Below are 55947 nucleotides of genomic sequence, written 5' to 3'. Positions count from 1 at the left end.
CTCGACGGCGCCATGGGCACCATCATCCAGCAATACAAGCTCGATGAAGCAGATTACCGGGGTGAACGTTTCGCCGATTTCACCGCGCCGGCGGGCAGCGGCGCCCGCGAACTGTTCGTCAAAGGCAATAACGAACTGCTGACGCTGACGCGGCCCCAGGTGATCCAGGAAATCCACGAGCGCTACCTGGCCGCCGGCGCCGACCTGATCGAAACGAATACCTTCGGTGCCACCAGCATCGCCCAGGACGATTACCACATGGGCCACCTGGCCTACGAAATGAACGTCGCCGCCGCCCGCATCGCGCGCGCCGCCTGCGACAAGTACAGCAGTGCCGACAAGCCCCGTTTTGTGGCCGGCGCGCTCGGGCCGACGCCAAAAACGGCGTCGATCTCACCCGACGTCAACGACCCGGCGGCGCGCAACGTCAGTTTTGATCAACTGGTGACGGCCTATCACGAGCAGGTGCGCGGGCTGGTCGACGGCGGCGCCGACGTCCTGCTGGTGGAAACCATTTTCGATACCCTCAACTGCAAGGCGGCGCTGTTTGCCATCGACCTGTATTTCGACGAGCACCCGGGTCTGGCGCGCCTGCCGCTGATGATTTCCGGTACCGTCACCGACGCCTCCGGCCGCATCCTGTCGGGCCAGACCGTGCCAGCGTTCTGGAATTCGGTGCGCCACGCGCGGCCGCTGACGATCGGCCTCAATTGCGCGCTGGGCGCGGCGCTGATGCGCCCGTACGCGCAAGAGCTCTCGCAAATCGCCGATACCTATGTGTGTATCTACCCGAATGCCGGTCTGCCCAACCCGATGAGCGACACCGGCTTCGACGAACTGCCGGCCGACACCTCGGCGCTGCTGCGCGAATTTGCCGATGCCGGCTTTATCAATATCGCCGGTGGCTGCTGCGGCACCACGCCCGATCACATCGCCGCGATTGCCGCCCTGCTGGCCGAGACGCCGCCGCGCGCACTGCCGCAGGTGCCCACCGCGCTGCGCCTGTCGGGCCTCGAACCCTTTACGGTCGATGCCGATTCGCTGTTCGTCAACGTCGGCGAGCGCACCAACGTGACGGGCTCGAAAGCGTTTGCCCGCATGATCCTTAACGAGCAGTTCGACGAAGCGCTGTCGGTGGCGCGCCAGCAGGTGGAAAACGGCGCCCAGATCATCGACATCAATATGGACGAAGCGATGCTCGATTCGCAGGCGGCGATGACGCGCTTTTTGAACCTGATCGCCTCCGAGCCGGACATCTCGCGCGTGCCAATCATGATCGACTCGTCGAAATGGTCGGTGATCGAAGCGGGCCTCAAGTGCGTGCAGGGCAAGGCCATCGTCAACTCGATCTCGATGAAGGAAGGCGAGGCAGAGTTCATCCGGCAGGCGAAATTGTGCCGCCGTTATGGCGCCGCCGTCATCGTCATGGCCTTCGACGAACAAGGTCAGGCCGACACCTTTGCCCGCAAGACGGAAATCTGCCAGCGCGCCTACAAGCTGCTGACGCAGCAAATCGGCTTTCCGCCGGAAGACATCATCTTTGACCCGAACATCTTCGCCATCGCCACCGGCATCGAAGAGCACAACAACTACGCTGTCGATTTTATCAATGCCACGCGCTGGATCCGCCAGAACCTGCCGCATGCGGGGGTGTCGGGCGGCGTGTCGAACGTCTCGTTCTCCTTCCGCGGCAATGACCCGGCGCGCGAAGCGATCCACACGGTGTTCCTGTACCACGCCATCAAGGCCGGCATGACGATGGGGATCGTCAACGCCGGCATGATGGGAGTCTACGACGACCTGCCGGCCGAACTGCGCGAGCGCACCGAAGACGTGGTGCTCAACCGCCGCGACGACGCCACCGAACGGATGATCGATATCGCCGGCACCCTCAAAGCAGGCGGCCGCCAGGACACGCAAAACCTGGTCTGGCGCGAAGGCACCGTCCAGCAGCGCCTGTCGCACGCGCTGGTGCACGGCATCACGCAGTGGATCGTCGACGACACCGAAGAAGCGCGGCAGCAGCTGCTGGGCAATGGCGGACGCCCCATCCACGTGATCGAAGGCCCGCTGATGGACGGCATGAACGTGGTCGGCGACCTGTTCGGCCAGGGCAAAATGTTCTTGCCGCAGGTGGTCAAATCGGCGCGCGTGATGAAGCAGGCGGTGGCCCACCTGATTCCCTACATCGAAGAAGAAAAACTGCTGGAAGAGCAGCGCACCGGCATTGTCGCCAAGCCGAAGGGCAAAATCGTCATCGCCACCGTCAAGGGCGACGTCCACGACATCGGCAAGAACATCGTCTCGGTGGTCCTGCAGTGTAATAATTTTGAAGTGGTCAATATGGGCGTGATGGTGCCCTGCTCGGAGATCCTGGCGCGCGCCAAGGTGGAAAACGCCGACATCGTCGGCCTGTCCGGCCTGATCACGCCCTCGCTCGAAGAGATGGCCCACGTGGCGCGCGAGATGCAGCGCGATCCCCATTTCAGGATGCTCAAGATTCCCCTCCTGATCGGCGGCGCCACCACCAGCCGCGCCCACACGGCCGTCAAAATCGCCCACAACTACGATGGCCCGGTAGTCTACGTGCCGGACGCTTCGCGTTCGGTGTCGGTGGCGCAGGCGCTGTTGACGCCGGAAACGCGCGAGAAGTATATCGATGACATCGCCCTCGACTACGAGCGCATCCGCGAGCAGCACGCCAGCAAGAAGGCGCTGCCCATCCTGCCGCTGGCGCAGGCGCGCGCCAACAAGGCGCGCTTCGATTTCGCCCCGGTGCGGCCAAAATTCATTGGCCGGCGCCTGATCAAGAACGTCGAGCTGGCGACCCTGGCGCGCTACATCGATTGGGGCCCGTTCTTCCAGACCTGGGACCTGGCCGGCCCCTTCCCCGCCATCCTCACCGACGCCGTCGTCGGCGAAGCGGCCACCAAGGTATTCGAAGAGGGTCAGGCGCTCCTGAAGAAAATCATCGAGGGGCGCTGGCTGACCGCCAACGGCGTCATCGCGCTCCTGCCGGCCAACAGCGTCAACGACGATGACATCGAGATCTACACCGACGACAGCCGCGCGCAGGTCGCCCTGACCTGGTACGGCCTGCGCCAGCAGGGCGTCAAACCGCTGGTCGATGGCGTCCAGCGCCCCAACCAGTGCCTGTCCGATTTTATTGCGCCGAAAGACTCGCGGGTGCAGGACTACATCGGCATGTTCGCCGTCACCACTGGTCTCGGTATCGAAAAATACGAGCAGCGTTTTGAAGCGGCCCACGACGACTATTCTTCGATCATGTTGAAGTCGCTGGCCGACCGCCTGGCCGAAGCGTTTGCCGAATACCTGCACGAGCGCGTGCGCACCGACCTGTGGGGTTATGCGGCCGACGAGCAGCTCACCAGCACGGCGCTGATCGCCGAGCAGTACGCCGGCATCCGCCCTGCCCCCGGTTATCCGGCCTGCCCCGAGCACACCGTCAAGGCGGCCATGTGGGAGGTGCTGCAGCCAGAGGACGTCGGCATCACGCTGACCGAATCGTATGCGATGGCGCCGGGCGCCGCGGTGTCAGGCTTTTATTTTGCCCACCCTGAATCGAAGTACTTCGTGGTGGGGAAAATCGGCGCCGACCAGCTGGCCGACATGAGCACACGCCGGCAAATCGACCCCGAGCAGATGGCCAGCTGGCTGGCGCCGAACCTGTAAGCGCGTCAATGGTGGCCGTCAGTGGTGCGCTGCCGCGCCGCTGTCGCGCACGTTTTTTTGCACCGTGATGGCAGCGAACAGGCTCAAAACAAACGACATCGCATACAACCCCTTTTCGCTGGGGGCGATGGTGGCGTTGACCAGGCCGACGGTGAGCAGGCCGATGGCGGCGATCACCGACAGCCAGCACAGGCCGTAGTACATCGGGGTGACAGCGATACCCTCGAGACGGTCGCGGGTCGACTTTTGCACGGAAACGGCGGCAAACAGGCCGTACAACAGCAGGGTCAGGTAACAGCCCTTTTCATTGAGAGCCATGGTGGCGTTGAACAGCCCTGTCAGGTACATGGCCACGCCGATGATCAGCGCCAGCCAGGCAGCGCCGACGAAGGCGCTTGAGGATTGAGCCGATGCCATGATCGCCTCCTGCGTATCGATGTGGATGGAAACGCCAGCCTAGCGCGGGCGCCGCCGCGCGCCAGCTGTCAAAGTCGACGGGTCGACGGGTAGACGGGTTAGACGGTAAGCCGGTGGCAGGACAGTCAGGCGCGCTCGCGCTGGAATTTGATCAGCGCCAGCACGCCAAACAGCACCGTAAACGCCAGCTGCGCCGCCATCGCGGTGGCCGCCGCCTCCATCCCCAGGCCGCGCCAGGTCATGGCATCGAGGCCATCGATGGCCCAGCGGGTCGGCACCGCCAGCCCCACCTGTTGTACCCAGGCGGGAAACAGGAACGATGGCACCCAGGCGCCGCCCAGCATCACCATGATCAGGGTGGCCGCCACCGCGATGCCGCGCGCCGCTTCCGGGGTTTTGCCGAAGGCGGCAATCAACAGGCCAAAACTGGCGGTCAGCATGGCAAAGCACAGGCCGACCCCGAGGAAGCCGACAGGATTGGCGATGTGCACACCAAACACCAGCACGGCAAACCCAAACATCACGCACAGCAGAAACAGGGCGATGATGGCGGCCGAGGCGGCGCGCGCCAGCAGCACCGTGTTCAGGCCAATGGGAGCGGCGAGCAGGCGATTGAAAATGCCGCTGCGGCGCGCCAGCAGGATGCCGATGCCCATGTCGACCCCGAGGAACAGGATGAATTGCACGCCCATGCCGGCAAACGCGTGGGCATAGCCGTTGTAGCCGGCCTGCCGCGGCCCCGAGGTGACCGGCTGGTCGCTGGTGGTAAACGGCATCGACAGGCCAGCCGATTTGCCTGACTGCGGCGTGGCCTGCATGGCCGGCGTGGCCTGGAATTTTTTCAGGCTGCCCAGTAATTCGCGCAACGATGCCTTCGCGGGGTCGCCGTCGAGCGCACTTTCCAGTTTTTTGATGCTCTTGTCGGTGAACGCCTGGCCGCCGGCGCCACCGAACATTTCGGCGCTGACGATCTGCATCACCTGCTGCGTCAACAGGCCCTTGACCATTGCCAGCACCGCCTGCTGCGACGGGTCGTACAGCACCTCGATGCGTGGCTTGTCGGCGGCGTTGAACAGGGCGGCGCCGGCCGCTTCACCAAAGCCGTCGGGGATGATGATGGCCGCTTTCTGGCTGCCCTTGCCAACTGCAGTGCGGGCCGCTGCGGCGCTCATGTCGGTGATGTGCAGGCTGGCGTCGAGCTTGAGGGCGGCGCCGATGCGCTGGCCGATCGGCCCACTGTCCTGCTGCACCAGGGCGACATCGATGGTGCCGGTTTTGGCATCGCCCGAGCCGCCGAACAGGTAGCCAAAAAAAGTGGCGATGGCAATCGGCAGCACCAGGTTGATCAGCAGGGCGCGGCGGTCGCGCAGAAACAGCTGCAAGTCCTTGCGTACCAGCGCCAGGAACGGGGTCAGGTTCAACTTGGTCATGGTATCAATCGCGCAGCGAGCGCCCGGTCAGATTGAGGAAGATGTCTTCGAGCTTGGTGCGGGCGGTGGCAAAGTGCAGCGCGTGCGCGCCCTGCCCCTGCAGCCACGCCATCACACCGAGCGCGGCACTGCCATCGGCCAGCAAGACCTCGAGCGCGTTGGCATTGGCGGCGACGCCCGTCACCCCGGGCAAGGCAGCCATCGGCGCCAGCCAGGCAGCCGGCGCCGCTGCAGCGAGCTCCACGTGCAGCGCCGCCTGCGCCGGCAGGCGCCGGTGCAGGGCCGCCGGGGTTTCGTCGGCCAGCACCTTGCCATGGTCGATGATGACGATGTGGTCGGCCAGTCGCTCGACTTCTTCCATGTAGTGGCTGGTGTAGATCAGCGAGCGGCCCTGGCGCTGCCATTGTTCGAGCGTGTCGAAGATGGCATTGCGGCTTTGCGGGTCGACGCCGACGGTCGGTTCGTCGAGGATCAGCAGTGCCGGGTCGTGCATCAGGGCGGCGGCGATATTCAGGCGCCGCTTCATGCCGCCGGAAAAGGTGGCCGGCTTGTCGAGGGCGCGCTCATGCAGCTGCACCAGCTCGAGCACCTGGTCGCAGCGGCGGCGCGCCTCGGCGCCCTTGATGCCATACAGGGCGGCAAACAGCAGCAGGTTATCGCGCGCCGGCAGGTCGTCGTACAGGGCCAGGTCTTGCGGCACGAAGCCGATCTGGCGCTTGGCGGCGCAGGGACCGGTGGTAATGGCGCTGCCACTCAAGGTGATGCTGCCGGCATCGGGCGTGAGCAGCCCGCAGAGCATGCCGACAGTGGACGATTTGCCAGCGCCATTCGGGCCGATCAAGCCCACCGTCTGGCCGGCTGCGACCTTGAAACTGACATCATCGACAGCGCGCCTGGCGCCATACGCCTTGCTCAGGTGTAACACCTGCAATAACACGGAAGTCATGGGTGCGTTCATTCATTGGCAATTATTATATATTAGCCAATAAGATGAAGAATTGTTGCAGAGAATTGTTACCCAAGCGACAAAATACAACAGTCCGCAGCGGCCCCACGTCATCCATTACCGAGGCGCACGTCGAACAGAATCGGTGTTGCGTCCCCTAAAACATTCCCGGCTCCGCCAGCAATGTTTACCTGGCTAAACCAAACAAAAGTTGGGCTGCACTTTTGTTTGGTTTTCATACCGCGTATTTCGCCACCGAATCACTCCACGAAAACGCCGCCACCTCGAATTCGACCAGCTCGTCGCTGGAAATGGCCAGCTCTTTCAGGGCCGGCACCACCAGGTCATCGCCATCCATCTGTTCGATCGCTTCGGCCAGCTTGAGCAATTCGCCGAAAAAGCCGCTGCGCGAGAGCAGCGCGTCCTTGACTTCATCGATGACGGGAATCTGTTCGAGGATCACTTCCATCTTCATGCCAAACAGCGCATCCATCAGCGACATGATGCCCACCGTGAAGGCGATGTCAGCGACATTGCGCTGGGCCGGCCGCAAGCGCTTGGCCAGCAGCTCGAGCAGCTTGCCGCGCGTGGTGGCCAGCATCAGCAGGGGCGAGGCGCTGTGGCTGCGCTGCTGCGGGTCGGCGTACAGCAAAATCTGCAACCAGCGTTCGAGCTGGCGGCGACCGAGCACGATCAGCGCCTGGCTGACCGAATCGATCTTGTGGCGCAAGCCCACCGCCGGCGTGTTCACCAGCCGCAGCAGGTTGATGGCCAGGGTGACGTCGCGTTTGACGGCGCGCTCGATCTCGATGTTTTCGGCATCCGAGGTGACCAGCTTCATCAACTCCATCACCGCCAGCTGCGACGGCGTCAGCTTGCGGCCGGCAATCACCGTCGGCTTGGCGAAATAATAGCCCTGAAAATAATCGAAGCCAAAGTCGCGCACGCGCTCGTACTGGGCGCGCGTTTCCACTTTTTCCGCCATCAGCTGTTTGTTCTCGCGGCGGCAGCGCGCCACCACCGCGGCGGTCGACACCTGCATCACTTGCAGCATGTCGAACTTGACGAAGTCGATCAGCGGCAGCAGCCGTTCGACGTTGGCGGTGATGGCAGCGACGCCGTTCAAGGCAAAGCGAAAACCATGGCCTTTGAGTTCGCCCATGCGTTCGAGCACGGCGTCACTCGCTTCGACGCTCTCGACCAGCTCGAGCACCACTTTTTCGCGCGGCAGGAAGGCGAAGATGTCACTCATCAAGACATCGGCATCGACATTCAAAAACGCCAGGGCGTCGCCGATGGCGCGGTCCAGGCCCAGTTGTCCGGCATGGGCGATGACGGCCGCAGTGGCCGCCAGGCCAGAGACAAAGCTGGCGCCCCCCACGCTGCTGCTGCGAAACAGCAGCTCGTAAGCAAACAACGCATTGTTGGCATCGAGAATCGGCTGGCGGCCCAAATAAAAGTCGCGCACAGCAAATTCATGGGCCGCGGAAGCGGGAGCGGCGGAATTATTCATGTCGCATAATGTTGGGTAAATTCAATAACGTACTGTACCGCATTCTTTCCGGCCAGTGAATTTTTGCCATCGGATGGCGCCCGAAAAGGATGTAAAAAGCGACGAATTTACGGCAAAGGTAAACCGTCTACGAACACTTTCAGTTCGCCGGGCAGAAATTCGGTCCAGCGCTCATTGGTGGTCAAGGGCTGGGTGACGATCACCGCCACCCGGTCGTCCGGCGTGGTCAGCTGGGCAAAGTCGACGCTGACGTCTTCGTCGGACAACTGCGCCGTGTTGAACGGATGCTGGCGCACCACGTAGCACAGCGTGGTCGCGCAGTGGGCGAACAGCGCGCTGCCGTTCGACAGCATCATGTTGAAGACGCCGTGAGTGGCGATCTCGGCCGCCAGTTCGGCCAGCGCCTCGCGCAATGCTGGCAAGGCCGGTGCGCTGTCGCCAAAGCGGCGCCGCAACTGTTGCAGCAGGTAGCAAAAAGCCAGCTCGCTGTCGGTACTGCCGACCGGACGGAAGGCACCGTCGAGCACGGGGGCGAACTGCTTCAAGTCGCCATTGTGGGCAAACACCCAGTAGCGGCCCCACAGTTCGCGCACGAAGGGGTGACAGTTTTCCAGCGCCACCTGGCCCTGGGTGGCCTTGCGGATGTGGGCGATGACGTTGGTCGACTTGATGGGAAAGCGCTTGATCAGCTCGGCCACTGGCGAGGCCACGGCGGCCTGGTGGTCGACAAAATAGCGCACGCCGGCCCCTTCGAAAAACGCGATGCCCCAGCCGTCATGGTGGGTGTCGGTGTGGCCGCCGCGCATGGCGAAGCCGGTAAAGCTAAAAACAATGTCCGTGGGGACGTTGCAGTTCATTCCGAGAAGTTGGCACATGCGCAAAGCGTAACATAGGCGGGCATGATGCCGGCGTAAAAAGGGCGAACCCGCAGGCTCGCCCTTGTCGCCACGCCGAACTGGTTAGTGCAGCAACACCGGCTGCTGCATCAACACGTCGTAAGAACCGAGGAAGTCGTCGATTTCTTCCATGGTCGGTTCGCTGGCGATCAGGTTGTTGACGTCGCGCCGGAAAGACTGCGCCAGCTTGCCGCCAATAAATGCTTCGCGCCGGCCCGACTTGTCGACGATTTCATAGCCGCCAAAGCGCAGTGCTTCGAGATCGCGGTCGGCGCCGAATTCGACGACGCTGTATTGCTCGCTGTTATAGATCATGTTCATGCTGACTCCTTTGCTTGACCAGACGAAATGAGGGATCACTGCGCTCCGGCCTCTTGCCTTCGAGGTGGGGCCAAGCGGCTTGAATTCAAGCGGCGAGGTCCGGCGTCAGTGCCAGCAGCTGATCGTATGGCGGTGCAGCCAGCCACGATCGCAACTGATCAAGGTGCTCCGTTGACGCCAGGCCAATGAACAAGCGTTCCGGCTGGCGTCGCAGCAGCCGGTTTAATGTTACACGCAAAACCAGATTGCCGGTGCAGCACAGGCAACCGGGCGCAATGCGGATGGCGCCGCAGGTGTCGGGAAGTATGGTGTGTCCACTCGGCATGCCTTCGAGCAGGATGGCGGCGCCGGCAGGGGCTGCGGCCAGGATGGCGTGCTCGCGCGCGCGGGCGTCGGCGCCGGTGACAAGGGTGGTAACAGCGGGGGCGCGCAAGGTCGGGGCGCTGCCGGGCTGCGGGGAAATCAGAGGTTTTTCTTGGCCAGCTTGCCCGGCTCGACGCCAAGCTGCTTGAGTTTGCGATACAGGTGGGTGCGTTCGAGTCCGGTTTTTTCCGCCACCCGCGTCATGCTGCCCCCTTCGCGCCCCAAGTGGTGTTCGAAGTACATGCGCTCGAAGGCGTCGCGCGCTTCGCGCAGGGGCAAATCGAAACTGAGCGAATGGCCGTGCGCCTCGCCGACAGCAACACCGCCCATGCGCGGCGCCAGAGCGGCGCTTTGCATCGACGGCGAGGCGAACATGCCGACGCTGTTGGGCGCATGGTGTTCTTCCGGTTGCGCTGGCGCCAGCAGGCGGCTCGCTGCCACCACCGGCGCGCGCGCCACTTCCTGCGCCCGCGTCAAGCCCTGCTGGACTGCCTTGAGCAGCTTTTGCAGGGCAATCGGCTTTTCCAGGAAATTGAGGGCACCGATGCGGGTTGCCTCGACCGCCGTATCGATGGTCGCGTGGCCCGACATCATGATCACCGGCATCGTCAACAAGCCGTCGCGCTGCCATTCCTTGAGCAGGGTGACGCCGTCGGTGTCGGGCATCCAGATGTCGAGCAGCACCAGGTCGGGTGCGCCGGCATTGCGCGCATCACGCGCTTGCTGGGCGTTTTCGGCGAGTTGAATTGCGTGGCCTTCATCGCCGAGGATTTCCGAGAGCAATTCACGGATCCCCATTTCATCATCAACTACAAGAATGTTTGCCATCTCTTATCCTGCCTTCACGATATAACGCCGAAAAGGCTGCGTGGAACGCAGCCGTCGAAAAGCCATGTCACCTGCGATTGTATGGTTGATTTTACCTTTAAGGCAAACTTGCAGGCTCAGGCGCTAACTTTAACAGCAAAATAAGCACCGCCGCACCAGTTCCATCCTGGCGATTGTGAATATCGATACGGCCGCCATGCTCATCGATTATCTTTTTAACCATCGGCAATCCCAGGCCGGTGCCGCGCGCTTTTGATGTCACATACGGTTCAAACGCGCGCGACAAAATCTTCGGCGCGAAGCCCGGGCCATTGTCGACGATGGCAAGACGCACGGCGCTCGCCTGGCCGCCTTCGGCGCTATCGAAATGGATGGTCTCGGTGCTGACATCGATGCGCGGCGGCGGCGCCCCCGCTTCGCGCAGCTGCTCGTTCATCGCATCCTGGGCATTTTGCAGCAGGTTGTGGATCACCTGGCGCAGCTGGGTGGCGTCGCCCATCACCGCCGGCAAGTCGCGCGCCAGCGAGACGTGGATGATGTCGCTGTCGTCGCCGGCCAGGTAGAGGTCGAGAATCTGGCGGATCAGGCCATTTAAGTGCAGCGGCTCGAGTACCGCCGGCGGCGCCTTGGCGTAATCGCGGAAGTCGTCGACCATGCGCTTCATGGCGTCGACCTGGTGGACGATGGTGTTGGTGGCGCGGTTGAGTAATTCGAGATCGGCGCCAACCACCTTGTGCTCGAGTTTCATCTGCAGGCGCTCGGCCGACAGCTGGATCGGCGTGAGCGGGTTCTTGATTTCATGGGCCAGCCGGCGCGCCACTTCGCCCCAGGCCACCGAGCGCTGCGCCGAGATGACGTCAGAGATATCGTCAAACACCACGATGTAGCCGTTACCGGCGCCGACCGGCAGGCGCGAGCCGCGCGCCAGCAGGGCGATGTCATGGTCGTCGCTGGTGCCCTGGCGACGCGGGATTTCAATCTCCCGTTGCCAGTGGCTGCGCTGGGCTTTTTTTGCAGCGGCCGCGGCGCCGGCGGTCTGCGCGCTCTGCGCCGAAAAGGCCCGCGTGACGGCGTCGGCAAACACCCCCAGGCCATCGATGTCGTGCAGCGCGCGGCCCAGGTAGCGCTGGCCGCTGGCGTGCATCAGAATGCGCTCGGCGGCATCGTTGGCGCTGACGATAATGAATTCGGCATCGAGCACGAGCACCCCCGCCGACATATTCGCCAGCACCGATTCGAGGTGGGCCTTGGCGCTTTGCAGGTCGGCGCGGTTGCGCTCGACGGCGCTCCTCGCTTCGAACAGCTGGCCCGTCATGGTGTTGAACGACTGCGTCAGGGTGCCCAGTTCATCGCGCGTTTGCACGATCGGGCGCGGCGACAGGTCGCCCTCGGCCACCGCGCGCGTGCCTTCGGCCAGCACCAGCAACGGTTGGGCCAGATTCGAGGCGATCAAAAATGCGCTGGCGATGGCGCCGAAAATCGCCAGCAGCAAGGTCAAGCTGAGCGTTTCGATATACATCTTGCGCAGACCCAGGCGGGCGACGAAGCGGGTCTGGTATTCCGAGTAGGCGTTGCGCAGCACTTCGGCATTGGTGGCCAGGTTGACCGGCACCGATTGCAGCAGTTGCAGGTAACGCGGCGCGATGCCCGGTGGGTCAGGCACCAGCAGCACCACCCGCAGGCGCAGGCCGGTGGCGGCGTCGAGCGCGTCCGGCGCGACGTTGGCAGCGCTGGCGGCAGTGGCGGCAGTGGCGGCACTGGCCGCATTGGCGGCGGCAGCGCTGTCCGTAAAATCGCGCTCCAGTCCCCCTTCGGACTGGGCAAAGCCGCGCGGCATGGTGGCCTGCTTGAGCATCGCCATGGTCGGCAGATCGCCCACCAGATCGACCTTGCGGCTGTCTGACGACGACGCCAGCAGCACGCCGTTGGCATCGACCAGCATGGCGCTTTGCATGCCATCCTGTTCGTCGACCACGCGGTTGAGAATGACCTGGGTGGCCGGGCGGTCCTGGCCCGACATGGTCAGCGCGGCGACATTGGCCTGCGCCCCCAGTTCGGTGAGCGCCTGGTCGAGCGCGGCCACGCCCAGATTCAAGCCCGATTTGAGGGCCGCTTCGATCTTGACGTCGAACCACGAATCAATCGAGTGGGAGACGAACTGCACCGAGACGACGAAGATCACCAGTCCGGGCAGGATGCCGATGGCGCCGAACAGCAGCACCAGGCGCGACATCAGGCGCGAGCCGAACTTGCCGGCGCGGTAGCGTGAATACAGGCGCCACAGCGCCACCACCACGAACACCACCAGCATGGCGGCCACCGCAGCGTTCAGGCCCAGCAGCCACGAATAATAGCGGTCGAAAAATCCCGAGTTGTCGGACGCCGACGCCAGCAAAAACAGCAGAATACTGCCGATCGCACCGCCCACCATCACGCCGTAGCGCAGGGTTTGTTTCACCGGCTATTCCGCCCTGTACGTAAAGGTTTTGCGGCCGGAGCTCAGCTGCCAGCCAGCGTTATTGATCGCATTGACCTGCAACGGCTTGAGCAGCGCCTGGCGGTCCATGAACATGCGCAGGCTGACATTGTAGGTCTCGCCGGGCTTGAGCGCGCCGCGCGGACCGATCACCCAGCGCCCGGGGCGGCGGATGGTCAGCAGTGCTTCGTCGAGTGTGGCATAGCTCTGGTAAATACTGCCGGCCGCCTGCACATTGTATTTGCGCATCAGCGGGTTGTACCAGATATTCACGGTGCGCCGCTCGGCAATCGCCTTGTCGTCGGTCCAGTACCAGCGCGGCCGGGTCAGTTCGACTTCGGTGGTAAACGACAGCTTGATGCCGGCCTGCAGGGCATCTTCGAGGTCATGGGTGAGCTCGAAGCTGTAACTCGACTGCAGTTTATAGCCCTCGTCGGTGGCCTCGATGTGCGCATGGACGATGTCGACCGTATCGGCCGCCAGCGCCTGCGCACAAGCGAACAGCAACAGCAGCTGGCAGGCGAGGAGTCGAAGAAATCGGGTTGTCACAAGGGGACCGGAGCCTTAATAAATACGTATCAATCAAGACCGGTCACGCAGCACGCTTCTGGAACAAGGCGTAGAACAAGCCGTCGTGATCCTCGGTGGCGCCGCCGGTCGGCAACAGCTGGCCGGGCGCCTCAAGGCGCACGGCGCCATGGCGGACCGCGAACGCCGCCGCTTGCGCCTCCGACTCCTGGGGCCAGAGCGAACAAGTCACGAACAGCAATTTACCATCGGGTCGTAGCATCTGCCAAAGATTGTCGAGAATTTTGGCGGAAAGTGTTGCAAGTTGGAGCGCGTCACCCTTGCGGCGCAGCCAGCGAATATCGGGGTGGCGGCGGACGATGCCCGAGGCCGTGCACGGCACATCGGCGAGGATGCGGTCATAGCCCTGGCCATCCCACCACACGGTGGTTTGCGCTTCGAACGCTTTCAGGGTGGCCGTCAAGCCGAGCCGCTGCAGATTGTCTTCGACGCGCAGCAGGCGCTTGGGATCGGCATCGATGGCGGTCAGAGCGAGGTCGGCCAGTTCGAGCAGGTGGCCGGTCTTGCCGCCGGGGGCGGCGCAGGCGTCGAGCACGCGCATGCCGTCAGCGACGTCGAGCAGCGGCGCGGCCAGCTGGGCGCCGGCATCCTGCACCGAACACAGGCCCGCTTCGAAGCCGGGGATCAGCTGCACACCAATGGGTTTGTCGAGCCGCACCGCCGAGACGCCAATGCGCGCCGCGCCGATGCCGGCTGCCGCCAGCATGGCAAGGTAAGCGTCGACGCTGACCTTGCGGCGGTTCACCCGCAGGGTCAGTGGCGGCTGCGCGTTACCGGCGGCCAGGATCGCCTGCCAGTGGTGCGGATAGGCGGCGCGCGCCGCATCGATCCACCACTGCGGGTAATTCCACTGCGCCACCGGCTGCTGCAGGGCGGTGGCCAGCAGCGCCGCGCGCTCGCGCAAAAAGCGCCGCAGCACGGCGTTGACCATGTTTTTGGCGTGCGCCATGTCGGGGTGGGCGGTCGCCACCGTCACGGCCTGGTCGACCACGGTGAAGGCTTCATACGGCGCCTCGGCGCCATCGATGGGGTCGATCAGGGTGATCGCGCAGCATAGCAGGGCGGCTAACATCGGTGGTTCCGGCTGCTTGGTGGTCATCAGGCCAAGCAGGGTCTCCGAGCGGCCCAGCTGGCGCATGGTGCGGTAAGCGATATCCTGGATGGCGCCGCGCGCCTGCGGCGTCGCCTGGGTGACACCGAAGGCCGTGGTCAGCGCCTGCGGCAGCGTGGTGCCGCCGCGCACCTGGGCGACGGCATTGGCGGCGCCGAGCAGGCACAGAGCCAGCGAATCGGTTTTCAGGCGCGGCAGATAGCCGGGCTGCAGCACCGGCTTGACGTCGTAGCTGGCGCGCAGCGAATCGGCTGAGAACTGCGCTGGCGCCGGTGGCGCAGGTGCGCGCTGCCCTGCCGGCTGCACCGCCGGCTGCACTGCGCGCTGCGCTGCGGGTGGCCGCGCTGGCGGCGCGCTGGTGCGCGGCGCTGACGGCCGTGCTGGCGCGGCCCGCTTCGGTCCACCCCACTTGCTGGCGGCGCTCCCGGCTGGAGTGGCGCCGGCGGCGGCAGGCTTGATCGATAACGTGGGGCGCTTGGCTGTCATGGGTGTCTTTGCATGGGCGCGCTGACCTGACGGACAGCGTGCGGGAAGAAAGGCGCCATTTTACCGGGTCTGCCACGGCGGCCGCGCAAAACAGGCGTTTTATTGGGCAGCACGCCTCCTCTGTTTTATATTAGGCAACACAAATGCACACCGCCAAACCAGTATAATGGGGTTGTTTTGTGCGCCGCTCCAACGCTGGCGCTGACAGCGGCGTCGCCGCTGTTCCCTGACTCACCCTGACCGATTGTTTGCCCATGCTCGCCCAACAAAAAAATGCCATTGTCGCCCTGATCCAGGCCGCCCTCGCTGCCGTCACTGCCGGCAGCGGCCCCACCCCGACCGTGGTGCTCGAGCGCCCGCGCGACCCGTCGCACGGCGACGCCGCCTGCAATATCGCCATGCAGCTGGCCAAGCAGCTGAAAATGAACCCGCGCCAGCTGGCCGCCGACATCGTCGCCGCCGTGCTGGCCAACCCGGCCGCCGCCGGCCTGGTCGAGTCGGCCGACGTCGCCGGCCCCGGCTTTATCAACCTGCGCGTGGCCGCCAGCGCCAAGCAGGCGGTGGTGCGCAGCATCATCGAACAGGGCGAACAGTACGGCCGCAGCGACGCCGGCGCCGGCCAGCAAGTCAATATCGAATTCGTCTCGGCCAACCCGACCGGCCCCCTGCACGTGGGCCACGGCCGCCAGGCGGCGCTGGGCGACGCCATGGCTTCGCTGTTTAGCGCGCAGGGCTACGAGGTCACCCGCGAGTTTTATTACAACGACGCCGGCGTGCAAATCCAGACCCTGGCCAATTCGGTGCAGGCGCGCCTGAAAGGCTTTAGCCCAGGCGACGCCGGCTGGCCCGAGTCGGCCTACAACGGCGACTACATCGCCGACATCGCCGCCGACTTCAAGGCCGGCAAAACGGTCGCCTGCAGCGACAGCGCCGCCGTCACCGCCAGCGGCGACATCGACGACCTCGAATCGATCCGCGCGTTTGCCGTCACCTACCTGAGGAACGAACAGGACATCGATCTGCAAGCCTTCGGCGTCAAGTTCGACAATTATTTTCTCGAGTCGTCGCTGTACAAGGATGGCAAGGTCGAGCAGACCGTCGCCGCCCTGATCGCCTCCGGCAAAACCTTCGAAGATGGCGGCGCCCTGTGGCTGCGCAGCACCGACTACGGCGACGACAAGGACCGCGTGATGCGCAAGTCCGACGGCACCTACACCTACTTTTTGCCCGACGTCGCCTACCACGTCAACAAGTTCCAGCGCGGCTTCAGCCAGGCCATCAACGTCCAGGGCAGCGACCACCACGGCACCATCGCCCGCGTGCGTGGCGGCCTGCAGGCAGTCGGCATGGGTATCCCGCAGGGCTATCCCGACTATGTGCTGCACAAGATGGTCACCGTCATGAAAGACGGCGAAGAAGTCAAGATCTCCAAGCGCGCCGGCTCTTACGTCACGGTGCGCGACCTGATCGAGTGGTCCGGCAATGGCGACATCGCCCGCGGCCGCGACGCCGTGCGCTTCTTCCTCATCTCGCGCAAGGCCGACACCGAATTCACCTTCGACGTCGACGTCGCCCTGAAAGAAGGCGACGAAAACCCGGTGCTGTATGTGCAGTATGCGCACGCACGTATCTGCAAGATGCTGGCCAACTGGCACAGCGCCGAACCGGGTGCGAACGAAGCGACGCTGGTCGACGCCGACCTGTCGCCATTGACGGCACCGAGCGAGACGGCGCTGCTGGCAACGCTGGCCGACTACCCCGACATGCTCGCGCGCGCGCAGCTTGAACTGAGCCCGCACCAGGTGGCGTTTTATCTGCGCGAGCTGGCAGCGAATCTGCACAGCTTTTATTTCGCCGAAAAAGTACTGGTCGACGACGAGCACATCAAGCGCGCGCGGCTGGCGCTGGTGGTGGCCACGCGCCAGGTGCTGCGCAACGGCCTGGCGATGATCGGCGTGTCGGCGCCGGAGCAGATGTAAACAGTCCGCGTCCGCGCGTACCCTAACCCCAGTCAAGGCACCCATGCGAATTGCACCCATCGCCGCGCCACCGGCGCGCCAGCAAGGCTCCACCCTCACCGGCCTGATCATCGGTCTGATCATCGGCCTGGCGATTGCCGTCGCCGTCGCCCTCGCCATCACCAAGGGAGCCACGCCATTCACCGACAAGCAGGCCAAGCCGGCGCGGCTGGACGTCGCCCCCGGCCAGGTGAGCGATCCCAACAAGCCGATGTACGGCAACAAGGAATCGCTGCGCGAGGCCAACAAGCAGTTCGCCGACAAGCCCAAGGCCGCGCCACAAGTTACCCCTGCGCCAGCGCCGGCGCCGGCGCCGGCCGCCGCCGAGGCGGACCCGCTGGGCAAGGTCATCGCCGGCCTGAAAGACCCGGCCGACGCCAAACCATCCAGGGCAGCGCTCGCCGCTGACCACGAACTGGCGCGCGTGGCCGCCGCCCGTGCCGATGCCCAGGACGACAGCAAGGTCACCTACTTCCTGCAGGCCGGAGCCTTCCGTGAAATGAGCGACGCCGAAAGCACCCGCGCCAAGCTGGCCCTGCTCGGTTTTGAAGCGGCCATTTCCGACCGCACCAGCGACGCCGGCGTGCTGCACCGCGTGCGCGTGGGCCCGTACGGCCAGGTCGAAGCGATGAACAAGGCACGCGCCAAACTGATCGACGCCGGTGTCGACGTCGCCATCGTACGCAACCAACGTTAAGGACTGACCATGCGCTTATTTCCTCATCTGCTAGGCGCCGCCATGCTGACCCTGGCCAGCCTGCTGCCACTGTCGGCCGGCGCCGCCGATTTCAAGAACGGCGCCGACTATGTCACCCTGCCTGAAGCGCAAAACACGGACGCCGCCGGCAAAATCGAAGTAACCGAGTTTTTTGCTTACTACTGCCCGCACTGCGCGCGCTTCGAAGCGCCGCTGCAGGCATGGGTCAAGAAGAACGCCGCCAACATCGTGTTCCGCCGCGTGCACGTCTCCGGTGGCGGCCCGGTCGCCATCCAGCAGCGCATTTTTTATACCCTCGAAGCGCTCGGCACCCTCGAACAAAACAACCAGAAAGTGTTCGACGCCATGCACGTCGAACGCAACCGCCTGGCCACTGACAGCGCCGCTTTCGACTGGGCCCAGCAGGCCGGCATCGATCGCGCCAAATTTATCGATGCGTGGAATTCATTCGGCGTGCAGGCCAAGCTGCGTCGCGCCAACGCCATGATGGCGGCCTACCGTATCGACCAGTGGCCGATGGTGGCGGTCGATGGCCGCTTCATGACCTCGCCCGCGCAAGCGAGCGAAGGTGACCCCAGCCTGCAATCGGAAGACCAGATGCAGCTGGGCGCCCTGCGGGTGATGGATTTTCTGATCACCAAAGCGAAAACAGAGAAGAAATAAACATGGGTGCGCGCCTGTCCGCCCCGGCGATCGCCGCCCAGCGCGCCACCAGCAGCGCCGTCCACATCGAGGTGGTGCAGGAGACGGGATCGACCAACGCCGACCTGATGGCGCGCGCTATGGCTGGCGCCCTGCCCGCGCTGCTGATCGCCGAACACCAGACGGCTGGCCGCGGCCGCGCCGGCCGCAGCTGGCTGGCAGCGCCGGGCGACGCCCTCACCTTTTCGCTGGCCTGGCGCTTTAGCGGTGGCGCCCAGCGCCTGGCCGGCTTGCCACTGGCGGTCGGCGTGGCGGTGGCCGAGGCTCTCGCCCGCCTCGACGTGCCGGTGCAGCTCAAATGGCCGAACGACGTTCTAAAAGACGACGGCAAGCTCGCCGGCATGCTGATTGAAACGCAGAGCACCGCCGGCGCCACGCTGGCGGTGATCGGCATCGGTCTCAATTTGCTGGTGCCGGCCGCGCTCGAGCAGCAGATCGGCCGCGCAGTCGCCGCCGCCCCATGGCTGGCGCGCATGGACCGCAACACCCTGATGGCCGCGCTGCTCGACGCCCTGGTGGAGGCCTTGTCGGCCTTCGAGCTGCACGGTTTTGCGCCCTTTGCGGCGCGCTGGAATCAATACCATGCGTGGGCTGGCCAGCCGGTGCGCATCGTCGACCATGGCGCCACCTTGCAGCAGGGTGTGGCGGCCGGCGTCGACGACAGCGGTCGCCTGCTGCTCGACACCGCCGACGGCCGCGTGGCCATTTCCGCCGGCGACGTCTCGCTGCGACTGGATGTGCGCTGATGCTGCTGCTGATCGATTGCGGCAATACCCGCGTCAAGTGGGCGTTTGCGCGCACTGACGCCGAAGCAGGTGTCTGGCTGGCGCACGGCGCCGTCCTCCACGCCGAGCTGGCCACCCTGGCCGCATGCTGGCGCGCCAGCGGCCTGCAAGCGCTGCGCGCGCTGATGTCGAACGTCGCCGGCGCCGCCATCGGTGCCGCCGTCACCGCGCAATTGCAGCAGTTCGCCCCCGCCATCGCGCTCGATGCCTTCGTCTCGCTGCCAGCCTGCGCCGGCCTGCGCAACGGCTACCGCAACCCGGCCCAGCTGGGCAGCGACCGTTTCGCCGCCGCCATCGGCGCGCACACCCTGTACCCCGGACGCGCCGTCATCATCGCCACCTGTGGTACCGCCACCACCATCGATGCCGTCAACGCCGACGGCGTCTTCATCGGCGGTATGATCGTGCCGGGGCTGGGCCTGATGGCCAGTTCACTGGCGCGCAATACGGCGCAGCTGCCGCAAGTGGCAGAAAACCGCGCCATGCCGAGCGGCTTTGCCGACAACACCGATGACGCCATCGTGGCCGGCTGCATCGGCGCCCAGGCTGGCGCCATCGAACGGGCGGTGGCGCTGTTGCAGGCCGATTGCTGCCTGCTGTCGGGCGGTGCAGCCCCCTACGTCGCCCCGGCCCTGCGACTGCCCTACCAACTGATCGACAATATCGTGCTGCTTGGCCTGCACGCAGCCTCGCTTTCGAAAGAATAGACCGTGCTTAAATTCGCCCTCTGGTTTTTGCTCGCACTAAATGCGGCGCTGCTGGCCTACAGCCAGGGCCTGCTTGGCTACGGCGGCGAAGAACACGAGCCGGCGCGGCTGCAAAACCAGCTCAATCGGGGTGCCTTGCGGCTGCTGCCGGCGGCAACCGCGGCGCCAGTGACGGCGGCGGCGACGGCGCCCGCCGAGAGCACCGCGCCAGCGCCCGAGCCTGCACCAGCGCCAGCAACGACCATCGCCTGCATCGAAGTGGGCAGCTTCGGCGCCGCCGAAGGGCGCCGCTTTGAAAACCGGCTGGCGGCGCTCAAGCTGGGCCAGCATGTCAAGCGCTTCGCCCTTGAAAGCGCCGACCCCACCAGTTATATCGTCTACATTCCAGCGCAGGCGAACAAGGAAGCGGCCGAGCGCAAGGCGAGCGAGCTAAAAAGTCTGGGGGTCAGCGATTATTTCATCATGAATGACGCCTCGCCCATGAAAAACGCCATCTCGCTGGGCGTGTTCAAATCAGAGACGCTGGCGCAAACGCTGCTGGCCACCCTGGTCAAACAGGGCGTGCACAGCGCCCGCATTTTGCCACGCGGCGGCGTGCCGGCGCGGCTGGCGTTCCAGTTCCGGGACATCGACACCGTTGAGCGCGACCGCATCGCTGAACTGGCGGGCAGTTTTCAGGATGTGGCCAACAAGGCCTGCAAATAAGCCTCGCCAAGGATCATCCAAGATCGTTGCTGACCGCTGCGCTCAGCGCGCCCTCAAAACAGGTACGACAGATTGACCGCCAGGTGCGACACCGAAGCATCCTGCGCCGCCGGCCGTGACTTGGGGGTGAATTTTTCCGACGTCAGGCGCAGGTTGGCCCACAGCTGCGGCGCCACCTGATAGCCGATTTCGAAGGATTTCCCGGTGGCGTTATTGAACTTGATGGTCTGGTCGCTGCCATCGATGGTGGCCTTCACCGTCGGCGACAAAATATAGCCGAGGCCAACGCCAAAGCGCAGCGTTTCCATGCCGGTGTAATAGACCATCGCATCGAGCGGCACCCGCGTGAAGCGGGCATGGGCGTTGCTGCCGGCACGGGGATCGAACTGGTAGCTTGCCACCAGCGTGGCCATCACTGGATAGTCGGTCGCATGCCAGGCGACGCCGCCGCCCGCTTCAAAACGGCCACCGCCGTGGATGCGAACCGGGGCGCCACTGGCCGTTTTGGCCACCTGCCAGTCATCGCCGCCATAGGTCAGCGCACCCGTGGCCACCGCCTGCAAGGCACTGGCGGCGCTGGCCGCAGAACTGAGCGCCAGACTGCTGGCAAGGATGAGCGTTACCTGCAAAAACAGTTTTTTCAAAACAGACTCCTGATGGATTGCGGATGGATTGCGGATCTGCCGCCAAGCGATGTGTCGGCAGATGTTCAGTTGACCGGTGCCGTGCTGGTGCGGCGTACCACCAGCGCCTTCACTGCCAGCCCGGCCGGCAGCGCGGCGGCAGCCTTCTGCGCCTCTTCGCGGCTGGCAAACGGGCCGCCAAACAGGCGGTGCAAGGCGCCCGCCTGGACAATGTCGACCACGCTGACGACGCCGGTGGCGAGCACGCGGGCGCGCGCTTCGGCGGCATTCGCCGCCTGGCTGAAGGCGCCCAGCTGCAGGTAAAAACCGTCGGCGGCGCTGCCAGTGCCGGCAGCACTACTGGTGCTACTGGTGCTACTGATGCTACTGGTGCTACTGGTGCTACTGCTGCTACCGGTGCTGCCAGCGCTACCGCTGCTCACCACGGCCGGCGCCATCGTCTGCACTTGCGCCATCGCCACCGGCGCCGACACCAGCGTCGATGGCGCCGCCTCGCCGAATGCCGCCACCTGCACGCTGCTCGGCTGGCGCGGCATGGTCGCCAGCGCTTCCGGTTCCGGCGCATTGCGGCGCGTGCTGGCGCGCCGCGCCGGATCATCTGGCAGCAGGCGTTCCACCTGCACTTCGTGGCTGCCCTTGCCCAGCAAGCCCAGTTTCAGGGCCGCCGTGTACGACACGTCGATGATGCGGCTCGAATGGAAGGGGCCGCGGTCATTGACCCGCACCACCACCGATTTGCCCGTCTCCAGGCTGGTCACCCGCGCATACGAGGGAATCGGCAGGGTCGGATGGGCTGCCGACATCTGGTACATATCGTACGGTTCGCCCGACGAGGTGCGCTGGCCATGAAATTTTTTGCCATACCAGCTGGCCACGCCGCGCTGACTGAACGTGCTGTCGACGCCCAGCGGCGTGTAGGTCTTACCGAACACCACGTAAGGCCGGTTGCCATAGCGCGACGGCAGCTCGCTCTTGACGATGGGGTCGGGGACGTCGTACAGGCCCGGCGGCGGATTGTCGCCAGGGCCGTCGTCCAGATAGTAGCCGCCGCGGCCGGAGCCGGCCGACGGCATCACCGGCAGGCGCGGATCGAGCGCCGGGTGGCGCGCCGACGGCGTCGCCGGCGCCGCCACCGGCGCCATCTTGATACGGCCATCGCTGGCGCAGCCACTCAATACCAGCGCGACGACGCCGATGATGGCCGCTACGGGCGGCAGCGCGCGGCTCATGTTTGCACCAGCTTGCGGTTGTGCTGAATACTCATCAGGATGCCGGCGCCCAGGCCCAGCGTGCACAGCGCGGTGCCGCCATAGCTCATGAACGGCAGCGGTACGCCAACCACCGGCAAAATGCCGCTGACCATGCCCATGTTGACGAAGGCGTAGGTGAAAAAAATCATGGTGATGGCACCGGCCAGCAGGCGGGTGAACAGGGTCGGCGCATTGGCGGCGATCATCAGGCCGCGGCCAATGAGCAACAGGTAGAGAAACTGCAGGAACAGGATGCCGACCAGCCCGTACTCTTCGGCGAACACCGAAAAGATAAAGTCGGTGGTGCGCTCGGGGATGAATTCGAGGTAGGCCTGGGTACCCTTGTGATACCCCTTGCCCAGCACGCCGCCGGAACCGATGGCAATCGTCGACTGGATGATGTGAAAGCCCTTGCCGAGCGGGTCGGAGGTGGGATCGATCAGCGTCATCACGCGCTCGCGCTGGTAATCGTGCATCACCGACCACGCCACCGGCAGGCTGGCGCCAGCCGCCGCCACCAGTCCAAGCAGTGCCTTCCACGACAGTCCGGCCAGGAAAATCACGTAAAAGCCCGAGGCCAGCACCAGCAGCGCGGTGCCAAGGTCGGGCTGCTTCATGATCAGGCCGACGGGGATCATCACCAGCACCGCCGCTAGCACGAAGGAATGCCAGCGCAGCATGCCCGAGCGCTGCTGAAAAAACCAGGCCAGCATCAGCGGCATGGCGATCTTCATGATCTCCGACGGTTGAATGTCGAAGCCGATGTGCAGCCAGCGGCGCGCGCCCTTCTTGATCACGCCGAACATGAATACCGCCAGCAGCAGCGCCACGCCAAAGGTATAAATGGGCACGGCAAAGCGCATCAGCGTCTGCGGCGGCACATTGGCCGCCACCCACATGACGACGAAGGCCAGCACGATGTTGCGCACCTGCCCTTCGACGCGGCCGGGGAAATCCATGCCGGCCGAACTCAGGGTCAGTAATCCCGTCGACAGCAGCAGGAACAGGATGATGGCCAGCGGACCGTCGAATACGGTGAAGTAATGGCGTGTGCGGCGCCACAGCGAACGGCGTTCCTGGAAAGCGCTCATATTATTCCTTGTTCCCCGGCGTCTCGCCGCCCGGCTGGAAGTCGCTCGGCACGCCGGCCGGCGAGTCCACCGGCAGCACCGCCGGATCTTCTTGCGGCACCGGTACGCGCGTCTTGTCGCCGGGGCGTTTGCCCAGCAAATAAAAATCGAGCGCCTTGCGCACGATGGGGGCAGCGATGGCGGCGCCGAAGCCGGCGTTTTCCACCACCACGGCAATCGCAATGCGCGGCTTGTCGGCCGGCGCGAAGGCGGTGAACAGGGCATTGTCGCGCAGGCGCTCGGGGGTGGCGGCAGCATTGTATTTACCGCCACGCAGTCCCACCACCTGCGCCGTGCCGGTCTTGCCGCCGACCGTGTAGCCGGCATTGCGGAAGGGGATGAAGCCGGTGCCGCTCTGGTCGGTGATCACCCCCACCATGGCACGCTTGATGATGTCGATGTTCTCTTGCTTGAGCGGGATGCGGCCGCTGCTTTTCGCCACCGTCAGCGCGCGCGCGCGGGTGCCGCCGTCTTCGATGATCTTCACCAGGTGCGGCTTCATCACCACGCCATTGTTGGCCAGGGTGGCGATGGCATGGGCCATCTGAATCGGCGTATACGTGTTGTAGCCATTGCCGATGCTGATCGAGATGGTGTCGCCACCGACCCACTTGCTGGTCTGCTTGGCCTTTCGGAAGCGCTCGCGCTTCCATTCCTGCGACGGCAGCACGCCGATTTTTTCGTGTTCAAGATCGATACCGGTGATCTGACCGAAGCCGAACGGCTTCATGAAGTCGTGCAGGCGGTCGATGCCCATTTCGTTACCGAGCTGGTAGTAATAGGTGTCGCACGACGCGACGATCGAGCGATACATATCGATATAACCGTGGCCGCCCTTTTTGTCGTCGTTGAAGCGGTGCCCGCCCAGCATGAAAAAGCCGGGATCGTTGAAGCCCTGTTCGGGACGGCGCAGGCCCAGTTCGAGCGCCGCCAGCGCCATGTACGGCTTGAAGGTCGAGCCGGGCGGATAGGTGCCCGACAGCGGCCGGTTCATCAACGGCCGGTCGAGCGAGGTATTGAGTTCGTTCCAGCTGGCGCTGTCGATACCGTCGACGAACAGGTTGGGATCGAAACCGGGACGCGAGACGTAGGCGAGGACGTCGCCGGTCTCCGGTTCGATCGCCACCAGGGCACCGCGGAAGTCGCCGAACGCTTCTTCGATCACCTTTTGCAGTTCGATGTCGATCGACAGGATCAGGTTCGCACCCGGCACCGCCGCCGTGCGCGACAGGGTGCGGATGGCGCGGCCGCCGGCCGAGCGCTCGACCTGCTCGTAACCGGTCTGACCGTGCAGCTGGCGCTCGTAGCTTTTTTCCAGGCCTTCCTTGCCGATATGGTCGGTGCCGTTGTAGTTGGCAGCATCATCAAGCCCTTCGATGGCACTGGCCTCGCTGGTGTTGATGCGGCCGATATAGCCGATCACGTGCGAGGCCACTTCGCCCAGCGGATACTGGCGAAACAGGCGCGCCTGCACTTCGACGCCGGGAAAGCGGAAGCGCTGGGCGGAAAAGCGCGCCACTTCATCGTCGGTCAGGCGGGTGCGCAGCGGCACGCCGGTAAACGACTTCGACTCTTCCAGCAGGCGCTTAAAACGTTTGCGGTCTTTCGGCTCGATTTCGATCAGCCGCGCCAGCTCATCGATCACCGATTCGAGACTGGCCTCAAGCTTCGATGGCGTGATCTCCAGCGTGTAAGCCGAATAATTGCGTGCCAAAACCACGCCGTTGCGGTCGAGGATCAGGCCACGGTTGGGTACCACCGGCACCACCGCAATGCGGTTTTCCTCGGCCTGCGCCATGTATTTACTGTGGTTGATGACCTGCAGCCAGACGAAGCGCGCCACCAGCAGGCCAAAACAGACAAACACGAACAGCACGACCGCCGTCAGGCGCATCCGGAACAGGTGAATTTCGCGGTCGTTGTCTTTAATTTCAGTCATAGGGGGCAAAGGGCCGGTCAAATCGGCCGGGTGTGATCGCGGTCGACCGCGCGACGTTGTGGCGCCAGCAGCATCCAGGTGATGATGGGCCACAGGGCGACCGCAATCACGCTCTCGACCAGCTGCTCCCAGCCGGGGAACTTGTTCGAGACGATAAAGCGCACCACCAGCTGCACGAACTGGGTCGCCAGCAGCAGCGGGAACACATGCAGCGCCTGGGTCAGTACGGGGAACCACAGCACGCGGCGGTGAATCATGATGGCCAGGTACGACAGCAGCGTATAGGCCAGTGCGTTTTCGCCCAGCAGGGTCGAATCGTGGACGTCCATCATCAGCCCCATGAAAAAGGCGATGCCGATGCCGACCTTGCGCGGCTGGTGGATACCCCAGAATACCAGCACCAGCGCGACAAAATCGGGCACGCCGACCCAGTGCCCCCATGGCAGCAGGTTGAGCATGAAGGCCGCCAGCAGGCTCACGCCGATGAACAGGGGACTGACCGGCTGCAGGATGTAATGGGGACGATTCATGGCGCTTTCGGTGCGGTGGCAACGGCGGCAGGTGGCACAGCGGGGACCGGGACCGCTGGCAGCGCCGGCACTTCCTTCGGTGGCAGCGGCGCCACGTTCTCGAGCGGCGTCATTTTCGGCAGCGCCGCTTTTTTGCCGGCCACCTTGGGCGCTTCGAGCGGTGGGCGTGCCAGCACCTCGGGCGCCTCCATCAGGATCAGGAGCTGGCGGTTGCGGTCGATGCCAGCGAGCGGCTGGCACACCACGCGGCCGAACACGCCGCCGGCATTGCTCTCGACCTGGATCACCCGGGCCACCGCCAGACCGGCCGGATAGACGCCGTCCATGCCGGAAGTGATCAGGACGTCGCCGACGACGATGTCGGCGTTCGGCGCCATGAAGCGCAGATCGAGCACGCCCGAGTGGCCGCGGCCATAGGCCACGCTGCGCAGGCCATTTCTGAGAACCTGGACGGGAATGGCCTGTTCGCGGTCGGTCAACAGCGTCACCTCAGAGGTGAACGGAAACACCCGCGTGACCTGGCCGACCACGCCGGCATTGTCGATCACCGGCATGCCGAGGGCGACCCCCTGGCGCAGGCCACGGTCGAGCACCACCTTGCGGCTGGCCGGATCGCGGGCGTCGTACAGGATCTCGCTCATCATCGACTTGACCGGCAGGTGCTCGCGCGCGCCCATCAGTTTGCGCAGTTGGACGTTCTCGGCGATCTGAAGCTGGGCCTGCTGGAGCTGCTGGGCAGTACTTACCTGCTGGTGGCGCAGTTCCTGCAGCTGCTTTTGCAGCGACGCCAGGGTGGAAAAATAGCTGCCCATATTGGCGCTGGCATCGCGCGGCACCAGCGCCAGCATCTGCAGCGGATAGAGTACGGTGGCAGCGCCCTGGCGCACCATGTCAAGCATGTGCACGCGGGCGTCGAGAAACAGCAGTGCCACTGAAATGCATGCGAACACCGTCACCTTCACCCGTGCGGGCGCGCCTTGCTTGAACAGCGGTGGAGGACTGTATTCCATGATTCCCGTGCAAAGCGCAGGGCCGCAAACCGCGCGCCCTGCCAGGTAGAACGTGGGCCGGCTGGCCCTGGACCATGGCCCGGCCGGCGACCGGGCGCGCGGCCCGGCCTATGGCTTATTCGTACGAGAAGATCGAGCCGAGTTTGTCCATGCGTTCAAGTGCCATGCCCGAGCCGCGTACCACGCAGGTGAGCGGGTCTTCCGCCACCAGCACCGGCAGGCCCGTCTCTTCCATCAGCAGGCGGTCGAGGTCACGCAGCAGCGCGCCGCCGCCGGTGAGCATCATGCCCTTTTCGGCGATGTCGGCGCCCAGTTCGGGCGGGGTTTGCTCGAGGGCATTTTTGACGGCCGAGACGATGTTGTTGAGCGGGTCGGTCAGCGCTTCGAGGATCTCGTTGGACGAAATGGTGAATGAACGGGGAATGCCTTCGGACAGATTGCGGCCCTTGACTTCCATTTCCTTCACTTCCGAACCGGGGAAGGCCGAGCCGATGGCCTTCTTGATCGCTTCAGCGGTCTGCTCGCCGATCAGCATGCCGTAGTTGCGGCGGATGTAATTGACGATGGCTTCGTCGAACTTGTCGCCGCCGACCCGCACCGAACCTTTATACACCATGCCGCCGAGCGAGATGATGCCCACTTCGGTGGTACCGCCGCCGATGTCGACCACCATCGAGCCGGTCGCTTCGGACACTGGCAGGCCGGCGCCAATGGCCGCGGCCATCGGTTCTTCAATCAGGTACACCTGCGAGGCACCGGCACCCAGCGCCGACTCGCGAATGGCGCGCCGCTCGACCTGGGTCGAGCCGCACGGCACGCAAATGATGATGCGCGGCGACGGCCGGAAGAACTTCGAGTCGTGCACCATGCGGATGAACTGCTTGAGCATTTGCTCGGTGACGGTGAAGTCGGCGATCACGCCGTCTTTCATCGGGCGGATCGCCTCGATGTTGCCAGGTACCTTGCCCAGCATTTGCTTGGCTTCTTTGCCGACCGCCTGGATCGTCTTCTTGCCATTCGGGCCGCCTTCCTGGCGGATCGCCACTACCGAAGGTTCATCGAGCACGATACCGAGGCCGCGCACATAAATGAGGGTGTTGGCGGTGCCCAGGTCGATGGCCAGGTCGTTGGAAAAATAGCTGCGTAAAAAACCAAACATGTGTGTCCTGAGGCGCAGTCGAATGCGCAAAACATTGATAGGGAACTGCGGAAAGCGCTCGTTCCGGGCGCGGGCGCGAGGGCGCGCGAGGCGGCGGGCGAGGTGTCATTAAAGCGGCGGCAGCATGGTTACGGCGGCGGCAACGCAATAGCCCGCCATTCTACCTTATAATTTGGCTGTTATCCGCTGAAAACCCCCTCATTTGCAGAGTGTCGCAACGCCTCAACTGACGGGATTGCCAAGGCTGTATGCCTTCTTTTAGGGCAGCGTTGTATAAACTTCTTCTCATTTTTCCAATCACTCTATCGCGGCCCGCGCCGTGCACCTTCTATGTCCCTGACTCTCGCCGATGTGAAACGGATCGCCAACCTGGCCCAACTCGATATGGACGACGCCCATGCCGCCGTCGCGCTGGGTGAACTAAACGGCATTTTCGCCCTGGCCGAGCAGATGCAGGCCATCGATACGGAAGGCGTGGCGCCGCTGTCGCAACCGCTGGCGGCGGTGCTGGGCAATCTGCCGCTGCGCCTGCGCGACGACGTGGTGACCGAATCGAACCACCGCGAGGCCTACCAGGCGCCGGCGCCGGCCACCGCCGACGGTTTGTACCTGGTGCCGAAAGTGATCGAATAAGTTTTCAACTTTTACGCCGTCAGGCATCCCTTCGCCATTTGTCGCCACCGGGCGCCCCGGCGCTTTATCAGGACCCGAATTGAACGCCATGCACAGCAAGACCCTCAAGCAGCTCTCCACCATGCTGCACGCGAAAGACATCTCGGCCACCGAACTGACCCGCCACTACCTGGCGCGCGCCCAGGCCAGTGAGCTCAACGCCTTTTTGCACATCGATGCCGAGCTGTCGCTGGCGCAGGCCGCCGCCGCCGATGCGCGCCTGGCCGTGGGCAGCAGCGGCCCGCTGACGGGCATCCCGATCGCCCACAAAGATATTTTCGTCACCGAAGGCTGGCGCTCGACGGCCGGCTCGAAGATGCTGGCCAATTACGTCAGCCCCTTCAATGCCACCGTGGTCGACAAATTTGCTGCTGCCGGCATGGTCACCCTGGGCAAACTCAATTGTGACGAATTCGCCATGGGCTCGTCGAACCAGAACTCGGCGTTCGGCGCCGTGAAAAATCCGTGGGACCTGCAGGCCGTGCCAGGTGGCTCGTCGGGCGGCTCGGCGGCAGCGATTGCCGCCCGCCTGGCGCCGGCCGCCACCGCCACGGACACCGGCGGCTCGATCCGCCAGCCGGCCGCCTTTTGCGGCGTCACCGGCATCAAGCCGACTTACGGCCGCGTCTCGCGCTTTGGCATGATCGCCTTTGCCTCCTCGCTCGACCAGGGCGGCCCGATGGCGCAAACGGCCGAAGACTGCGCCATGCTGTTAAATGAAATGGTCGGTTTCGATGAGCGCGATTCGACCAGCTTGACGGCGGCCCAGGGCAATCTGCGCGAAGATTTTACACGCGAGCTGGCAACACCTCTCGCGGGTCTGCGCATCGGTGTACCGAAAGAGTATTTTGGTGACGGGCTGGCCGCTGACGTCGAAGCGGCCGTGCGCGCAGCGCTGGCGCAGTTCGTCAAGCTGGGCGCCAGCCTGGTCGATATCTCGCTGCCCAAAACGGCGCAATCGATCCCCGTCTATTACATCATCGCCCCGGCCGAGGCATCATCGAACCTGTCGCGCTTTGACGGCGTACGCTATGGCCACCGCGCCAGCGCGTACAAGGACCTGGCCGACATGTATAAAAAAACCCGCGCCGAGGGCTTCGGCGCCGAGGTCCAACGCCGCATCATGGTCGGCACGTATGTGCTGTGCCACGGCTATTACGACGCCTACTACCTGAAGGCGCAAAAAATCCGCCGCCTGATCGCCGAAGATTTTCAGGCGGTGCTGGGCCACAGCTGCGACGTCATCATGGGACCGGTGGCGCCCACCGTCGCCTGGGACCTGGGCGAAAAGACCGACGATCCGGTAGCGGCCTACCTGGCCGACATCTTTACGCTGTCGACCAGCCTGGCGGGTCTGCCCGGCCTGTCGGTCCCGTGCGGCTTTGGCCAGGGAGAGAAAAATGCCAGCCGCCCGGTCGGCCTGCAAATCATCGGTAATTATTTTGCCGAAGCGAAGCTGCTGGGCATCGCCCACCAGTACCAGCTGGCCACCGACTGGCATGCGCGCGCGCCGGCCGGCGTGTAAGCCGGCGCCCGTGGCAGAATAAAAACAGAGCAGAACAAAATAGAAAAAAAGAGGAAATACCATGCAATGGGAAGTCGTCATCGGTCTTGAGAACCACGTGCAGCTCACCACCAACTCGAAAATTTTCAGCGGCAGCGCCATCCGTTTTGGCGCCGAGCCAAACACCCAGGCCAGCCCGGTTGACCTGGCCCTGCCCGGCGTGCTGCCGGTGATGAACCGCGGCGCCGTCGAGCGGGCCATCCGCTTCGGCCTGGCGGTGGGCGCCACCATCGCGCCGCACTCGATTTTCGCGCGCAAAAACTATTTTTACCCCGATTCGCCCAAGGGTTACCAGATCAGCCAGTTCGAAGACCCGGTGGTGGTCGGCGGCCAGGTCAGCTTCGGCTTCGAAAAAGACGGCAAGTTCGAAACGCGCACCATCAACCTGACCCGCGCCCACCTTGAAGAAGACGCTGGCAAGTCGCTGCACGAAGACTACCAGGGCATGACCGGCATCGACCTCAATCGCTGCGGCACGCCGCTGCTGGAAATCGTCTCCGAGCCGGAAATGCGCAGCGCCCAGGAAGCGGTGGCCTACGCCAAGGCGCTGCACTCGCTGGTGGTGTGGCTCGGTGTGTGCGACGGTAATATGCAGGAAGGCTCGTTCCGCTGCGACGTCAACGTCTCCGTGCGCCCGCTCGGCCAGACCGAATTTGGTACCCGTTGCGAGATCAAAAACCTCAACTCCTTCCGCTTCATCGAAGAAGCCGTCAACTACGAAGTGCGCCGCCAGATCGAACTGATCGAAGACGGCGGCAAGGTGCAGCAAGCGACGCGCCTGTGGGACCCGGACAAAAAAGAAACGCGTTCGATGCGTTCGAAAGAAGACGCCCAGGATTACCGCTATTTTCCCGACCCCGATTTACCACCACTGGAAATCTCGGCCGAGTGGATCGCCCGCGTGCGCGCCGACATGCCCGAACTGCCGGCAGCCATGCGCACGCGCTTTGTCAGCGATTACGGTCTGCCTGAATACGACGCCCTCATCTTGACGTCGTCGCACGAGATGGCGGCGTATTTCGAAGCGGTGGTGGCGCAGGCCGGCCAGGGCAATGCCAAGACGGCGGCCAACTGGCTGATGGGCGAAGTGGCGTCGACCTTAAACAGTGCTGGCGTGGAGATTGCCGCGTCGCCGGTGGAAGCGTCGCAACTGGCGCTGCTGCTCAAGCGGATCGCCGACGGCACCATCTCCAACAAGATTGCCAAGGAAGTCTTCGCGGCCATGTGGGAAGCCGCATCGAACGATGCGGCGATTGCCGACATCATCATCGACCAGAAGGGTTTACGGCAAATCTCCGACAGCGGCGCCCTCGAAGCGATCATCGACGAGGTGCTGGCGGCGAACGCCAAGTCGGTCGAGCAGTACCGCGCCGGCAAGGAAGCGGCCATCAATGCGCTGATCGGCCAGGCCATGAAAGCATCGAAAGGCAAGGCCAATCCGGCCCAGCTGACCGAACTGCTGAAGAAGAAGCTGAGCGCCTGATAGCATGGGGACTGGTACCTGCGGTGCCGGTCCCCGTGCATCACACCCCGTACTTTGCCCGGTAGGCCGCTACTTTTTCGCGCGAGGCCGCCAGCGCGGCATCGCCGCCCTGCTCGCCCAGGTAGGTCAGCAAATCGTCCAGATTGCCAATCGAGATCACCGGAATCCCGAATTCTTCGCTGACCGCCTGCACCGCCGACCCGGCCGATAACGCACCGTCCGCCCCCGAGCGCTCCATGCGGTCGAGCGCAATCAACACCGCGCACGGCTCGGCGCCGGCGGCGCGTATCATCTGCACCGATTCGCGCACCGAGGTGCCGGCCGAGATGACATCATCGATGATCACCACTTTGCCCTGCAGCTTGGCGCCGACGATGGTGCCGCCTTCGCCATGGTCTTTGGCTTCCTTGCGGTTGAAGGCGAACGAGGTATTGCGGCCCTTGCCGGCCAGCGCCACCGCGGTGGCGCTGGCCAGGGTGATGCCCTTGTAGGCGGGACCGAACAGCATGTCGAATTCGACGCTGGAATCGAGCAGGGTCTGGGCATAGAACTGCGCCAGCTGGGCCAGGGTCGCCCCTTCGTGAAACAGGCCGGCATTAAAAAAATACGGCGACTGGCGCCCCGCCTTGGTGGTGAACTCGCCGAAGCGCAGCACGCCCGCCGAGACCGAAAACGCGATAAACTGCTGCCGTAAATTGTCCACTATGACCCCTGTCGAAAAATAAGTGGCTGTATTGTAAACCCGCTGCCCCTCCTCTGCCTCCATGCCCAAAATTATCTCCGCCAATCTCAATGGCATCCGCTCCGCCCACAAGAAGGGTTTTTTCAACTGGATGGGCACGCAGGACGCCGATTTCATCTGCGTGCAGGAGTTAAAAGCGCAGCAGGACGACATGACCGAGGAATTTCTGACGCCGCACGGCTACCACGGCCATTTTCACTATGCTGCCAAAAAAGGCTATTCGGGCACCGGCGTGTATAGCCGCGTCAAGCCGGACGCCGTCGTCACTGGCTTCGGCAGTGACGAATTCGACGCCGAGGGCCGCTACACGCGCGTCGACTGCGGCGACGTTAGCATTGTGTCGGTGTACTGCCCGTCGGGTTCAGCGTCACCGGAACGCCAGCTGGCCAAGTTTCGCTTCATGGCGCAGTTCCTGCCGCACCTGCTGGCCTTGAAGGCAGAAGGCCGCGAACTGGTCATCTGCGGCGACTGGAATATCGCCCACCAGGAAATCGACCTGAAAAACTTCAAGGGCAACCGCAAAAACTCGGGCTTTCTGCCGGAAGAGCGGGCCTGGCTGACGCAGGTGTTCGACGAAGTCGGTTTTGTCGACGTCCACCGGGGTCTCGACAAGCGTGAAGAACAGTACACCTGGTGGAGTAACCGCGGCCAGGCGTACGCCAAGAACGTCGGCTGGCGCATCGATTACCATGTCGCCACCCCGGCCATCGCGGCGCAGGCGCACACGGTGGCGGTCTACAAGGACGAGCGCTTTTCAGATCATGCGCCGCTGGTGATTGACTATCGCCCTGTGTTGACTGGCACCTGAGCTACAGCAGCACGCCAGCGACTGCATCGTATTTGACTGCACCTGCACATACCGGCAGTCTGGCTTATCGTCGGATTTTTCATTCACAACCGAGAATTGCGCGCACATGGACATTCTTGGCACCGGTATTTACTCGCTCAACCAGGCCGCTCGCCTGGTTGGTGTAGAACCGCGCGCCTTGCGCAGGTGGCTGCTGGGGTACTCGCGTAGCTACAAGGGAAAACAAGTCCACTCTGCGCCGCTGTGGCAAACGCATTTTCCTGGAAGCGGTCGAGCAGGCGACGGGCGAGCCGCACTTGCTTGATGTTTTGCATAAGCAGTTTGTTTTTTCGGACATCATCAAGCCCTCGCTGTATGCCAGCATCGATTACACCGCTGATGGCGCGGTCCGCTGGTTTCCCATGGGGCGGCGCAAAAGTATTGTGCTTGACCCTGCATTGCGGTTTGGTAGCCCCATCATCTCGCACACCGGCGTGCCAACCGATACGATCTACGCCGCTTACCTCGCGGAAGGTCGCGACAAGGGCATGGTGGCAAGGGTATACGACCTGACACCAAGAATGGTCGCCGATGCCGTTGCGTTCGAAGAAAGGCTTGCCGCTTGAATTTTTTCTTTGACAACAATCTTTCCCACATTTAGCGCGTGGTATCAGGGAGTTATCAAAAGTCTTTCCGGACATCGATCCAGTCATTCATCTCAGCGAGCGCTTTGCGCGCGATGCACCTGACGTCGAGTGGATCGGTGAACTTGCCGGCAATGGTCCGTGGTGTGTCATTTCTATCGACAAGTTCAAGAAGCAGCGGGGCGCCGAGCGCGAAGCCATCAACAACGCTGGACTTACGGTCTTCGTGCTGGACCCACAATGATTCAGACGGCACCGAGCGTCTCCCCAGCAAATTGTCACGCGATTAACTGGCGCTGGCTGAAAAACGCCCGCTGCTGCCCGCTGAGCGGATCGACGAACGCGATCGAGCGCGCCAGCAGTTGCAGGGGCGCGGAAAAATCGTCGCCCTTGCATGGCAGCGCCACTGGGTAAAATGCGTCGTTGAGAATCGGCGCGCCGAGTGAGGCCATGTGCACGCGCAGCTGGTGCTTGCGGCCCGTGTGTGGCTGCAGGCGGTACAGGGCGTGCGCGCCGCGCCGCTCGATCAGTTCGATGATGGTCTCGGAATTGGCTGCACCCTCGACCTCGCGCATAACGAAAAACTGTTCGGCGTCGACCATCCGGCTGCGGTAAATATACGGAAAGTCGAGCGCCAAAGGCGCCGCCAGCGCCTCGTACACTTTGCTGACGCTACGCTGCTGGAACAGCGACTGGTAGGCGCCGCGCGAGCTTGGCTCGCTGGAAAACACTACCACGCCGGCCGTCTCGCGGTCGAGCCGGTGGATGGGCGTGAGCGCCGGCAGACCCAGTCTGTCTTTCAGGCGCACCAGCAGGGTCTCGCGCAGAAAGCGGCCGGCGGGCGTCATCGGCAGAAAATGGGGCTTGTCGACCACCACCAGGTGCGCATCCTGGAACAGCACCGTTTCCTCAAAAGGGATCGGGGTCTCGCGCTCCACTTCACGGTAGTACCAGATGCGCATGCCGGGCTGGAAAGCGCTGTCCGCTGCCAGCACCCGGCCCTCGCCATCGACCACTTCGCCACGCGCCATGCGGCGCCGCCACGAGTGGGCATCAACGGCGGGGAACTGCGCCAGCAGGAAGGCCAGCAAGTTCTCCCAGCGTCCGGGCGGCAGCCACAAATAGCTGGGCGCCACACCAGCGACCAGCGGCAGTGGCACGAAGGCGTTTTTTTCTGCTTGCCAGCCCATCGCGCTAGTGCCGCGCCGCGTCAGCGTTCCACGGCGCGATTTTTGGCAGCATCAGCATGGCAGGAACGGCCAGCACGAAGCAGATGATAAAAAACACGAACCAGCCCGTTTCGGCGACGATAAAGCCGGTGATCGAATTCATGAAGGTGCGCGGCACCGCGGCCAGGCTGGAAAACAGCGCGTACTGGGTGGCGGTATAGCGCGGATCGGTCGAGCGCGAAATAAAAGCGACCAAAGCGGCAGCGCCCAAACCCAGGCTGGCAAACGATTCGAAACCGATCACGCCGGCCAGCAGGAACTGGTTCGCCCCCACCTGCGCCAGCCAGGCAAAGCCGAGAATGGCCACCGCCTGCAGCACGCCGAACACCCACAGCGCGCGGTTAATGCCCAGCTTGACCATCCACAGCCCGCCCACCACGCCGCCGGCCAGGCTGGCCCACAGGCCGGTGGCATTTGCCGCCAGGCCGATCTGGGTGGTGCTAAAACCGATATCGAGATAAAACTTGGTGGCCAGCGCGGTGGCCATGCTGTCGCCGATTTTATACAGCAAAATGAAGCCAAGGATCACGGCCGCCTGCTTGAAGCCGTCGCGTTTGACGAATTCGCGGAACGGTTCGATGATCGCTTCGCGCATATTGCGTGGCGGCGCGCCGTAGACGGTCGGCTCGGGGGCGATCAGGGTGCAGATCAACCCGGGCAGCATGAAGGCAGCGACGATCCAGAACACCAGCGCCCACGGCAGCGTATCGGCCAGCACCAGACCGAGCGCGCTGGGCACCAGTCCCGCTGCTTTATAGGCGTTGACGCTGACCGCGGCGCCCAGGCCCTGCTCGGCATCGATGAGGATTTCGCGGCGATAGGCATCGATGACGATGTCCTGGCTGGCCGACAAAAACGTCATGACGCCGGCCGCCAGCACGATCAGCGGCAGCTGTGTGCGCGGATCGAGCGCGCCCATGCCGCCGATGACGCCGAACAGCGCCAGCTGGGTCACCGCCATCCAGCCGCGCCGCCGTCCCAGCGGCAGGCTGTAGCGGTCCATGAACGGTGCCCACAAAAATTTGAAGGTGTAAGGAAAACCGACCAGCGCGAACAGGCCCAGCGCCTTGACGTCGACCCCGGCCTTGGCCAGCCACGCCTGCATCAGGTACAGCATGATGAACAGCGGCAGGCCGGACGAAAAGCCGAGGAACAGCACCGCCAGCATGCGCGTGCTGAACAGGTGGCGCCATTCGAACGGCGCGTTTTGCATCGCACTCACAGCGGCCGCGCTTTCTTGCGCAGCCTGAACACGGCGAGGCTGCCGCGCAGGTTCGGCAGCCACGACACCACCGAGCCGTCTGCGGCCAGCGCCACCCGTTCGAGCACTTCGAGGCCGCATTCGGCCGCCAGTTCTTCGAAGTCGTAGATGGTGGCGCAGCGCACGTTGGGGGTGTCGAACCACTGGTAAGGCAGCGATTTTGAGACCGGCATGCGCCCGCGCAGCAGCGCCACGCGGTGCGGCCAGTAGGCAAAATTGGGGAACGAGACGATCGCCTCATGACCGACCCGCACGATGTCGCGCAATAGCGGCTCGACGTGCTGCATCATTTGCAGCGATTGCAGGCACAGCACCGTGTCGAAGGCATTGTCGCCGAACAGGCCGAGTCCCTTTTCCATGTCTTGCTGGATGACGTTGATGCCGCGCTGGGCCGATTCGAGCAGCTTGTCATCAGCGATCTCGATACCGTAGCCGCTGCAGCCCTTGTCGGCCTGCAGAAAGCCCATCATGGCGCCGTCGCCGCAACCGACGTCGAGCACATGGGCGCTGGGCTGGACCCAGCGGGCGATGAAGGCCAGGTCGGGCCGCACGGTTTGCAGCTGGTCGAGGTTCATGCGCTCGCTCCTTGATTGACGCCGTGCCAGATGCGCTGGTACCAGGCGCGCACCATATTCATGTAGCGGGAGTCTTCCAGCAAAAAGGCGTCGTGGCCGTGCGGGGCGTCGATTTCGGCATAGGTGACCTGGCGGCGGTTGGAAATGAGCGCCTCGACGATTTCGCGCGAGCGCTCGGGAGAAAAGCGCCAGTCGGTGGAAAACGAGGCGATGAAAAAAGCTGCTTCGGTGCCTTCGAGCGCGCGCGTCAGATTGCCATCGTGGGCCAGCGCCGGATCGAAATAGTCGAGCGCCTTGGTGATCAACAGGTAGGTGTTGGCGTCAAAATATTCGCTGAACTTGTCACCCTGGTAGCGCAGGTAAGACTCGATCTCGAAGTCGATGCCGAAGTCGAATTTGTATTCGTTCGATTCGGCCGCATTGCGCAGCTTGCGGCCGAATTTTTCGGCCATGTCGTCGTCCGACAGGTAGGTGATGTGGCCGACCATGCGCGCCACCCGCAGGCCGTTTTTCGGCACCACGCCATGCTCGTAAAAATCGCCGCCATGGTAATCGGGGTCCGACAGGATGGCCTGGCGGGCGACGTCGTTGAAGGCGATGTTTTGCGCCGTCAGCTTGGGGGTCGAGGCGATTACCATGCAGTTGGCCAGGCGCTTGGGGTACATGATCGACCAGGCCAGAGCCTGCATGCCGCCGAGCGAGCCGCCCATCACGCAGGCAAACTGCTCGATGCCCAGCTGGTCGGCCAGGCGCGCCTGCGCCGCCACCCAGTCTTCCACCGTCACCACCGGGAAGGCGGCGCCGTACGGTTTAGCGGTGGCGGGATTGATGTCCATCGGCCCCGTCGAACCGAAACACGAACCCAGGTTGTTGACGCCGATGACAAAAAAACGGTCGGTATCGAGCGGCTTGCCGGGGCCGACCATATTGTCCCACCAGCCGACTTTTTTCGGGTCGTCGGCGTAGATGCCGGCGACGTGGTGCGAGGCGTTCAGGGCGTGGCAGACCAGCACGGCGTTTGAACGGTCGGCATTGAGGGCACCGTAGGTTTCATACATGAGGGTGTAATCGGCCAGCTGCGCCCCGCTTTGCAGGCGCAGCGGTTCGGCGAACGACATCGTTTGCGGTGAGACTATTCCAATGGACGCCATGAGACTCGAATCTGTGTGTGGGCTTGCTGACTGTGTTGTGGGTGGGGGACGCCGCTGCGTCGCCTACATCGTTTGCATCTGGGCGACGGCGTCGGCAATCGCTTGCGGCTCCATGGTGCGCAGGATCTTGGCTGTCTGCCTGGTCAGCGTCGGCAGATCACAGCGCAGGATTTCCTGTTTGACCGCCAGCAGCTGGGCCGGATGCATGGAAAATTCGCGCAGCCCCATGCCCAGTAACAGCCGGGTGAGCTTGACGTCGCCGGCCATTTCGCCGCACACGGCGACATCGATGCCGGCCTTGTGGCCGGCGGCGATGGTCATCGCGATCAGCTGCAAGATGGCAGGATGGAGCGGGTTGTACAGGTGCGCCACTTCGTAGTCGACGCGGTCGATCGCCAGCGTGTATTGAATCAGGTCGTTGGTGCCGATCGACAGAAAATCCATGCGCCGCACGAACATGGGCAGCGCCAGCGCCGCCGCCGGAATTTCGATCATGGCGCCCACTTCGACCCCTTCATCGAACTTGTGGCCGGCGTCGCGCAGCTGGGTTTTGGCCTGCTCGATCATGGCCAGGGTCTGGTCGATTTCAAAGGCGTGCGCCAGCATGGGGATCAGCAGGCGCACCTTGCCGAACGCCGAGGCGCGCAGGATCGCCCGCAGCTGCGTCAAAAACAGCTGCGGCTCGGCCAGGCAGTAGCGGATCGCGCGCAAGCCCAGCGCCGGATTGAGGGCGGTGTGTTCGGTCTGGTCGAGCGGCTTGTCAGCGCCGATGTCGAGGGTGCGGATGACCACCGGCCGGCCCTTCATGGCGAGCACCGCTTTTTTGTACTGTTCGAACTGCTCTTCTTCGCTGGGCACCATGTGGGCATGGCCACCACGGCCCATGAACAGGAACTCGGAGCGGAACAGGCCCACGCCATTGGCACCGGCGTCGAGCGCGGCGCCGCAGTCGTCGGGCAGCTCGATATTGGCCAGCAGCGTGATGGCGGTGCCATCGAGAGTGACGGCCGGGGTTTTTTTCAGCTTGAGCAGCTTTTTGCGGGTTTTTTGCAGCACCAGCTGGCGCGCGCGGTACTGCTCGAGTACCAGCGGGCTGGGATTGGCGATGACGACACCGGCGTCGCCATCGATGATGACCCAGTCGTCCTGCTCGATCAGCTGCGATGCCTGCGACATGCCGACCGCCGCCGGGATGTCCAGACTGCGGGCGACGATCGCCGTGTGCGAGTTCTGGCCGCCGACGTCGGTGACGAAACCGATAAAGGAGCGGTCGCGGAACTGCAGCATGTCGGCCGGTGAAATATCGTGGGCGACGACGATCATCTGCGGCTGGTATTCGTCGTTCGGCAAGCGCGGTACCACCAGCTGGGCGCTGCCCATCAAGACCTTGAGGACGCGCTCGGCCACCTGCTGGATATCGGCTTTTCGTTCGCGCAGATACTCGTCTTCGATCTCGTCGAACTGCGCCGACAGTTCATCGATCTGGGTGACCAGGGCCCATTCGGCGTTGTAGTGACGGCTGCGGATGATGTCGATGGCCGCTTCCGAAATCATCGGGTCCGACAAAATCAGCGCGTGGACGTCGATGAAGGCGCCCAGCTCGGTGGGGGCGTCTTTGGGCAGCTCGGTCCACAGCAGCTGCAGGCCGCGGTGCACTTCGGCGATGGCATCCTGCAGGCGCCGCACTTCGGCTTCGAGCTGCTCTTCGGGCACCAGGTAGTGCTTGACGTCGAGCGCCGCAGGCGTCAACAGATGGGCGCGGCCGATCGAAATGCCGCGCGAGACGGGAATGCCATGCAAGGTGAACGATGCCATCGAAAGCCCCTGTGGCGCGCGCATGCCGTAGCCCGGCATTACTCGCCTTCGCCGAATTTGTCGTTGACCAGCGCCGTCAGCGCCGTGAGGGCATCGCCCTCGTCGGCGCCATCGGCTTCGAGCAGTACCTTGGCGCCTTTGCCGGCGGCCAGCATCATCACCCCCATGATCGACTTGGCATTGATGCGGCGGCCGTTACGGGTCAGCCAGATTTCGCTTTTGTACTTGGCAGCGAGCTGGGTGAATTTGGCGGAGGCACGCGCATGCAGGCCCAGCTTGTTGATGATTTCCAGCTCTTGTTGGATCATGTTCGTCGTCTTGGATAAATGGCTCTTGACCGCCCCGGAGCATCTCCGGCGCCCTTGGTTGTACTGCGCCTGCTTGTTTTACTTATACCCGGATGCGATTGTCGACCCGCACCGCGCCACTCTGGGCGCCGGCCAGCGCCATTTCCACCACCACGTCGAGCGTGTCGCGCCGGTAGGTGATCGCCCGCAGCAGCATGGGCAGGCTGATGCCGGCGATGACTTCGACCTGACCGGGCACCGTCAGCGAATTGCAGCAGTTCGATGGCGTGCCACCCTTGATATCGGTGATCACCAGCACGCCATTGCCGTCGTCGAGGCGGCTGATGGCAGCGCGTGCCAGCTCGTGCACCTCGGCGATGTCCTGATCGGCGGTAACGTCGATCGCCTCGAAGCGTTCGGTGGTACCGCGAAAGACGTGGGCCACGGCAGCGATAAAAGCCTGTCCCAGCGGCGCGTGCGTGAGCAGCAGGATGCCGACCATATCAGCGCTGTGCCCGCGCCTCGACGGCGTCGATGAACACCGCGGCGACATCAAAGCCGGTCTGGTCGAAGATCTCCTGGAAGCAGGTCGGGCTGGTGACGTTCACTTCGGTCAGGTAATCGCCAATGATGTCCAATCCTACCAGCAGAAGACCACGCGCCGCTAGGAGTGGACCGAGAGTTTCGGCAATTTCGCGGTCGCGCGGCGAAATCGGCTGGGCGCGGCCGACGCCACCGGCGGCCAGGTTGCCGCGCACTTCGCCGCCTTGCGGAATGCGCGCGAGCACAAACGGCAACGGTTTGCCATCGATGACCAGCACGCGCTTGTCGCCGTGGACGATGGCGGGAATGTATTTTTGCGCCATGATCGTGCGGGTACCAAGTTCGGTGAGCATCTCGATGACCGAACCGAGATTCATGCCGTCGTCCATGATGCGGAAGATGCCGGCGCCGCCCATGCCGTCGAGCGGCTTGAAAATGACGTCGCCATGCTCGGCGTGGAAGGCGCGCAGGCGGGTGTCGCTGGAAGTGACCAGGGTGGGCGAAGTAAATTGCGAAAACTGGGCGATCGCTAACTTCTCGTTGTGCGAGCGGATCGCCGCCGGGCTGTTGAAGACGCGCGCACCCTGGCTCTCGGCCAGTTCCAGCAATTGGGTCAGGTAGACGTACTCCATGTCGAACGGCGGGTCCTTGCGCTCGATGATGGCGTCAAATTCGCGCAGTTCCATCGATGCTACGGCCACCACGCTGTACCAGTCGGTGGCCGCGCCGGTCAGGGTGATCTGCACCACCTCGGCGCTGACCACGCCGTTTTCCAGCGCCATGTGGCGCTGTTCGAAGGCGTACAGGGTGTGCCCGCGCCGCGCCGCTTCGCGCATCATGGCGAAGGTCGAATCCTTGTAGATTTTAAAACTGGACAGCGGGTCGGCGAGAAAGGCGATTTTCATGGGACATCCATCTTGGCTAATGCCTGATTTTAGCCCGAATTGGCCGCTGGCGCGGGGATCAGGCCGCTTGCGGCGGCCGCTGACAGATTAATAGACTTCGGGATTCGGATCGGTACGTTCCATTTCGAGCGACGCCGCCAGCAAACCGAGCCGCGCCACCACCCCGTACACATAAAACCGGTTCGGCGCTGCCGTGCCCGGCTTGGCGCGCAAATCGGGCACGGCATGCTGCTGGGCGAAGGCCAGCGGCACAAATTGCGAGCCCGGCGCATTCAGATTCTGGTCGACGCCTTTTTCCGCATGGACCCGGTAAAAGCCGCCCACCACGTAGCGGTCGATCATGTAGACCACCGGTTCGGCCACCGCATCCTTGATGTTTTCGTAGGTCGGCACACCTTCCTGGATGATGATGTCGCTGATGCGGCGGCCATCCTTGACAATCGACATGCGCTCGCGCTGGGCGCTGCTCAAGTCTTTCAGTTCGTTGGCATCCTTGATGGTGAGAATGCCCATGCCATAGGTGCCGGCATCGGGTTTGAGGATGACGAAGGGCTTCTGGTCCTTGATGCCGTATTCCTTGTACTTCTTGCGGATCTTGGCCAGCAGCGAGGCAACATTGTCGCTGAGGCACTCGAGGCCGTCCGGCTGGGCGAAGTCGACTTCGCCACAGCGCGCATGAAAGGGATTGACCATCCACGGATCGACATCGATGAGCTTGCCGAATTTTTTCGCCACTTCATCGTAGGCGGCCAGATGATTGCTCTTGCGCCGAATCGCCCAGCCCGCATGCACGGGCGGCAGCAGCGACTGCTCGTGGATATTTTCCAGGATGGTGGGCACGCCCGCCGACAGATCGTTGTTAAGCAAAATGGTGCAGGGATCGAAGTCCTTCAAACCCAGCCGGCGGCCATTGGCCGAGCGCACCAGCGGCTCGATCACCAGCATGTTCCCGTCGGGCAGCGCCAGCGGGGTCGGCTCGGTGATCTCGGGCGACAGCGAGCCGAGCCGCACATGCAAACCCGTCTGGCGGAAAATCTGCATCAGGCGGGCGACGTTTTGCATGTAGCTGGGATGGCGGTTGTTGATTTCCGGGATCAGCAGCAGGTTACGCGCATCGGGACAATATTTGTCGATCGCCGCCATGGCCGCCTGCACGGACAGCGGCAACATCTCGGTGGCAAGATTATTAAAACCGCCAGGGAACAGATTGGTGTCGACGGGCGCCAGTTTGTAGCCGGCGTTGCGCAAGTCGACCGAGCAGTAAAATGGCGGCGTGTGCTCTTGCCACTCGAGACGGAACCAGCGCTCGATGGCAGGGGTCGCTGCCAAAATCTTCTTTTCGAGGTCGAGCAGCGGGCCGGTCAATGCGGTGACGAGGTGGGGAGCCATGATGTCCTTGGAACTTCGTTAATTATGAAAACACTAAATCGGGACGAAAGTCCCATTTTAAAGGACTTGGCTTGCCCTGAATGCAAAAAAGGCGCCCGCGGGGGGCGCCTTGTCTGACCCGCGCGAAGCGGGCCCTTCATTACAACTTCTCGATCAGGAATGATACGCCGATTCACCGTGGCTGGAGATATCCAGGCCTTCGCGTTCTTCCTCTTCAGGTACACGCAGACCGATGACCAGGTCGACCAGTTTATAGGCGATCACGGAAACCACTGCCGACCAGATGATGGTGGTACCGATGGCGGTTGCCTGGGTGATCACTTGCGAGCTGATTGAATAGGCATCGGTCGACATCTTGTTGGTGACATAGTCGAACACGCCCTGGCCGCCCAGCTGGGGCGCAGCAAACACGCCGGTCAGCAGGGCACCGAGGATACCGCCGACGCCGTGCACGCCGAACACGTCGAGCGAATCATCGGCGCCGATCAGGCGTTTCAGACCATTCACACCCCACAGGCACACCACACCGGCGAGCAGACCGATGACCAGGGCGCCCATTGGACCGACGTAACCGCAGGCCGGGGTGATGGCAACCAGACCGGCCACCGCGCCGGAGGCGCCGCCCAGCATCGAAGGCTTGCCCTTGGTCAGCCATTCGCCGCACACCCATGACACGGTAGCGCAGGCAGTAGCGAGCAGGGTATTAATGAAGGCCAGGGCAGCAACGTCGCCTGCTTCGAGCGCCGAACCGGCGTTGAAACCGAACCAGCCGACCCACAGCATGGATGCGCCGATCATCGTCATCGTCAGCGAGTGCGGTGCCATCGACTCACGGCCATAACCGACCCGTTTGCCGATCATGATTGCGCCAACCAGGCCGGCCACTGCGGCGTTGATGTGCACCACGGTGCCGCCGGCGAAGTCGAGCGCGCCTTTTTGCCACAACCAGCCAGCTTTGGCCGTTTCGGTGGCCAGGGTCGCGGCATCCTTGATGGCGTCAGGGCCAGTCCAGAACCACACCATGTGGGCGATCGGCAGGTAGCCGAAGGTGAACCACAGCACCATGAAGGCCAGTACGGCGGTGAACTTGGCGCGTTCGGCAAAAGCGCCGACGATCAGGCCGCAGGTAATGGCGGCGAAGGTGCCCTGGAAGGCCACATAGATAAATTCAGGAATCACGACACCCTTGCTGAAGGTGGCGGCAGTGGTGAAGGTGGCGGTGGCTGGATTCCAGATGCCCGACAGGAAAGCACGGTCGAACTTGCCGAAGAACGCATTGCCCTCGGTGAAGGCGATCGAGTAACCGTAGATGCACCAGAGAATAATGATGACGGCGAAGATAAAAAACACTTGCAGCAACACGGACAGCATGTTTTTCGAGCGGACCAGGCCGCCGTAGAACAGGGCCAGGCCGGGAATCGTCATCATGATGACGAGCACGGTGGCGACGAACATCCAGGCGGTGTCGCCCTTGTTCGGCACCGGTGCCGCAGCCGGGGCAGCGGGTGCGGCGGCAGCGGCGGCAGGCGCAGCGGCAACCATCGGCGCGACGGTCGGGGCGGCGATCGGGGCGGTGGTAACGGCAGTGGTGGCAGCGGCAGGCGTTGCAGCATCGGCTGGCTTGGCGGCATCCTGCGCAGAAGCGCCCAGGGCGCCGCACAGGGAAACGGCCACGGCCATGCCGGACAGCCATTTTTTAAACGTAAATTTCATTGAAGTTTCCCCTTAAAGTGCGTCGTTGCCGGTCTCGCCGGTACGGATACGGATGACCTGCTCGAGGTTGTAGACGAAAATTTTTCCATCGCCAATCTTGCCGGTGCGCGCAGCTTTTTCGATCGCTTCGATCGCCTGATCGACGATGGCGTCGTCGACCGCCGCTTCGATCTTGGTTTTCGGCAGGAAGTCGACCACATATTCGGCGCCACGGTACAGCTCGGTGTGGCCCTTTTGGCGACCGAAACCCTTGACTTCCGTGACGGTGATACCCTGCACATTGATGGCCGACAGGGCTTCACGCACCTCGTCGAGCTTGAACGGTTTGATAATTGCAGTAATTAGTTTCATGACTGGCTCGCTCAGAAAGTTTTGGACACACTCAACACGGCGCCGGTACGGGCAAGATTCTTGCCGGACGGGCTGACGTAGGCCTTGGTATCGGCATAGATGGCGGCCAGCGCGACCGAGACGATGCCGAAATCCTTGGTGACGCCCACCTTGTAGTCGGTGTACGAATAGGCGCCGTTATGCTTGACGTTTTGATGGCCGGCGTGCAGGTTCAGTACCAGCCCTTCCATCAGGTCGATATTCGCACCCAGGTCGAGGTAGCCGCTGCCCTTGCTGTCGGAGGTGCCGAACAGGTTGGTGGTCGAATGCGAATACTTCAGGTAGGCAGGACCGTAACCGACCTGGCCATACAGTTCGAAGGTGTTGGCGCTGGTCGACAGGCCGTTCGATGGGTACAGGTAGTACAGGCCGCCGACGTCGTAGCTGATGCCGGGGGCGATTTCGCCCTTCTTGCCGCCGTAGATATCCCACTCGACGTTGCCGTCGCCGCCGGCATCCTTGATCCAGTGAATGGTCGACAGCCAGGTGCCCGCATAGAAGCCGCTCGGGTTGTTGACATAGTCGGCGCCGCCCTGCAGTGCCGGGTTCAGGCGCGACTGTGAAATACCGCGGTAGCGGTAGTCACTGGTCAGCGCGGCATTGAAGCTCACTTCGTTATCTGGCTTGGGAGCATCTTCGGCACGGGCGGTGGTGGACGTCAGGGCTGTAAAAACCAGGCCGAGCGCTGCGAGAAGTTTCAACTGTGTATTCAGTTTTTTCATGACAATCCCTAGTAATTGAATCGTGTGATGCAATGGCGGTTTAAAATCGGTCAGTCGAAAACGGCAAAATTGACGGGACATGAATGCTTTAGCAGATTGCATGCCAGCTCAAAGTTGCACGACAACGCTTGTTTTTTCGCCCATTTACCCCAAATTTGCATTTAATAAACTGTTTGGCCGCCGTGGTGCACAGCGCCCCCTGTCCGGCGCACCCAATTAAGGCAAATACCGCACCGCTTTGGTGCGCAACTCGACGATTAAAAGGATTCCCATGGATATGAATAGTTTTTTCAACGACTTGCAGGGCAAAATCAGCCAGGCCATCGACAATTCTCCCGTCAAAGACGTGGAAAAAAATGTCAAAGCGATGATGACCCAGGGGTTTTCCAAGCTCGACCTGGTTACCCGCGAAGAATTCGATATCCAGGCGCAGGTGCTGGCCAAGACCCGCGCCAAGCTGGACGCGCTGGAATTACAGATCAGCTCCCTGGAAGCGCGGCTGGCAGCGCAGGCCGCCGCGGTGCCACCCGTGATTTTTTCGAAGTAATCAAGCAATCAAGCAAGCGTCTGCGCGGCTGCACTGGTTAGCCGCCGCCGCGTTTGGCGGCGTGCCCTGCCTGCAGCAAGGCTTGCAGCACGGCGTCGCAATGATCGCCCTGGATTTCGATCACGCCGTCCTTGACGGTGCCGCCGGCCCCGCAGCGGCTGCGCAACTGTTTGCCCAGCGCGGTCAGGGCGTCGCCCGCCAGCGCCACCCCGGTTACCACGGTGACACACTTGCCGCCGCGCCCCTTGGTTTGCCGGCTCACCTTGACCTGGCCATTGCCCAGCACCGTCTGCTGGTCCATGTGGGCGCAGCGACAGGCCGCGATGGCCGCGCCACAGCCGGCGCACAGGCGTCCCGTTTCAGTGGAATACACCAGCCGGCTGCCAGCGCCGCTCATGGTTTGAGCGTGACCGCGTGCCCCAGCACCCAGCCGATCGACAGCACATAGCGGCTGCCACCGATCACCGGCGTCACGCTGTGCTCGCTGAGGTCGGGGCGGAACAACTTGATGCGGCCGCTGGTAAACAGCGGCGCATGGCAAACGAATTGGCCACCGGCGGGCGATGCCTTGAGTACCACGTTGAGCCGGTAGTGCCGGCCCGATTTGACCGGGTCGGTGTGCGGCGCAATCTGCGCGCCGACCGGATAGCGGATCAGATAACTGTCAAAGCGCAGCGGCCAGGCCGCCGTCAGTAGCAGCATCTTGTCGTAGCCGCCAGCCTGGCGGCCCCGTTGCCAGCGAAAGGCGGTGGCGGCGTACGAGGTAAGGCGGGTAAACAAGCGGCGGACCTTCTATTGATTATCGTCAGTCGGGAGCGGCCATGATGGTGCGAACGACAGCCGGCGTCAAGCCGCTGTCTTGAATAACCGGCGCGTACTCCCAGCAGCTGCGCAGCCGCTGCTGCGGGTAACGTGGCGGACTGGCGTGGTCCGGAAGAATCTGATCTGGGATTGCGTCGGCCGTGCCGGCCGCGTCCTGTCACCGACAGCATCGAGGCGGCAACTGAATTGCCATCGCAGCAATGCAACACCATGGTGCTGCACGAACAAAGGGACCTCAAAAGAGGTCCCTTGCCTGAACACGTCATCGCCGCGCATGCCTGAGCAAACGCGCCGATCGGGTGAATCGACTTACTTGCTCGACTGCTTGCGGCGCGCCAGGGCGCCGCCGGCCAGCGCGATACCTAACAAGAAAACGGTGCTTGGTTCCGGGACGTCGCTGCTGAGCCCGCCGACGCCGGACAGCCCAGCCGTCAGCGAGTTTAAGTAGACGGCACTGTCATACACGGAGTCCGATGTATCGGCCACGCCGAACATCAAGGTGTGGGTCAGCAGCGCCTGATTGAGCAGGCCGGTAACGGTCAGCACATTGGTCAGGCCATCGTATTCGATACCATAAGCGCCAGCGACGTTCGAAATGAAATTATTGGAGCCAACAGCATTCGAAATCAGGCTGCCATTGCTGAACTTGGCGTAATTCACACCATCGATGAAGAAGCCAAAGATGTCGGTGACGGCCTGGTCAGGAAATTCTTCGGTACCAAAGACGAATTTGGCAGAGACCGATGACACGCCGCTTTCGACGGTGAAGTCAAATCCGAGCGTATTGGCATCGTTGGTAACCGATCCCGAGAGTGCTGACAACTGGGCGTTGGCACCGCTTCCGGTAGTTGTAGAGAAGTTAGGACTGGTGTTAGTCAATGGTACGACTGCCTTGCCGGAGGTGAGCACGACACCATCGGCCATGGTCAGCGTTGGCGTCGTGCCGGTTTTTGGCGCAAGGTTAAAATTCGAGTAAGTGCCGTATTGCTGGATGGCCGCCGAGTTGGTGCCCTGAATCTTGACGGTATTGGCAACAATACTGATACCGCTGTTCGACGCCAGGACGGCATCGGCCATGGCAGTGACGCCGGTGCTAGTTGCAGGAACCGTGGTCACGACCACTGCGTTGGCGTTTGATGCAAACATCGCCAGCGCAATTGCGGCGCTGACGGCGGTTTTGACGATCTGTGAAGCTGGTGGGTGCATACGCATGTGACATCCTTAGTGATGATTTTTAAATTTAATACTGACCTTCGTAAGCAAAATCCATGCCAATGTTTTTATTTCTAAAAATTCAAATTAAATCAAGTAGTTAAGAAACTTTTGAATCATTCAATTTTTTGACTGTAAGAAATTTCGACACCTAAATTTGTTTGTCTAATAAATATTGCTCAATAGTGTTTAGAGTGACATTGTCGGTGGCAATGAGGCCGGCGGCGGACAGGCGGCGTTGTTAACGCCGCCGCCGTACTGGTCTCGCGCAAGCCAGGGCGGCGATATGGCGCATGACGGCCGAAGCGGCGCGAGGTTTTCCTGCACCTGCTTTGCCTGGCCTGCGCAGTGCGCCCGCTTGGTCGCCCTCAAGGTGGTGCAGCGCGGCGCGCCTAGTATCGGCACGGTCTGCAGCCACTTGATTGGAAAGCCCATGGGCCTTGCCGTTTTGCGTAGCCGCGCCCTGGCCGGCATGGACGCCCCCGCCGTCAGCGTCGAAGTCCATCTGGCCAAAGGTTTACCTTCTTTTACGATTGTCGGCCTCGCGGACACCGAAGTGCGCGAATCAAAAGACCGCGTGCGCGCCGCCCTCGCCACTGCCGGCTTCAAAGTGCCCAGCCGGCGCGTGACCGTCAACCTGGCGCCGGCCGACTTGCCGAAGGAATCGGGACGCTTCGATCTGCCCATTGCGCTGGGCATCCTGGCGGCCTCGGGCCAACTGCCGGGCAAGGAACTGGACCAGTATGAATTTGCCGGCGAGCTGTCGCTGTCGGGACAATTGCGGCCCATCCGCGGCGCGCTGGCCATGACCTTCGCCATGCACCGCAGCGATCCGGCGCCGCGTGCCTTCATGTTGCCAAGCGCGAATGCTGATGAAGCGGCGCTGGTGGCCAGCGCCCATATCTATGCGGTCGACAGCTTGCTACAGGTGTGCGCCCACTTCGCCGGCGGCGACCGCGCTGCACGCATTGGCCGCCACCACTCCAGTGCCGCCATCTTGCCATCGCCTGGTCCCGACTTTGCCGACGTCAAGGGCCAGCCGCAAGCCAAGCGGGCCCTCGAAGTGGCCGCCGCCGGCGCCCACAATGTACTCATGATGGGTCCGCCCGGCACCGGCAAGACCATGCTGGCCTCGCGTTTTGCCGGCCTGTTGCCCCCCATGACGGACGACGACGCCCTAGAGGCAGCCGCCGTGCAATCACTGACGCGGGGGTTTTCGGTGGCCAGCTGGAAAGTACGACCGTACCGTAGTCCCCATCACACCACGTCGGCGGTGGCGCTGGTCGGTGGCGGCCCCATCCCGCGGCCGGGCGAAATTTCTCTGGCCCACTGCGGCGTGCTGTTTCTCGATGAATTGCCGGAATTTGACCGGCGCGTGCTGGAGGTACTGCGCCAGCCGCTCGAATCGGGCATGGTGACCATTTCGCGGGCGGCCCACCAGGCCGATTTTCCCGCGCGCTTTCAATTGATCGCGGCCATGAATCCGTGCCCGTGCGGCTATCTGGGCCATGCCTCCGGAAAATGCCATTGCAGCGCCGAACTGGTGGCGCGTTACCGTCATAAGATTTCCGGGCCGCTGCTCGACCGCATCGACCTGCAAGTCGATGTCGCCACCCTCGACCCGGATCTGGTCGCCGGGCCGTCCAGTGGCGAGGCCAGCGCCGTCATCGCCGCCCGCGTCGCCGAGGCAGCAACGCGGCAGCGTCAACGTCAGGGGTGCAGCAACCAGCAACTGGCGCCGCGCCAGGTCGAGCAATATTGTCAGCTCGACGTCTCTGGCGCCCGCCTGCTGCGCGACACCATGGCCCAATGGCACTGGTCCGCGCGCGGCTACCACCGCGTGCTCAAGGTGGCGCGCACCATTGCCGACCTTGCCGGCAGCGAACGGATCGCCCGTGGCCACGTGGCGGAAGCGATTGGCTACCGTCGCACGCTGCAGGAACAGTAAGACCCCTGCAGATCGCGCCGATCACGCCCGTTTCGGCAACTTCCAGTCGGGCCGCACGTAGTGGCAGGTGTAGCCGTTGGGAATGCGCTCGAGATAATCCTGGTGCTCCGGCTCGGCTTCCCAGAAGTCGCCCGCGGGCGCCAGTTCGGACGCCACCTTGCCGGGCCAGATACCGGAGGCATCGACGTCAGCAATGGTGTCTAGCGCGGTCGCTTTCTGCGCCTCGCTGGTGTAATAAATAGCCGAGCGGTAGCTCAGGCCAACGTCGTTGCCCTGCCGATTCCTGGTCGACGGATCGTGAATCTGGAAGAAAAATTCAAGCAACTGGCGATAACTCATGATGGCCGGGTCGAAGACCACTTCGATGGCCTCGGCATGGGTGCCGTGGTTGCGGTAGGTGGCATGCGCCACGTCGCCGCCGGAATAGCCGACGCGCGTGCTTTTAACGCCCGGCATGCGGCGGATCAGGTCTTGCATGCCCCAGAAGCATCCGCCGGCAAGAATCGCAGTTTCAGTCGTGGTCGTCATTATTATCCTTGTGGTGAGTTCCTCCCTATATTAGCCCGTTTGGTGATTTTCCAAGGCGCGATTGCTGCCACCGTGGCCGCGCTGGCGTCGCCGCCCCTGCCCTGCTACCATCAATCCCATGACAAGTTACCTCCCCCTGCGCCCTGGCCTGCTGGTCCTGGCCCTCTCCCTGAGTCTGAGCGCGTGCGGCAACGCCACCAACTGGCGCGATTACAACAGCCAGGAGGCGCCCTTTCGCGTAATGTTCCCCGATAAGCCATCGGTCCACCAGCGCACCATCGATCTGGCCGGCATGAAAGTGGCGATGACGATGACGGCGGTCGATCTTGACGGCACCATGTATGCCGTCGGCAGCGCCGAAGCGCCCGATGCCGCCAGCGCGCAGGCAGCACTGGCGGCGATGAAAACGGCGCTGGTACGCAATATCGGCGCCACCGTCAACCGCGAAGCATCGCGCGCAGCGTCGTCGGCCAGCGGCCAGCGCGCCAGCCTCGATGTCGAAGCGACTGGCATGCAAAACGGCACGCCGATGAAACTGGTCGCCCATTTCGAAGCGCGCGACCGGCACTTTTACCAGGTTGTTGTGATGGGCAAAGCGAAGGCGATGCCGGCCGAACAGGTCGAGCAGTTCATGCATTCGTTTACATTGCTGTAAGACGGCCATGCCCGACACCTCTCCCGCCCTGCGCCTGCGTGGCCTGTGCAAGCAGTTCGGCCGCCCCGCCGTCGATCGCCTCGACCTCACCGTGCAGCGCGGCGAACTGTACGCCCTGCTGGGCCCGAATGGCGCCGGCAAGACCACCACCTTGCGCATGGTGGCCGGTTTGCTGGCGCCCGACGCCGGCACCATCGACGTGCTGGGCGTCGACCTGGCCAACGCGCCGGCGCGCGCCAAGCAACAGATCGCTTACCTGCCCGATGAACCGATGCTGTATGCCAAGCTCAAACCGACCGAGTACCTGGAATTTGTTGCCGGCCTGTGGGGTGTCGACGCCACCGCGGCGGAAGCGCGCGCGCGCAAGCTGCTCGACTGGCTCGATCTAACGGCGCACGCACATGAATTGACCGAGGGTTTTTCGCGCGGCATGAAACAAAAGCTGGCACTGGCCGGGGCGCTGATCCACCAACCGCAATTGCTGATCCTCGATGAACCGCTCACTGGCCTCGATGCCGCCGCCGCCCGCCAGGTCAAGGACTTGCTGCTCGAGCACACGCGCAATGGCGGCACTGTGCTGCTGACCACCCACATCCTCGAGGTGGCTGAACGGATGGCCCAGCGCATCGGCATCATCCAGCACGGCAAATTGATCGCCGAGGGCACGCTCGAGCAGTTGCGCGGCCAGACCGCCCATGCGGCCGACGGCCGGGCGAGGGAAGGCGCCACGCTGGAAGACATTTTCTTGCAGCTGACGGGACCGGTGTGACCTTGCGGCCCGGCAGCGCGCTGTGGCTGCTGCGCCATGAACTGCGCCTGTACTACTTCAGGATGGGCGGCGCCAGTGCCAGCAAGGGACGGGCCAGTCGCGGGTCCAGCCGCAGCAACATCGTGTTGATCGTGCTGGCCAGCGCCGGCCTGCACGCGTTTGCCTATTTACTGCTGCCATCGCTGGCCGGCGAAGGCAGCGCGCCGGCCGTGCTGATCGGCATTGGCATGCTGTGCGCGGCAGCTTTCAGCCTGATGGTTTCGCAGGGTTTGAAAACCAGCGTCGAGGTGCTGTTTGAACGGGGCGACATGGACCTGTTGCTGTCATCGCCGCTGCCGTCGCGCAGCCTGTTTGTGGTGCGTCTTGGCGCCGTCGCCATCGGTACCGCCAGCCTGTATCTCTTTCTGCTGGCGCCCTTCGCCCATGTCGGCGTGCTGCTCGGTCAGCCGCACTGGCTGGCCATTTATCCGTTGGTGCTGGGCGCGGCGGTGCTGGCCGCGTCATTGTCGATGCTGTTGACGCTGGCGCTGGTGCGGCTGATCGGCATACGCCGCACGCGCGTGGCGGCGCAGATCCTGGGGGCGCTGGTGGGCGCGCTGTTTTTCCTGCTCTCGCAAGTGTATGCCAACAGCAGTGGCCTGCTGCGCCAGCGGGTCGCCAACTGGTTCGCGGTCCACTCCGCTGCAGGCGGCGCTTTCGCGGCCGACAGCCCGTTGTGGTTGCCCGCACGCGCCAGCCAGGGCGACGGCGGCGCCCTGTTGACGGTTGCCCTGCTCGGTCTGCTCGCGTTCATCCTCACCGCCCATTGGACGCACGGATTTTTTGTGCGCGGTGTGCAGCAGGCTGCCAGCCTGGTCAAGCATGCGGCGGCGCCAGCCGGTGGCCAGCGCTACCGCTTCGGCCGCAGCCTGGCGCGCACCATCTTCGTCAAGGAATGGCGGCTGATAGCCCGCGATCCCCAGCTGATCTCGCAGGTGCTGCTGCAACTACTTTACCTGCTGCCGCTGTGTTTTCTGGTGGTCGTCAAGTCACCGTCGAGCGTGCCGGGACTGGGCGCGTCGCTCACTTATCTGTGTGCCTCACTGACGACCGCGCTGGCGTGGCTGATGATTGCCGCCGAAGATGCGCCGGATTTACTGCGTGCTGCGCCGGCGTCGGCGGCGACGGTGGCGCGCGCCAAGCTGGCGGCGGCGGTGGCGCCCGCACTGTTGTTGCTGGCCGCACCGCTATTGTGGCTGCTATGGCGGGCACCGCTGACGGCACTGCCGCTGGCGCTGTGCGCGAGCGGCGCCAGCGTGGGCGCCGCGCTGGTGGTGCGCTGGTGTGCACCACCGGCAGCGCGCGGCGATTTTCGCCAGCGCGCCAAGGGCAATTTCTTGAATACTTTTCTTGAGCTGGCCACCGCCATGGCCTGGACCGGCCTGGCGATGCTGGCGCTGACCGTTGCCCAAACTGGCCGGCTCGATACCAAGGCCATCTTCGCCGTTGCCGCCTTGGTGGCGCTGCTGCTGGGATTGATGGCGGTAGCGTGGACGCGCCGCCGCCGCTGAACCGATTCAAGCGCGCACGCTTGCCCTGCCAGCGCACCTGTGACTCGTGTTATCGTTTCGCCATTGCCGTACTCTTATAGAAAGACTTGATCTTATGTTAATTACCTTCCACTCCAAAGCCGCTGCCGACGTCACCATGTACAAGGAACACGCCAAGCGCATCCTCGACCTGCTCGGCAAAGACGTCACCCGTGGAGTGATCACTGCCGCCGAGGCGCTCGACGCCGTGCAGGTGCTGGAAAAAGAAATTGCCGATACCCGCGCCCACGCCGCCTCCGACGACATGCAGCGCGATGTCAACGCCCATCATGGCGACGCGGCAGAAGACGCCGATCATGAAGGCGCACAGCTAGTCAGCTTCAGCACGCGCGCATTTCCCCTGCTGGAAATGTTGCGTGCCTCACGTGATGGCGGCAACGACATTCTCTGGGGCGTTTAATGACGCAGCTGGTGGCGCTGCGCAGTCACCACATCAGCGCCGCCGACGGCACCAGACTGCATGTGCTCGACGCCATGCTGCCGCCAGGACAGGCGCGGGGTAGCATTGTCATCATGCACGGGCTTGGCGAACACAGCGGTCGCTATCAGGCGCTCACCCAGTTTTTAAACGGCTGCGGGCTGTCCGTGCGCTGTTACGATCACCGCGGTCATGGTCGCTCGGAAGGGCGCCGCGCTGACGTCATCCACGGCGACCCCATGCTGCAGGATGCGCAGATTGTCATTGACGATTTCGCCAGCCGTTACAGCATGCCGCCATTTTTGTTTGGCCATAGCATGGGCGGCCTGTTCGCAGCCCGCTTTGCCTTGTCGGCACGCGCGCCGCTGCGCGGGCTGATCCTGTCCTCACCCGCGCTGGCGCTGCGCCTGGGTCGCGCTCAACTGGCATTACTAAAAGTTGCCGAAGTGCTGGTGCCATGGCTGGGCCTGCCCAATGGCCTCAATCCAGCCGACCTGTGCCACTCTGCGGCGATAGTCGATGCCTACCGTGCCGATCCACTGGTGCACCGCCGCATCAGCGCCCGGCTGCTGCGCTCGATGCTCGATTCGATCGCCGACTGCCAGCAGTACGCCGCATCCATGTCTCTACCAACGCTGCTGCTGGTGGCCGGCAGCGACCGTGCCGTCGATCCCGCCGGCGCGCTGTGCTTTTTTGACAAGCTGCCGCCGGAATATCGCTCTCTGCAGCTGTTTCCCCACATGTATCACGAGATTTTCAATGAACCCGATGCGGCGCTGGCGCTTACTGCCGTGCGCGAATGGCTGCACGGCCCCGGACAACTCGACGCACCGTAAGGTACCCCTGCCTCAAAACCAGCAGACGTAAAAAAACCCCGCACATCACTGTACGGGGTTTTCTCACTATAACTAGCCTGACGATAACCTACTTTCACACTGGTTGCAGCACTATCATCGGCGTAATATCGTTTCACGGTCCTGTTCGGGATGGGAAGGGGTGGTACCGATTTACTATGGTCATCAGGCATAACTTGTACAGGTAAATGCTCCCAACCGGGCAGCACCACCTTGAATCTGGAAGAAGTAAGTTTTAATTTTTGTGTCTTTCAACACGGGTAGTGAGTATGTACCTCACAAGCACAACGCGCTTTCTTTTCTCTACAACTGCTAATGTTATAGGGACAAGCCGTACGGGCAATTAGTACTGGTTAGCTTAATGCATT

The 55947-nt window shown here is 63.2% G+C and carries 55 protein-coding genes and 1 rRNA gene (1 of these 56 only partly in view); 20 read left to right on the top strand and 36 right to left on the bottom strand.

Features of this window, described 5'->3' with window-relative positions:
- On the top strand, nt 1-3693 hold the 3' portion of the coding sequence (gene metH / locus ACP7BZ_RS07905) for a methionine synthase (protein WP_426111801.1). 72 nt of this gene lie to the left of the window's left edge; the window shows 3693 of its 3765 coding nt (coding positions 73-3765); its start codon lies off the left edge, out of view; its stop codon occupies nt 3691-3693.
- Nucleotides 3694-3711: 18 nt separating this feature from the next.
- On the opposite strand, the gene yiaA is transcribed toward metH, so the two are convergent.
- From yiaA to rsmB, 11 genes are all read right to left on the bottom strand, one after another.
- The gene (yiaA, locus tag ACP7BZ_RS07900) at nt 3712-4110 is read right to left on the bottom strand and encodes an inner membrane protein YiaA (RefSeq protein ID WP_426111799.1); all 399 of its coding nucleotides are present in this window, start codon (nt 4108-4110) and stop codon (nt 3712-3714) included.
- A gap of 125 nt (nt 4111-4235) precedes the next feature.
- The gene (locus ACP7BZ_RS07895; RefSeq protein ID WP_426111797.1) at nt 4236-5540 is read right to left on the bottom strand and encodes an ABC transporter permease; all 1305 of its coding nucleotides are present in this window, start codon (nt 5538-5540) and stop codon (nt 4236-4238) included.
- Nucleotides 5541-5544: 4 nt separating this feature from the next.
- A complete protein-coding gene (locus tag ACP7BZ_RS07890; protein WP_426111795.1) occupies nt 5545-6486 on the bottom strand; it encodes an ABC transporter ATP-binding protein in 942 nt (313 codons plus the stop codon).
- Nucleotides 6487-6721: 235 nt separating this feature from the next.
- A complete protein-coding gene (locus tag ACP7BZ_RS07885) occupies nt 6722-7999 on the bottom strand; it encodes an EAL and HDOD domain-containing protein (protein ID WP_426111793.1) in 1278 nt (425 codons plus the stop codon).
- Nucleotides 8000-8106: 107 nt separating this feature from the next.
- Nucleotides 8107-8874 (bottom strand): class II glutamine amidotransferase, encoded by a 768-nt coding sequence (locus ACP7BZ_RS07880; protein WP_426111791.1) that lies wholly within the window; start codon nt 8872-8874, stop codon nt 8107-8109.
- An 84-nt stretch (nt 8875-8958) separates the two neighbouring features.
- Complete coding sequence (locus ACP7BZ_RS07875; protein ID WP_426111789.1) at nt 8959-9216, bottom strand: BTH_I0359 family protein; 258 nt, start codon at nt 9214-9216, stop codon at nt 8959-8961.
- Between the two features lie 85 nt (nt 9217-9301).
- Nucleotides 9302-9649 carry a GTPase gene (locus tag ACP7BZ_RS07870; RefSeq protein WP_426111787.1) on the bottom strand — a complete coding sequence of 116 codons (348 nt, stop codon included), beginning with the start codon at nt 9647-9649 and terminating at the stop codon, nt 9302-9304.
- A 29-nt stretch (nt 9650-9678) separates the two neighbouring features.
- A complete protein-coding gene (locus ACP7BZ_RS07865; protein ID WP_426111785.1) occupies nt 9679-10407 on the bottom strand; it encodes a response regulator in 729 nt (242 codons plus the stop codon).
- Nucleotides 10408-10504: 97 nt separating this feature from the next.
- On the bottom strand, nt 10505-12865 hold the full coding sequence (locus tag ACP7BZ_RS07860; RefSeq protein ID WP_426111783.1) for an ATP-binding protein: 2361 nt from the start codon (nt 12863-12865) through the stop codon (nt 10505-10507).
- A 3-nt stretch (nt 12866-12868) separates the two neighbouring features.
- A complete protein-coding gene (locus ACP7BZ_RS07855; protein WP_426111781.1) occupies nt 12869-13432 on the bottom strand; it encodes a DUF4390 domain-containing protein in 564 nt (187 codons plus the stop codon).
- Between the two features lie 43 nt (nt 13433-13475).
- The gene (gene rsmB, locus ACP7BZ_RS07850; RefSeq protein ID WP_426111779.1) at nt 13476-15068 is read right to left on the bottom strand and encodes a 16S rRNA (cytosine(967)-C(5))-methyltransferase RsmB; all 1593 of its coding nucleotides are present in this window, start codon (nt 15066-15068) and stop codon (nt 13476-13478) included.
- A gap of 254 nt (nt 15069-15322) precedes the next feature.
- Here rsmB and argS point away from each other — a divergent pair, with 254 nt between their 5' ends.
- From argS to ACP7BZ_RS07820, 6 genes are read left to right on the top strand one after another with little or no spacing between them, the layout of a single operon-like run.
- Nucleotides 15323-17047: an arginine--tRNA ligase gene (gene argS / locus ACP7BZ_RS07845; RefSeq protein ID WP_426111777.1), complete on the top strand. Its 1725-nt coding sequence runs from the start codon at nt 15323-15325 to the stop codon at nt 17045-17047.
- Between the two features lie 43 nt (nt 17048-17090).
- Nucleotides 17091-17783, top strand: a complete 693-nt coding sequence (locus tag ACP7BZ_RS07840) for an SPOR domain-containing protein (protein WP_426111775.1) — start codon at nt 17091-17093, stop codon at nt 17781-17783.
- A gap of 9 nt (nt 17784-17792) precedes the next feature.
- Nucleotides 17793-18467, top strand: coding sequence for a thiol:disulfide interchange protein DsbA/DsbL (locus ACP7BZ_RS07835; RefSeq protein WP_426111773.1), 675 nt, complete (start codon nt 17793-17795; stop codon nt 18465-18467).
- Nucleotides 18468-18469: 2 nt separating this feature from the next.
- Complete coding sequence (locus ACP7BZ_RS07830) at nt 18470-19252, top strand: biotin--[acetyl-CoA-carboxylase] ligase (protein WP_426111771.1); 783 nt, start codon at nt 18470-18472, stop codon at nt 19250-19252.
- Nucleotides 19252-19998, top strand: a complete 747-nt coding sequence (locus ACP7BZ_RS07825; RefSeq protein ID WP_426111769.1) for a type III pantothenate kinase — start codon at nt 19252-19254, stop codon at nt 19996-19998. Before ACP7BZ_RS07830 ends, ACP7BZ_RS07825 begins: the two co-directional genes overlap by 1 nt.
- Before the next feature lie 3 nt (nt 19999-20001).
- Nucleotides 20002-20703 carry an SPOR domain-containing protein gene (locus ACP7BZ_RS07820; RefSeq protein WP_426111767.1) on the top strand — a complete coding sequence of 234 codons (702 nt, stop codon included), beginning with the start codon at nt 20002-20004 and terminating at the stop codon, nt 20701-20703.
- A 53-nt stretch (nt 20704-20756) separates the two neighbouring features.
- Here ACP7BZ_RS07820 and ACP7BZ_RS07815 read toward each other — a convergent pair whose 3' ends face one another.
- The 7 genes from ACP7BZ_RS07815 to ACP7BZ_RS07785 all read right to left on the bottom strand — a co-directional run bounded on the left by ACP7BZ_RS07815 (nt 20757) and on the right by ACP7BZ_RS07785 (nt 28365).
- A complete protein-coding gene (locus tag ACP7BZ_RS07815) occupies nt 20757-21347 on the bottom strand; it encodes a hypothetical protein (RefSeq protein WP_426111765.1) in 591 nt (196 codons plus the stop codon).
- Between the two features lie 65 nt (nt 21348-21412).
- Entirely contained in the window at nt 21413-22576 is a 1164-nt protein-coding gene (locus ACP7BZ_RS07810; protein WP_426111763.1) for a septal ring lytic transglycosylase RlpA family protein, read from the bottom strand.
- Nucleotides 22573-23688: a rod shape-determining protein RodA gene (gene rodA / locus ACP7BZ_RS07805; protein ID WP_426111761.1), complete on the bottom strand. Its 1116-nt coding sequence runs from the start codon at nt 23686-23688 to the stop codon at nt 22573-22575. Before rodA ends, ACP7BZ_RS07810 begins: the two co-directional genes overlap by 4 nt.
- Nucleotide 23689: 1 nt before the next feature.
- On the bottom strand, nt 23690-25666 hold the full coding sequence (gene mrdA / locus ACP7BZ_RS07800) for a penicillin-binding protein 2 (protein WP_426111759.1): 1977 nt from the start codon (nt 25664-25666) through the stop codon (nt 23690-23692).
- A gap of 17 nt (nt 25667-25683) precedes the next feature.
- On the bottom strand, nt 25684-26196 hold the full coding sequence (gene mreD / locus ACP7BZ_RS07795) for a rod shape-determining protein MreD (protein WP_426111757.1): 513 nt from the start codon (nt 26194-26196) through the stop codon (nt 25684-25686).
- Entirely contained in the window at nt 26193-27206 is a 1014-nt protein-coding gene (mreC, locus tag ACP7BZ_RS07790) for a rod shape-determining protein MreC (RefSeq protein ID WP_426111755.1), read from the bottom strand. The genes mreD and mreC overlap by 4 nt, the downstream gene beginning before the upstream one ends.
- A 115-nt stretch (nt 27207-27321) precedes the next feature.
- Entirely contained in the window at nt 27322-28365 is a 1044-nt protein-coding gene (locus ACP7BZ_RS07785) for a rod shape-determining protein (protein ID WP_099915654.1), read from the bottom strand.
- Between the two features lie 330 nt (nt 28366-28695).
- Here ACP7BZ_RS07785 and gatC point away from each other — a divergent pair, with 330 nt between their 5' ends.
- The 3 genes from gatC to gatB all read left to right on the top strand — a co-directional run bounded on the left by gatC (nt 28696) and on the right by gatB (nt 32084).
- Nucleotides 28696-28998 carry an Asp-tRNA(Asn)/Glu-tRNA(Gln) amidotransferase subunit GatC gene (gatC, locus tag ACP7BZ_RS07780; protein ID WP_426111752.1) on the top strand — a complete coding sequence of 101 codons (303 nt, stop codon included), beginning with the start codon at nt 28696-28698 and terminating at the stop codon, nt 28996-28998.
- An 88-nt stretch (nt 28999-29086) separates the two neighbouring features.
- Nucleotides 29087-30562: an Asp-tRNA(Asn)/Glu-tRNA(Gln) amidotransferase subunit GatA gene (gene gatA, locus ACP7BZ_RS07775; RefSeq protein ID WP_426112412.1), complete on the top strand. Its 1476-nt coding sequence runs from the start codon at nt 29087-29089 to the stop codon at nt 30560-30562.
- A 61-nt stretch (nt 30563-30623) separates the two neighbouring features.
- Nucleotides 30624-32084: an Asp-tRNA(Asn)/Glu-tRNA(Gln) amidotransferase subunit GatB gene (gatB, locus tag ACP7BZ_RS07770; protein WP_426111750.1), complete on the top strand. Its 1461-nt coding sequence runs from the start codon at nt 30624-30626 to the stop codon at nt 32082-32084.
- Between the two features lie 40 nt (nt 32085-32124).
- Here the strand turns inward: gatB and pyrE are convergent, their stop codons facing one another.
- Nucleotides 32125-32787, bottom strand: a complete 663-nt coding sequence (gene pyrE, locus ACP7BZ_RS07765) for an orotate phosphoribosyltransferase (RefSeq protein WP_426111749.1) — start codon at nt 32785-32787, stop codon at nt 32125-32127.
- A gap of 61 nt (nt 32788-32848) precedes the next feature.
- Here pyrE and ACP7BZ_RS07760 point away from each other — a divergent pair, with 61 nt between their 5' ends.
- From ACP7BZ_RS07760 to ACP7BZ_RS07750, 3 genes are all read left to right on the top strand, one after another.
- Nucleotides 32849-33634, top strand: coding sequence for an exodeoxyribonuclease III (locus tag ACP7BZ_RS07760; RefSeq protein ID WP_426111747.1), 786 nt, complete (start codon nt 32849-32851; stop codon nt 33632-33634).
- Nucleotides 33635-33930: 296 nt separating this feature from the next.
- Nucleotides 33931-34239 carry a DUF433 domain-containing protein gene (locus tag ACP7BZ_RS07755; protein WP_426111745.1) on the top strand — a complete coding sequence of 103 codons (309 nt, stop codon included), beginning with the start codon at nt 33931-33933 and terminating at the stop codon, nt 34237-34239.
- 43 nt (nt 34240-34282) lie between these two features.
- Nucleotides 34283-34501, top strand: a complete 219-nt coding sequence (locus tag ACP7BZ_RS07750; protein WP_426112410.1) for a hypothetical protein — start codon at nt 34283-34285, stop codon at nt 34499-34501.
- 34 nt (nt 34502-34535) lie between these two features.
- Here the strand turns inward: ACP7BZ_RS07750 and ACP7BZ_RS07745 are convergent, their stop codons facing one another.
- The 12 genes from ACP7BZ_RS07745 to ACP7BZ_RS07690 form a co-directional block, all read right to left on the bottom strand.
- Nucleotides 34536-35447, bottom strand: coding sequence for an RluA family pseudouridine synthase (locus ACP7BZ_RS07745; protein ID WP_426111743.1), 912 nt, complete (start codon nt 35445-35447; stop codon nt 34536-34538).
- Nucleotides 35448-35451: 4 nt separating this feature from the next.
- On the bottom strand, nt 35452-36699 hold the full coding sequence (locus ACP7BZ_RS07740; protein ID WP_426111741.1) for an AmpG family muropeptide MFS transporter: 1248 nt from the start codon (nt 36697-36699) through the stop codon (nt 35452-35454).
- Nucleotides 36700-36704: 5 nt separating this feature from the next.
- Nucleotides 36705-37322 carry a methionine biosynthesis protein MetW gene (metW, locus tag ACP7BZ_RS07735; RefSeq protein ID WP_426111739.1) on the bottom strand — a complete coding sequence of 206 codons (618 nt, stop codon included), beginning with the start codon at nt 37320-37322 and terminating at the stop codon, nt 36705-36707.
- The gene (gene metX, locus ACP7BZ_RS07730; RefSeq protein ID WP_426111737.1) at nt 37319-38473 is read right to left on the bottom strand and encodes a homoserine O-succinyltransferase MetX; all 1155 of its coding nucleotides are present in this window, start codon (nt 38471-38473) and stop codon (nt 37319-37321) included. The genes metW and metX overlap by 4 nt, the downstream gene beginning before the upstream one ends.
- A gap of 63 nt (nt 38474-38536) precedes the next feature.
- Entirely contained in the window at nt 38537-40288 is a 1752-nt protein-coding gene (gene ptsP, locus ACP7BZ_RS07725; RefSeq protein ID WP_426111735.1) for a phosphoenolpyruvate--protein phosphotransferase, read from the bottom strand.
- Between the two features lie 38 nt (nt 40289-40326).
- Nucleotides 40327-40596, bottom strand: a complete 270-nt coding sequence (locus ACP7BZ_RS07720) for an HPr family phosphocarrier protein (RefSeq protein ID WP_426111733.1) — start codon at nt 40594-40596, stop codon at nt 40327-40329.
- Nucleotides 40597-40678: 82 nt separating this feature from the next.
- Nucleotides 40679-41077 carry a PTS sugar transporter subunit IIA gene (locus ACP7BZ_RS07715; protein ID WP_426111731.1) on the bottom strand — a complete coding sequence of 133 codons (399 nt, stop codon included), beginning with the start codon at nt 41075-41077 and terminating at the stop codon, nt 40679-40681.
- A 1-nt stretch (nt 41078) separates the two neighbouring features.
- Complete coding sequence (gene gshB / locus ACP7BZ_RS07710) at nt 41079-42023, bottom strand: glutathione synthase (protein WP_426111729.1); 945 nt, start codon at nt 42021-42023, stop codon at nt 41079-41081.
- Nucleotides 42024-42110: 87 nt separating this feature from the next.
- Nucleotides 42111-43412, bottom strand: a complete 1302-nt coding sequence (gene gshA / locus ACP7BZ_RS07705; protein ID WP_426111727.1) for a glutamate--cysteine ligase — start codon at nt 43410-43412, stop codon at nt 42111-42113.
- Nucleotides 43413-43565: 153 nt separating this feature from the next.
- Nucleotides 43566-45125: an ammonium transporter gene (locus ACP7BZ_RS07700; protein ID WP_426111725.1), complete on the bottom strand. Its 1560-nt coding sequence runs from the start codon at nt 45123-45125 to the stop codon at nt 43566-43568.
- Nucleotides 45126-45137: 12 nt separating this feature from the next.
- Complete coding sequence (locus tag ACP7BZ_RS07695; RefSeq protein WP_426111723.1) at nt 45138-45476, bottom strand: P-II family nitrogen regulator; 339 nt, start codon at nt 45474-45476, stop codon at nt 45138-45140.
- Between the two features lie 11 nt (nt 45477-45487).
- Complete coding sequence (locus tag ACP7BZ_RS07690; RefSeq protein WP_426111721.1) at nt 45488-46237, bottom strand: TorF family putative porin; 750 nt, start codon at nt 46235-46237, stop codon at nt 45488-45490.
- A 271-nt stretch (nt 46238-46508) separates the two neighbouring features.
- On the opposite strand from ACP7BZ_RS07690, the gene ACP7BZ_RS07685 reads away from it, so the two are divergent.
- Entirely contained in the window at nt 46509-46784 is a 276-nt protein-coding gene (locus tag ACP7BZ_RS07685; RefSeq protein WP_426111719.1) for an accessory factor UbiK family protein, read from the top strand.
- A gap of 37 nt (nt 46785-46821) precedes the next feature.
- On the opposite strand, the gene ACP7BZ_RS07680 is transcribed toward ACP7BZ_RS07685, so the two are convergent.
- The 3 genes from ACP7BZ_RS07680 to ACP7BZ_RS07670 form a co-directional block, all read right to left on the bottom strand.
- The gene (locus ACP7BZ_RS07680) at nt 46822-47181 is read right to left on the bottom strand and encodes a translation initiation factor (protein ID WP_426111717.1); all 360 of its coding nucleotides are present in this window, start codon (nt 47179-47181) and stop codon (nt 46822-46824) included.
- Nucleotides 47178-47564 (bottom strand): 2OG-Fe(II) oxygenase, encoded by a 387-nt coding sequence (locus ACP7BZ_RS07675; RefSeq protein WP_426111715.1) that lies wholly within the window; start codon nt 47562-47564, stop codon nt 47178-47180. Before ACP7BZ_RS07675 ends, ACP7BZ_RS07680 begins: the two co-directional genes overlap by 4 nt.
- A gap of 351 nt (nt 47565-47915) precedes the next feature.
- Complete coding sequence (locus tag ACP7BZ_RS07670) at nt 47916-48818, bottom strand: choice-of-anchor L domain-containing protein (RefSeq protein WP_426111713.1); 903 nt, start codon at nt 48816-48818, stop codon at nt 47916-47918.
- A 433-nt stretch (nt 48819-49251) separates the two neighbouring features.
- On the opposite strand from ACP7BZ_RS07670, the gene ACP7BZ_RS07665 reads away from it, so the two are divergent.
- The gene (locus ACP7BZ_RS07665; protein ID WP_426111711.1) at nt 49252-50766 is read left to right on the top strand and encodes a YifB family Mg chelatase-like AAA ATPase; all 1515 of its coding nucleotides are present in this window, start codon (nt 49252-49254) and stop codon (nt 50764-50766) included.
- Between the two features lie 21 nt (nt 50767-50787).
- On the opposite strand, the gene msrA is transcribed toward ACP7BZ_RS07665, so the two are convergent.
- A complete protein-coding gene (gene msrA, locus ACP7BZ_RS07660; RefSeq protein ID WP_426111709.1) occupies nt 50788-51294 on the bottom strand; it encodes a peptide-methionine (S)-S-oxide reductase MsrA in 507 nt (168 codons plus the stop codon).
- 118 nt (nt 51295-51412) lie between these two features.
- Here msrA and ACP7BZ_RS07655 point away from each other — a divergent pair, with 118 nt between their 5' ends.
- From ACP7BZ_RS07655 to ACP7BZ_RS07635, 5 genes are all read left to right on the top strand, one after another.
- Nucleotides 51413-51949 (top strand): hypothetical protein, encoded by a 537-nt coding sequence (locus ACP7BZ_RS07655; RefSeq protein WP_426111707.1) that lies wholly within the window; start codon nt 51413-51415, stop codon nt 51947-51949.
- A 7-nt stretch (nt 51950-51956) separates the two neighbouring features.
- Nucleotides 51957-52718 (top strand): ABC transporter ATP-binding protein, encoded by a 762-nt coding sequence (locus tag ACP7BZ_RS07650; RefSeq protein ID WP_426111705.1) that lies wholly within the window; start codon nt 51957-51959, stop codon nt 52716-52718.
- Nucleotides 52715-54268, top strand: a complete 1554-nt coding sequence (locus tag ACP7BZ_RS07645; protein ID WP_426111703.1) for a putative ABC transporter permease subunit — start codon at nt 52715-52717, stop codon at nt 54266-54268. Before ACP7BZ_RS07650 ends, ACP7BZ_RS07645 begins: the two co-directional genes overlap by 4 nt.
- Before the next feature lie 94 nt (nt 54269-54362).
- Nucleotides 54363-54707, top strand: a complete 345-nt coding sequence (locus ACP7BZ_RS07640) for a DUF1840 domain-containing protein (RefSeq protein WP_426111701.1) — start codon at nt 54363-54365, stop codon at nt 54705-54707.
- Nucleotides 54707-55561, top strand: a complete 855-nt coding sequence (locus ACP7BZ_RS07635; RefSeq protein WP_426111699.1) for a lysophospholipase — start codon at nt 54707-54709, stop codon at nt 55559-55561. The genes ACP7BZ_RS07640 and ACP7BZ_RS07635 overlap by 1 nt, the downstream gene beginning before the upstream one ends.
- Nucleotides 55562-55636: 75 nt before the next feature.
- Here the strand turns inward: ACP7BZ_RS07635 and rrf are convergent.
- A 5S ribosomal RNA gene (gene rrf, locus ACP7BZ_RS07630) occupies nt 55637-55749 on the bottom strand.
- Nucleotides 55750-55947: the final 198 nt, after the last annotated feature.

The organism is Massilia sp. PWRC2 (assembly GCF_049896725.1).
Taxonomy (GTDB): domain Bacteria; phylum Pseudomonadota; class Gammaproteobacteria; order Burkholderiales; family Burkholderiaceae_D; genus JAFCUW01.
Note: the sequence above shows the minus strand (reverse complement) of the source record. Positions and strands in the feature narration are given on the sequence as shown.

Excerpts from the sequence above, each read along its gene's own strand:
- ACP7BZ_RS07655 (WP_426111707.1), top strand. The coding sequence starts at position 51,413 with ATGACAAGTTACCTCCCCCTGCGCCCTGGCCTGCTGGTCCTGGCCCTC.
- metW (WP_426111739.1), bottom strand. The coding sequence starts at position 37,322 with ATGAACCTCGACCAGCTGCAAACCGTGCGGCCCGACCTGGCCTTCATC.
- mreC (WP_426111755.1), bottom strand. The coding sequence starts at position 27,206 with ATGGAATACAGTCCTCCACCGCTGTTCAAGCAAGGCGCGCCCGCACGG.
- yiaA (WP_426111799.1), bottom strand. The coding sequence starts at position 4,110 with ATGGCATCGGCTCAATCCTCAAGCGCCTTCGTCGGCGCTGCCTGGCTG.
- ACP7BZ_RS07745 (WP_426111743.1), bottom strand. The coding sequence starts at position 35,447 with ATGGGCTGGCAAGCAGAAAAAAACGCCTTCGTGCCACTGCCGCTGGTC.
- ACP7BZ_RS07680 (WP_426111717.1), bottom strand. The coding sequence starts at position 47,181 with ATGAGCGGCGCTGGCAGCCGGCTGGTGTATTCCACTGAAACGGGACGC.
- ACP7BZ_RS07665 (WP_426111711.1), top strand. The coding sequence starts at position 49,252 with ATGGGCCTTGCCGTTTTGCGTAGCCGCGCCCTGGCCGGCATGGACGCC.
- ACP7BZ_RS07695 (WP_426111723.1), bottom strand. The coding sequence starts at position 45,476 with ATGAAACTAATTACTGCAATTATCAAACCGTTCAAGCTCGACGAGGTG.
- mrdA (WP_426111759.1), bottom strand. The coding sequence starts at position 25,666 with ATGACTGAAATTAAAGACAACGACCGCGAAATTCACCTGTTCCGGATG.
- ACP7BZ_RS07640 (WP_426111701.1), top strand. The coding sequence starts at position 54,363 with ATGTTAATTACCTTCCACTCCAAAGCCGCTGCCGACGTCACCATGTAC.
- ACP7BZ_RS07720 (WP_426111733.1), bottom strand. The coding sequence starts at position 40,596 with ATGATCCAACAAGAGCTGGAAATCATCAACAAGCTGGGCCTGCATGCG.
- gatA (WP_426112412.1), top strand. The coding sequence starts at position 29,087 with ATGCACAGCAAGACCCTCAAGCAGCTCTCCACCATGCTGCACGCGAAA.
- ACP7BZ_RS07650 (WP_426111705.1), top strand. The coding sequence starts at position 51,957 with ATGCCCGACACCTCTCCCGCCCTGCGCCTGCGTGGCCTGTGCAAGCAG.
- ACP7BZ_RS07635 (WP_426111699.1), top strand. The coding sequence starts at position 54,707 with ATGACGCAGCTGGTGGCGCTGCGCAGTCACCACATCAGCGCCGCCGAC.
- gshB (WP_426111729.1), bottom strand. The coding sequence starts at position 42,023 with ATGAAAATCGCCTTTCTCGCCGACCCGCTGTCCAGTTTTAAAATCTAC.
- ACP7BZ_RS07880 (WP_426111791.1), bottom strand. The coding sequence starts at position 8,874 with ATGTGCCAACTTCTCGGAATGAACTGCAACGTCCCCACGGACATTGTT.
- ACP7BZ_RS07740 (WP_426111741.1), bottom strand. The coding sequence starts at position 36,699 with ATGCAAAACGCGCCGTTCGAATGGCGCCACCTGTTCAGCACGCGCATG.
- ACP7BZ_RS07690 (WP_426111721.1), bottom strand. The coding sequence starts at position 46,237 with ATGAAAAAACTGAATACACAGTTGAAACTTCTCGCAGCGCTCGGCCTG.
- mreD (WP_426111757.1), bottom strand. The coding sequence starts at position 26,196 with ATGAATCGTCCCCATTACATCCTGCAGCCGGTCAGTCCCCTGTTCATC.
- argS (WP_426111777.1), top strand. The coding sequence starts at position 15,323 with ATGCTCGCCCAACAAAAAAATGCCATTGTCGCCCTGATCCAGGCCGCC.
- msrA (WP_426111709.1), bottom strand. The coding sequence starts at position 51,294 with ATGACGACCACGACTGAAACTGCGATTCTTGCCGGCGGATGCTTCTGG.
- ACP7BZ_RS07840 (WP_426111775.1), top strand. The coding sequence starts at position 17,091 with ATGCGAATTGCACCCATCGCCGCGCCACCGGCGCGCCAGCAAGGCTCC.
- ACP7BZ_RS07895 (WP_426111797.1), bottom strand. The coding sequence starts at position 5,540 with ATGACCAAGTTGAACCTGACCCCGTTCCTGGCGCTGGTACGCAAGGAC.
- gatC (WP_426111752.1), top strand. The coding sequence starts at position 28,696 with ATGTCCCTGACTCTCGCCGATGTGAAACGGATCGCCAACCTGGCCCAA.
- rsmB (WP_426111779.1), bottom strand. The coding sequence starts at position 15,068 with ATGACAGCCAAGCGCCCCACGTTATCGATCAAGCCTGCCGCCGCCGGC.
- ACP7BZ_RS07865 (WP_426111785.1), bottom strand. The coding sequence starts at position 10,407 with ATGGCAAACATTCTTGTAGTTGATGATGAAATGGGGATCCGTGAATTG.
- ptsP (WP_426111735.1), bottom strand. The coding sequence starts at position 40,288 with ATGGCATCGTTCACCTTGCATGGCATTCCCGTCTCGCGCGGCATTTCG.
- ACP7BZ_RS07890 (WP_426111795.1), bottom strand. The coding sequence starts at position 6,486 with ATGACTTCCGTGTTATTGCAGGTGTTACACCTGAGCAAGGCGTATGGC.
- ACP7BZ_RS07700 (WP_426111725.1), bottom strand. The coding sequence starts at position 45,125 with ATGAAATTTACGTTTAAAAAATGGCTGTCCGGCATGGCCGTGGCCGTT.
- ACP7BZ_RS07685 (WP_426111719.1), top strand. The coding sequence starts at position 46,509 with ATGGATATGAATAGTTTTTTCAACGACTTGCAGGGCAAAATCAGCCAG.
- ACP7BZ_RS07830 (WP_426111771.1), top strand. The coding sequence starts at position 18,470 with ATGGGTGCGCGCCTGTCCGCCCCGGCGATCGCCGCCCAGCGCGCCACC.
- gatB (WP_426111750.1), top strand. The coding sequence starts at position 30,624 with ATGCAATGGGAAGTCGTCATCGGTCTTGAGAACCACGTGCAGCTCACC.
- ACP7BZ_RS07760 (WP_426111747.1), top strand. The coding sequence starts at position 32,849 with ATGCCCAAAATTATCTCCGCCAATCTCAATGGCATCCGCTCCGCCCAC.
- ACP7BZ_RS07670 (WP_426111713.1), bottom strand. The coding sequence starts at position 48,818 with ATGCGTATGCACCCACCAGCTTCACAGATCGTCAAAACCGCCGTCAGC.
- ACP7BZ_RS07875 (WP_426111789.1), bottom strand. The coding sequence starts at position 9,216 with ATGAACATGATCTATAACAGCGAGCAATACAGCGTCGTCGAATTCGGC.
- gshA (WP_426111727.1), bottom strand. The coding sequence starts at position 43,412 with ATGGCTCCCCACCTCGTCACCGCATTGACCGGCCCGCTGCTCGACCTC.
- ACP7BZ_RS07810 (WP_426111763.1), bottom strand. The coding sequence starts at position 22,576 with ATGAGCCGCGCGCTGCCGCCCGTAGCGGCCATCATCGGCGTCGTCGCG.
- ACP7BZ_RS07835 (WP_426111773.1), top strand. The coding sequence starts at position 17,793 with ATGCGCTTATTTCCTCATCTGCTAGGCGCCGCCATGCTGACCCTGGCC.
- ACP7BZ_RS07785 (WP_099915654.1), bottom strand. The coding sequence starts at position 28,365 with ATGTTTGGTTTTTTACGCAGCTATTTTTCCAACGACCTGGCCATCGAC.
- rodA (WP_426111761.1), bottom strand. The coding sequence starts at position 23,688 with ATGAGCGCTTTCCAGGAACGCCGTTCGCTGTGGCGCCGCACACGCCAT.
- ACP7BZ_RS07885 (WP_426111793.1), bottom strand. The coding sequence starts at position 7,999 with ATGAATAATTCCGCCGCTCCCGCTTCCGCGGCCCATGAATTTGCTGTG.
- ACP7BZ_RS07715 (WP_426111731.1), bottom strand. The coding sequence starts at position 41,077 with ATGGTCGGCATCCTGCTGCTCACGCACGCGCCGCTGGGACAGGCTTTT.
- ACP7BZ_RS07825 (WP_426111769.1), top strand. The coding sequence starts at position 19,252 with ATGCTGCTGCTGATCGATTGCGGCAATACCCGCGTCAAGTGGGCGTTT.
- metX (WP_426111737.1), bottom strand. The coding sequence starts at position 38,473 with ATGGCGTCCATTGGAATAGTCTCACCGCAAACGATGTCGTTCGCCGAA.